We start from the raw sequence: 57671 nt of genomic DNA on the forward strand, positions 1-57671 counted from the left end.
CTAATCCGACTTAGGCTCATCTATTAGCGCAAGGTCATAAAGAGCCCCTGCTTTCTCCCGTAGGACGTATGCGGTATTAGCATCCCTTTCGGAATGTTGTCCCCCACTAATAGGCAGATTCCTAAGCTTTACTCACCCGTCCGCCGCTAGCTCAGTTACCGAAGCAACCTCGCCCGCTCGACTTGCATGTGTTAAGCCTGCCGCCAGCGTTCAATCTGAGCCATGATCAAACTCTTCAGTTAAAATCATTTTGAAGTTTTAATCTAAACTTCCAAATCTGGCTCATCAATTTTCTGACTTAAATTTCGCTCAAATAAACTTCGAGTAATTTAAACCAATCAATCAATGAAATATTTTCGATCAATCAATCAGTAAAAATCCACACAAGTTGTTCTTCATAATCTCTTAATGATTTCCTGTTATTTCGTCAATAACAGCACCAATTCAATCAACACTGCGTTGGTGTGTTGCGTATTCTATACAGTTTTTGAATAGACGCAATATATTTTTTAGTTTTTTTTTCAAAAAAAGCACCATCCGCCCAAATTTTAGACGCATTTCATATTTTTATCACACTTTTCTTATAATTTGTCTTTTTTTCGCACGTTACTGGATTGGTTTTTAAATAAATCCTTTTAAGGCGATAACAAAAAACAACCAGCTCAATGGAGCTGGTTGCAAATCAACATTAATTGGCTTGTTCTGCAAGCCATGACATGAATTTTTGTCGCTCTGCTTTAGTGGCTTGTTGCCACAATTGAATCAATTGTTGCTCTTTGCCCTGTGTTTGTTTTGCTGTAGGCAATGTTACTGAGGTGGTTTTCTCAGATGGCAACACTGCTGCCGCGGTATAAACTGCTGCTGGCTGATTGACCGCAGCACTATTTTGAGTGGTATCTACAGTTTTATTAAGCCAACTACCACCTAACCAACCAGTTGAGTTTACTTTAGCACCTGTTTGTTGTACCAGCAACTGATTCTTTTGATTATATAAACCAACGCTTGGTTGATCTTTGAATTCTTTTGCAGCATCGAAGTCTTTAGGTGGATTTACCAAAGCGAGTCGATAGTTTTCGCCATCTTGAAGAATTGGGGTTTTGAGTGTAATGACGTCTGATTTTAAAATATCGTGCGCACCATTATGATGTTCAAAATATTGTTGATAACGCAAGTTAATGACATTTTCACCCGCATTGACTTTCACTTGCTGTGCAGAACTGAATAAACCTGAACGAATTTGTTGATCATTTACAGCGAGCAACTTAATTTCTTCAGGTACTGCAATAGTTACTGCTGAAAATGCTGAACTACAAGCCATCAATGTAATACTTGCTATGCCTAATTTAAATGCCATATTTCACTCTATATCGTTTATTAAAGTTTGATTGCACTATGCAATGTATAAATGACAGTTTTATGACAATTCATGGGTTTAGGCATTTGCACATGAATAAGTAAGTTGTAAGGCACATCACTACCCCCAGAAACAAAAAAGTAGGATGAATCATCATCCTACTTTTTTGTCTGTGCAGTATGTGTTGCTAGAGCTTAGTTAAAGCTTTTGAAACGTGCTGCATCATCCATAAATGTTTTTTCACCAGCAGGTGCTTCAATTGAACCAAACACTAATTGTGCACGTAGTTTCCAGTTTGCAGGAATGTCATAAGTTTGCGCAACTTCTTCATCTACGATTGGATTGTAGTGCTGTAATGATGCACCCACATTGATTTCAGATAAAGCTGTCCACGCTGCGAATTGTGCAATCCCTGTCGAATGTTCTGACCATACTGGGAAGTTGTCTGCATATAGCGGGAATTGCTCTTGTAGACCTTTTACAACATCTTGATCTTCAAAAAATAAAGCTGTACCAAAACCTGCAATAAAGCTATTAATTTTTGCTTCAGTGTTTGCAAATGCTTCTGCAGGAACCATTTTATGTAAAGTTTCTAAAACGATGTTCCAAAATTGTGTATGCGATGCACCGTATAAAGTCACAACACGTGAAGTTTGCGAGTTAAATGCAGATGGGCTTAAACGAACTGCTTGTTTGATTGTACTTTCAATAGTTGCCTGATCTACAGAAACATTTTTACCAAGTGCATAGATTGAACGGCGTTTTTCTAATTGATTTAAAAATGACATTTTTAATTCCTCTGCAGAATTTTGTATAAATTAATTGATACAGCGATATTAAGCTTTTTATTCAGCATAAACATTACAAAAAATACGACAGTGTGTTTTATGTATAGAACGATTATAGTTATATAAAGTGACAAATGTATGTGACTGCATTTAGGGTCTGTTGACATTTCATAAATGGCTTGCGCTGTAGGCTAAAACTGAGCAGATCAGGCATGAAACGCAGGGAATAGCGAGACTATTGCCAAGTTTCATAACGCAATCTGAGAAAGTTTTAGCCACAGCCTGAGCAAAAACAAGCACTGCTTTGTTTGCAGCGCAAGGCGCAGCGAAGGACGAGCATATTTTTTGCTGCTATTGCGTTATGAGTCAGTCATTTAGAATGACTAAATTTCCTGCCTCATGCCTTATATCAGCTAAAAAACCTTGCGAGATATATCTCTCACGTCGCAAACATAGACGAAGTGTCAACAGACCCTATTACCTTTTATTCTATAGATATAGTCTATTGCAATATAAATATGCTGCGGTTCGCTCTTTGTAGCACATAATAATAAGCTGATTTGACCAATCTTCATCAAATGCTGTTATTTAAGCATAGACTTTAAATTGATTTTGATAGTGTGCATGACTCCGTTCGGTTACTTCTTCTTCAATTGATCCAAAAACGAGTTGTGAACGTAACAACCATGTATCTGGAATATCAAAATGCTCTGCCACAGCACGGTCTATGTTTGGATTATAATGCTGTAAAGATGCACCCACGCCTGAATCTGCCAATGCTGTCCACACTGCAAATTGCGCCATGCCTGAAGTTTGCTCCGACCAAATTGGAAATTCTGCAGCATTAAATGGAATTTTCTTTTGCAATTGACGAATCACTTGTTGATCTTCATAGAACAATACCGTGCCAAAAGCTGCTGCACATTGTTCGATTTTCATTTTAGTACCTGCAAAAACCTGCTCTGGTACAAACTGACGTTGTACTTCCTGTACTAAATTCCAAAATTTTTTATGTGATTCAGAAAATAAAATAACCACGCGCGTACTTTGTGAATGATGTGCCGATGGACAGCTACGCACAGCTTCCTGAATCAGCTCGGTCATATAAGTTTGGCTAAAATGAACGCGTTTTCCTAAAGCATAAATACTACGGCGCTTTTTTAATTGATCGATGAAAGTCAGTTCATTTGCGTCATAGTTCGGCTTTTTCTTAAGCTTAAAGTCTTTCGTGATATCTGCTGTAAGCACATGACCAATTTTATTTAACAGTGTCATTTTGACTTCCCCAAAAAATCAATCAAAATCAATCTAATATTTTTTCTTATTCTATATAGACGAAAGTGCTTTTATTCACATTCGTATTTTTAGCTGCTGCTTTTTACAACACTCAAACCCGCTAAAAACAACAAACTCCGCATTTTGCGAAGTTTGTGTGAAACTTACAGCATTTTACATTTTAGCTTTAAAACTTAATTCAAAACTTATTTTTCAGTTTCAAACAGTGCTGCAACAAATGCTTTGGCTGAGAATGGACGTAAATCATCAATTTTTTCACCCACACCAATAAAGCGAATTGGCACATGGCTACGGCTTGCAATGTTAAATAACACGCCGCCTTTTGCAGTGCCGTCCAGTTTAGTGATGGTGATGCCTGTTAAGCCAACAGCCTCATCAAACATTTCAACTTGGTTAATGGCATTTTGACCCGTGCCTGCATCCACAACCAACATCACTTCATGCGGTGCAGTCGCATCAATTTTTTGCATCACACGCTTAACTTTAGTCAATTCTTGCATCAGGTTGCTTTTGTTATGCAAACGTCCAGCAGTATCTGCAATTAACACATCAATGCCTTTGGCACGCGCACTTTCAAACGCATCGAAAATAACAGAAGCACTGTCTGCACCGTGACCTTGTGCAACAACGGCAACATCGTTACGCTCACCCCAAATCTGCAATTGTTCTGTCGCTGCAGCACGGAAAGTATCCCCTGCGGCCAACATGACTTTTTTACCTTCGCCTTGTAAGCGTTTCGCTAACTTGCCAATGGTTGTGGTTTTACCTACACCATTCACACCCACGACTAAAATCACATAAGGGGTTTTATTGGCATCAATATGTAAAGGTTTTACCCGTGGCGCAAGCAAAGCCACTAATTCTTCTTGCAAAGCCTTATATAAAGAATGTGAATAAATTAAGTCGCCACGCGCAGTACGCTCGGTCAAATTGGCAATAATGGTTTTCGTTGCATCTACACCAATATCTGCAACCAACAGTTGTTCTTCGACTTCTTCTAATAATTCATCATCAATTTCTTTACCGCCAATCAGAATATTCACCATGCCATCGGCAAAGTTTTTACGGGTTTTGGTTAACCCTTCTTTCATGCGACTAAAGAAACCACCTTTCGCAGGCGCATCCGTGTCTGATGATGTTTCTGCAGCATGTTCAGAGGTTTCTGCTTGTTGTAGAGGTGTTGTTTCAACAATCGGAATATTTACCGCTGGTAAATTCGGTAATGTGACATCATCATCTCCGATATCAGCATCAATCAAAAATTTATTTTGCCCATTAGATTGCTGTTGCATGCCGAATCCTTGAAAAGCATTGCGTTAAAAAATCGGATTCTAACATAAACCAATTGCTTTTACCTCGTATTCCAACCACATAGCCGCATACAAAAAATACCTACAGCAATCCTTGCCTTTCCGCTTTAATTTCTGAAAGATAAGCCGATAACGATTGATCTCCACTTGCTTATGTTCCAATTTTCGATGAAGTCTGTTTGTGCGTTGCTTTGGGGTTTAACAGCTTCGATTAGCCATGCTGAAGTTTTAGCTGCGAATAACACTTTTGAAACCACACTCAACAATGGTTTAAAAGTCATTATCCGTGAAGACCATCGTTCTCCCATGGTGATGACTCAAATTTGGTACAAAGTGGGCAGTAGCGATGAGTCCGGAAATACACTTGGGATTTCGCACGTACTTGAACACATGATGTTTAAAGGTACAGCCAAGGTGCCGAATGATGAATTTACCCGTTTAAGTCGTATTTATGGTGGCAGTGTCAATGCAGCAACCTTTACCAATTACACGAATTATTATCAGCTCTATCCCAAAACTTATTTCCCACTGGCTTTAGAGTTGGAAGCCGACAGAATGAGTAATTTGTTACTTCGCCAACAAGACTTTGAGCCTGAAATTAAGGTGGTAATGGAAGAACGGCGGCAACGTACCGATGATAATCCACGGGCTTTGGCTTTTGAACGCTTTAAATGGATTGCCTACCCAACCAGTCATTATCGCCAACCCATTATTGGGCACATGAAAAACTTGCAAAGCATTCAGCTGCAAGATGTACAGGCGTGGTACAAAAAATGGTATCGCCCCAATAATGCTATTCTAGTGATTGTGGGCGATGTAGATCATCAAGCCGCATTGTTGCAAGTCCAAAAGTATTTTGGAGATATTCCGAAAGCACCTACGCCACCGCGCAATGATGTGTTGGAGTTTGAACAATTAGGTTATCGGCACATGGAATTGTCTGCGACTGTGCAAGTTCCTAATTTATATATGGCTTGGAATGTCGGTTCATTGGCAACAGCTAAAAATCCTCAAAATGCCTTCGCGCTCACTATCATCAAACAACTGTTAGACAGTGGAATTACTTCACGTTTAGAACAGCGCTTGGTCAGAAACAATAAGATTCTTAGCTCAGTCAGTGTCAGTTATGACCCGTATCAACGTGGGGATAGTTTGTTTAGTATTTCAGCATTGCCTGCAGCAGGTGTAACGTTAAGCGAAGCACAGGTCGCGATTCAAAACGAAGTGGATACGCTAAAACAGGATTTGGTCAATTCAAGTGAAATTGAGCGCGTGGTGACTCAATTTGTGGCCAATTGGATTTATAGTCAGGATGATTTGGCAGGACAAGCCCGAACCATTGGCAATTTGGAAGTCAATGGATTCAGTCACCGTTTAATCGATGTTTTACCACAACACTTCCAAGCGATTACTGCCCAGGATCTGCAACGTGTTGCGCAAAGTTACTTTAACAAAGACAGACTTAGCACCTTGTATTTATTACCTCAAAGCACAACACCTTAAACTGTGATTTTCATGAAAAAACATCTATTCAGCACGCTTATTTTAAGCACTAGTTTTAGCCTATGTTCTGCTGGCTTTGCGATGGAAACTGCCACCAGAGCAGCGCATGATTTTGCTGAAACAGATGTAAGTACGCCTTTACAATCTTTGAGCTTGCTGCACAGTTTAAATGCCGTAAATGAATTGGTCGATGTTCGCGCTCCACAGGTATATGAATTAAAAAATCATCGACACGTACGCACTTTATTTGTCGAAAATCCTGCTTTGCCAATGGTTGATATCCAACTGACTTTTAATGCAGGTTCTGCCCGCGATGCAGAAATTGAAAAAGGTTTATTTGGCGTTGCCAATATGGCAGCCCAACTGATTGATGAAGGCACCAAGCGTTATAAGGCAGAGGAAATTGCCGCAGCCTTTGAAACCACAGGCGCACGTTTTAGTACCACGGCGTACCGCGATATGTTTGTGGTACGGCTAAGAACACTGTCTGATCCGCAGAAAATGCAAACTGCCGTCAAAATGATGCTGGAAATACTGAAACATGCAACTTTTGAGCGTTCTAATATCCAGCGTGTGCAAAGCAATACACAAATTGGGCAAAAACAACTGCAAGAAAATCCAAGCCGTTTAATGAATATTCGCTTATATCGCGCAATTTACGGACAACATGCCTATTCAGAACCCATTACAGGCACCAATGGCAGCATCAAACGGATTCAACCAAAGCACTTACAACAATTTAGAGATCAGTTTCTGGTCGCGCAAAATATGAACATTGCCATTACAGGCAAATTAACCTTAAAAGAAGCAGAAAAACTTGCCAATACCATCAGCGCACATATTGCCCAAGGTGTTGCAGCAACAGCTTTGCCACAGCCTACACCTGCAACACGTTTCAACATCCAGCATATTCCCTACCGGTCACAACAGGCGCATGTCAGTATTGCACAACTTGCGACTACACGGGATGATCCTGACTATTTGGCTTTAGAAATTGCCAATAAAATGCTGGGCGGCAGCAGTTTCAATTCAATTTTGATGAAAGAATTACGAGTAAAACGTGGCTACACTTACGGTGTTAGCAGTTCGTTTCGTTTTACCCAAGCAGCGGGTTTGTTTAGCTTAGGCTATTCTACGCGCCAAGATCAGTTACTCGATAGTATTCAAGTCGCTCACCAGAGCTTAATTCAGTTTGTACAACAACCTATGAATTTAGAACAATTAAAAGAAACCAAAGCAGGTTTAATTCGTGCATTTCCGAATCAATACAGCAGCAATGCCAGTATTAATGCCCAGCTTGGGCACATCGGTTTTTATCGACTTCCTGCAAATTATTTAAGTGATTATGCAGAACGAGTGGAAAAAGTTACCGCTGAAGATGTGCAACGTGCAATTCGCAAACATTTGCATCCTGATCGTTTAACTTTAGTAATTGTGAGCGAACATTTAGATAAAGCCGCATTGGTAAAAATGCTGCAGGACAATTTACTCGCACCAACATCTTTAACACCGACACCGCACAATATGAATAACATGCCAACAGAAAAAATTACTCTTGCACCAAGGCAGGAAGTTGTTGAGCCCGATCTTGCTCCATTTGATGTGCCTGCATCAACTTTAAATAATGCACATAACGAATCGGACGTTGATTGAGTAAATGAACTGCCATGTCTTGGGTATTGGCATACATAGATTGTTGTGACAAACGCTCAACATTTTGAAATTGTTGCACCCCAACTGGGCGATAAAGCGCAACACTTGCTAAAGTTAAAATAATAAAAATGATACTCAGCACAACAATATTATAAATTTGCTCGAGTTTCAGTTGAGAAATAAATTGAATCGTTTTTTGAATTGCGTTGTGCATGACCTACCTCTAATCGCCTTAGTGTAGGATGCCCTTGTGAGATGTACAAGTTAAACAGCTCAATTTTACTGTATCGTCACAGTAAAAATTGAGCCTTTTTCTACAAATTCTACAAAGGATTTAGCTTTAGCCAATCGTGCCACGAATTACCGCAAAGTATAAAACCAATGCAATGACTGCAAGCACCAAGAAAATAGCAAATACACTGACACCGCCCTCTGCTTCGGCAGGATGCAGTTCATCTTCATCGGCAATACGGAGTAATTCACCATCATAATTACGATAAAACTCTATACGATCGCTTCGCTCTAAAGTTTTAGCAAAGTCAGCCACACGTTTACGTTGCGCCAAGCAGTATTCACCTAAATGAACATCTCGACGGAAAATTACCTCATCTAGTTTTTTACGGTGATGATGTGCCAACTCAATAATTTGAGAAGTCAATGGAGGTACATCAAAAGCACATCCGTCTACGGATCTTGTCATGTTGTTCTCCTTTTTATCATGCTTAGAGCTTTAGTTTAATCAAAATTAAACTTGTTCAATGTTTAATCATGTAAACTTGAAATATGCTCATTAACCCCGATAATTATTTGACAATTCAATCAAATTGTAATATTAGTTTAACAATAAAGCGTTAAATTGATATGAAGCCTAAAAGGTAGGCTTAAATAAGTAATCATAATTACAATAAGGAGTTTAATATGATTCAAACGATCTCTCACCATGACTTAGAGCATGTTTATGCAAATGCAGTAAACACGATTCATTCACAAATGAACTTCCAAGACGCGGTAAAACAACTCGAAGAAGCTGCACGTGCAGGACATGGTAAAGCGGCAATGTTCTTAGCAGAACTGTATTATCAAGGTTTCCGCGTAGAACGTGATTCATTGAAAGCGCAATACTGGCAAAACATGGCCACCATGCAAGCATAATAAAACGTCACTTAGGTGGCGTTTTTTTTGACCCTTTTTTTAGATGCTCCAACCATAAATACATATTTGTTTACGATTTTAAGCAAAGCTTAAACGGTATATTCATCAATTCTTTTTACAATATAGCCAAATTTTACAACCTTGCTTGATTATGAATCAGATTAACCAACTCCACCCTTTACCAAAGGATTTTCTGCTTAAAGTTACACTATTAAAATCAATGATGTACTGCGGTGTACTTTGGGGTTTATTCCATCAAGGTTGGGCAATGAGTTCAGATCACGATGATTATATTTTCCCTTTTTGGTTAAATGCGGTACAAGCGCATAAATATGCTGCTAAACACTGGCCACAATATAGTCCTCGTAAAATTTCCGCGCAGGATTTTGAAACTTTTTTATTACCAACGCTCACCCGTTTAAATGTCACGCCAACCTTGTTTGGTTCGTCAAGTCAAAAAATTAAACTGACCACTTCACAAATGAAGCATTTCTTTTTTAATGAACCTGCGTTAAATATTGCTTAAATAAAAACTGAATAGAATTGACGTAAAAATCAACAATCGTGACTCTAAAGTATTTGCAATTTTTACAATTCACGTTACTTTAAAAGTCAAACAATAAACAACAAATCAGGACACAGAATATGACCAAGGTAACTCACGTTTTACAAGATAAAGCACATCACGAAATTTACACAATTCGCCCAGAAGCAACGGTTTTAGAAGCAATTAGTTTAATGGCTGAAAAAGGCATTGGTGCGTTGGTGGTTACCGATCAAAACAATCATGTGGTTGGTATTCTGTCTGAGCGTGATTACACCCGTAAAGTTATTTTGATGGAACGAACTTCTAAAAGCACAACGGTTAGTGAAATTATGACTGCTAAAGTACTGACCGTGACCAAAAACACCAGTGTGAAAGAATGCTTAAACTTAATTACTGACCATCATTTACGTCACTTACCTGTACTTGAAGGTGAGCAGTTGGTAGGTTTAGTGTCGATTGGTGACTTGGTGAAAGCGACTATGGATGATCAGCGCAAACTGATCGAGCAGTTACAACAATATATTGCAAGCTAAGACACTGTTTTATAAAACCTGCCAAATATAAAGTAAAGATAAAAAAACCGCCTAAACTTACACATTTAGGCGGTTTTTCATATTCAGTAGAATTAATTCAAACCTAATTTTTCTGCTACATAGTCTGAATCTTTATCACCACGACCTGAAAGATTAACCACAATTTTCACGTTTTTTGCCATTTTTGGTGCTTCACGTAATGCCCACGCCACCGCATGTGAGCTTTCCAAAGCAGGTACAATACCCTCTACACGTGACAACGTCATAAAGGCATCTAAACATTCTTGGTCAGTTGCCGTTGAATACTCCACGCGACCAATGTCTTTTAAGAAGCTATGTTGCGGCCCCACACCTGGATAATCCAAACCAGAGGCAATAGAGTGCACTGGCAATGGCTCACCATGTTCATCTTCAAGTACATAACACGCCATACCGTGAAGCTGGCCTGGTTTACCCAAAGTTAGGGTTGCAGAGTGTTGATCTGTATCTAAACCATGCCCTGCAGGCTCAACACCCACAAGTTTCACTTCTGCATCATTTAAGAATGCGGTAAATGCACCCACTGCGTTTGAACCACCGCCCACACATGCCACGATATAATCTGGATTTACTCCAAAGCGTTCTTGGCTTTGCATTTTAATTTCATCACCTATAATAGATTGGAAATCACGCACCATTTTTGGAAATGGGTGTGGCCCAACCACAGAACCAATCGCATAAATAAAGTTTTTTGGGTCTTTTAAATATTCTTCAAAAGCGCTGTCCACTGCATCTTTTAAAGTGGCTGTACCGCGGGTCACTGAAATCAGGTTGGCACCTAGAATTTTCATTTTCACCACATTCGGGTGTTCTTTTTCAATATCCACCTGTCCCATGTGAATTTCACACGGAATTCCCACTAGCGCACATGCCGTCGCCAAGGCTACCCCGTGCTGTCCCGCACCAGTTTCTGCAATGACTTTGGTTTTACCCATATATTTGGCTAGTAATGCCTCGCCTAAACAGTGGTTAATTTTATGTGCACCAGTATGGTTTAAATCTTCACGCTTTAAATAAATTTGCGCACCACCTAACTGTTCAGATAAACGCTTGGCATGGAATAAAGGACTTGGACGGCCAACATAGTGAGCAAACAAATCTTTTAATTCATTCTGAAATTCTGCCGTTTTACGAATTTCCTCATAAGCAACGTTAATTTCATCCATGGCTTCTTTTAAATGTGGTGGAATAAACTGCCCGCCATATTGCCCGAAAAAACCGTCTTCATTCGGTAATGCGATGCCATTGATTTGATGATCCATATCGATCCCCTCAGATTGAAATTCACGTTGCCTATCGTGTCTGCACTTACTTAGTCTTCGCCTAACAATCACTCAAAAGTTGAGTGATATTGACGAAAATGACGATTAACGCGCCAAATATTTAGTCATATCTTCAATGCCTTTTAAAGTCATTGGATACATATGATGTTCAAAAATTTGTTTAATTAAACCAATGGTATGTGTGTAATGCCAATAGCCTTCCTGTTCAGGATTCAGCCATGCGGTTTTTTCAAAATGCTGACGCAGACGTTGTAACCAAACTTGCCCTGCCTCATCATTCATATATTCTACCGAACCACCAATCGAATTCAGCTCATAAGGTGCCATACTCGCATCACCGACCACAATTACCCGATAGTCGCGTCCATAGGTATTCAACAAATCCCACGTATTCATACGGGTACTGCTACGGCGTAAATTGTCTTTCCAAACATAGTCGTATAAACAGTTGTGGAAATAAAAATATTCGAGGGTTTTAAACTCAGTTTTGGCCGCACTAAACAGTTTTTCACATTGGGCGATGTGTGCATCCATCGAGCCACCCACATCAAACAACATCAACACTTTGACGCGATTACGACGTTCTGGCACCAATTGCACATCTAAAATGCCCTGTTTGGCAGTTTCTCGGATAGTGCCATCAATATCCAATTCTTCAGCTGCACCTTGACGGGCAAATTTACGCAAACGACGCAGTGCCAATTGCATTTGTCGTGTACCTAAAATCTGTTCATCGTCTAAATTTCGATACTGACGCTGCTCCCAGACTTTAACAGCTGAACGCTTACGTCCAGGCCCACCAATGCGTACACCTTCAGGATGATCACCAAAAGCACCAAACGGTGATGTACCGCCCGTACCAATCATACGGTTGCCACCCTGATGCTTTTTATGCTGCTCGCGTAAACGCTCTTCCAGCATTTTCATCAATTCTTCTAAAGAACCTGCTTTTTTCAGCTCTTCGCGTTGTTCTGGCGTGAGATGTTTTTCTAATAGTTCTAAGTCGAACCAGTCTTTAGGCAATTGATGAACTTGCTGCAGTAAATCATCTAAATCAAAAGTGGAAATGCCATCAAAATAATCTTTCATGGCACGGTCAAACTTGTCAAAAAAACGCTCATCTTTGACCATGACGGTTTTAACAAGTTGATAGAATTCATCTTGATCTGCAAAAACCAGACCCGATGCCACCGCCTGATTTAAGTCAATCAATTCACGTGTGGTGACAGGTACACCGTAACGTCGCAAGGTATAAAACAAGCGCACGAACATGGCGTTGTCCTCCCTTAACGGCGCGACATAAAGGCTAAACGCTCAAGCAATTGCACATCTTGTTCATTTTTGATTAATGCACCGTATAAAGGCGGAATGGCTTTGCTTTTATCGCTATTACGCAAAATATCTTCCGGCATGTCATCTGCCATCAATAGGCTTAACCAATCAATTAATTCAGACGTAGATGGTGGTTTTTTTAAGCCCGGAACTTGGCGCAATTTAAAGAAAACTTGTAAAGCTTCTGAAACCAATGTGCTTGAAATATTCGGGAAATGCACATCGATAATATCGCGCATGGTCGCTTCATCTGGGAAATCAATATAATGGAAGAAACAACGACGTAAAAAAGCGTCTGGCAGCTCTTTTTCATTATTTGATGTGATGATCACGATTGGACGTTGTGTTGCCGTAATGGTTTCGCCTGTTTCATAAACATAAAACGACATTTTATCGAGTTCATGTAGCAGGTCATTTGGGAATTCAATATCTGCCTTGTCAATTTCATCAATCAACAACACACAGCGTTCTTCGCTGGTAAATGCTTCCCACAATTTCCCGGGTTTAATATAGTTTTTAACGTCATACACACGGTCATCGCCCAGTTGGCTGTCACGCAAACGCGACACTGCATCATATTCATATAAACCTTGCTGCGCTTTGGTGGTCGATTTAATGTGCCATGTAATCAACTTTAAACCCAAACTTTTAGCAACTTGCTCTGCCAATAAGGTTTTACCTGTACCTGGCTCACCTTTCACCAAAAGCGGTTTTTGCAAAGCACGTGCGGCTTTCACCGCAAGTTTTAAACTATCAGTCGCAATGTACTGATCTGTACCCGAAAATTGTTGCGCATCAACAGACATGATTTTACCTTAATTGTTTTAGTTACAGTGGTGAGGTATTTTTCTTGGCTTTATAAGTCGTTTGTTTAAGACAGTATCTTGACCAGAAATAACCGATCAATAAGCCAAGACCGATCACAAATAAAATGGCAGATAAATTAGACCAAACCAATGGGGTTTCTTTGGTTAAAACACCAAAAAGAAGTCCAAAGATGGCTGGGGCAAGTGCTGCATTGCTGCCTTCTGATACTGTTGGGGTAAGTAAAATTGCAAACAGCACAATCCAAGTGATACCACCTAACGGATTGGGCAAGCGTTTGGCAATTTCGTACCAGCACCATAAAATAATGGCACTCCCCAACAAATAAACAGAAACAGCAATTGCAGTTTCAGGAATTGAATCCAATCCAGTCATCACACTATTCATTTCTCAACTCCTGAATAAAGCTTAAGCACCACGTAAACCTTCTGGTTCAACGGCATTTGGGTTAATTAAGCCTTCTGGTGGCACTTGAATAAAGAAGCCACGTGTTTGAATAGAATCCATGACATGCAAAACATTCACACGTGCCAACTTACGGCTTTCAGACAGTTGCAAATCCATTACAAATGTCGCACGACCAAATGCAACTCGCATTGGCTCAGGTAAAACCTCTAGCGGGTTAAACGCTTCTGCTTGATCTTCAGTTTGCTCAGGACGGGCGATGTATAAATACATCTCATCTTTTTTGCTCGATTTATAAATTGAACAGTGCATAAACAACAAAACTCTAAAAACTCAGTCAAAGGATACAACAAAAAAAACCGAGATACATTAACCATTATTAACGCATTGGTCTATGTTTACACTCAAACAAAGAATGGCGTGAAAATTCATCCATTTTCAGGTGAAAAACGGCTTTATTTAAAATGTGGATCGGTTTGATTTATTCAGCAACTTTCATCTGACCAGACAAATAACGCTCGTCGGCATGTAAAACTTCAATTAAAGGCTTGGTGAGTAATTCATAACGCCAACCTAACAAATAGTTAGGCAAATCTTGCTCATCGTTATGAAATACCACATGCTGATAAAGCGCATTGAGCCATTTTTTACGCAGCAAAACTTCTTTTGGAATTTGAGTTTCCTGTACGGCACGTTGAATCACCTGTTCTACATTTTCGCCCACTTCTTTTGAAGAATGACGAATTGGTCGCGCCATACGTAATGGCCATTGTGATTGATCAGGCAAATATTTAATTAAATCTAAAATAGTTTTGCCATGTTCACGCACAATATGCGCACGTAAATCTTTAATAGTACTGAGCTGGAACTGATTTTTAGGATTTTTCTCGACCAAGTCCAGCATAGTAGAATTACGCAAAATAAAACTACGTGGTTGGTTTAAGGCTTTTACCATTTGCTCACGCCAAACGGCCAATTGTTGCAATTGCATGAGTTGACGGCGTGAATGACGATAGTTGCCCACATCCTGATACAACAACTCTAAAGGTGTTTCTTCACCAATTTCCTGAGTTAAATTGCGGCAATCTTCTTGTGCAAAATCCAGTAAATAATTTTGTTTTAAGTCGGTTTGTACCTTATCTGCCAATTGCATTAGATACAGCACATCATTGGCAGCATAATTTAACTGCTCATCGGACAACGGACGTGCAAGCCAGTCTGAGCGAGTTTGCCCTTTATCAATATCGACATTGAGCATGGTTTTTAAAGCGTTTTGATAACTGACTTGTAAACCATGCCCTAAAAATGACATGCCAACTTGGGTATCAAACACGTTATCTAAGTTTTTTTGCTGCGCATAATGATAAATTAAATCAATATCTTCACCGCAGGCATGAAAAATATTTTGCTGCGCTTGAAACAGTTTTTCCCAAAATGCACTTAAATTTAAAGAAGTGCCATCTAACAAATAGACCTGATCATTCACATTAATTTGGAATACACCCAATTTTGGCCATAAAGTATCGACCTTAATAAATTCGGTGTCTAAACCATAAATGCTGTTTTGGCTCATTAATGCCAAGACATTTTCAAAGTCTTTTTGTTGGTGAATAAATTGGAACATAGCGAGCAGGTAAAACAGGATTCTCTAGGGGTTCATTTTAAACATTAAATAGCATTTAGCTATAAAAATATGTCCAGTATTTTCAATTTTTATCTTATTTCTAAGTCGATACAGTGAAAATTTAAATTTTTTATCGTTTTTTTATCTTAATTTGATTTTTTATTGGCTTTAAAGGCAAGTAATCATTTTTGTGGATGATTTATCAAATGACTATTCACATGAAATAAGCACCTAAATGCTTATTTCATTCGCATCCGATTATGCACCGCCTGACTTAAAGTATGACTATCGACATATTCAAGTTCACCACCTTGCGGCACACCTTGCGCAATACGGGTCATCTGCACAGGCAAATGTTTGGTTGCTTCTACCAAATAGTGTGCTGTCGCTTGACCTTCTACGGTTGCATTGGTCGCCAAAATGACTTCAGTAATGTTGCCATCACTTAAACGCTGAACCAAATACGGAATACCAATTTCGTCAGGCCCAATGCCATCTAATGGCGATAAGTGCCCACCTAAAACATGGTATTTACCACGGAAGCTGCCACTTTGCTCAATCGCCATGACATCGGCTGGAGATTCCACCACGCAAAGTAAGTGTGCATCACGGTCATGCGAAGCACAAATATTGCAGACTTCATCTTCCGTTAATGAGTGACAAATCGAACATTCATGAATATAGCTAGTGGCTTCGTTCAAAGCATGAGCCAAACCGACTGCACCTTCTCTATTTTTCATAATCAGGTGCAATGCCATGCGTTGAGCCGATTTTGGCCCAACACTTGGCAAAATGCGTAGCGCTTGTACCAGTTGATCAAAACGATCACTAAACATACGCCGTTCCTTAGAATAAACCTGCCAAGCCCGGTGGCAAGCCCATGCCTGAGTTTGCAGACTTCATTTTTTCTTCAGAAATTGCTTCGGCTTGACGGGCAGCATCATTCATTGCAGCGGCAATCAAATCTTCAATCATGTCTGCATCGTCTTGCAATAATTCAGGGTTGATTTCAATGCGTTTGACCACATTACGGCAAGTCATCGTCACTTTCACTAAACCACCGCCCGCTTCTGCATGCACTTCAGTTTGCGCAAGTTCTTCTTTGGCTTTTTTAATGTTGTTTTCCACTTCTTTTTGCATGCGCTGTGCTTGCTGCATCAACATATTAATGTTCATAAAAATCTCCGAACAAATGATCTATTGAGGGTCTGTTGACAATTCGTCTATGTTTGCGACAACGCATATTTTTTAGCTGATATAAGGCATGAGGCAGGAAGTTTAGTCATTCTAAATGACTGACTCATAACGCAATAGCAGCAAAAAATATGCTTGTCCCCTTGCGCAGCAAACAAAGCAATGCTTTGTTCTCGCTAATGTGGCTAAAACTTTCTCAGATTGCGTTATGAAACTTGGCAATAGACCCACTATTCCCTGCGTTTCATGCCTGATCTGCTCAGTTTTAGTCTACAGCGCAAGCCATTTATGAAATGTCAACAGACCCTAGTTTTAAATGAGGTCTAAACCGCGCTCGATGTCGCGAATAATATCATCAATATCTTCCAAGCCAACAGAAACACGAATTAAACCTTCGCCGATACCTGCTGCTTGTTTGGCTTCTGGGGTCATTCTACCATGCGATGTTGTTGCAGGATGAGTAATGGTTGATTTTACATCCCCTAAGTTACTGGTGATAGATAGGAAGCGTGTGTTGTCAATCACAGTCCACGCGCCTTCACGCTCGCCTTTTACCACAAAAGATACAACACCACCAAAGCCAGACTGTTGCTTTTTCGCCAACTCATGCCCCGCGTGATGCGGCAAGCCTGCATAATACACTTTTTCAACTTTTGGATGTGCATCTAGCCACTCGGCAAGTTTTTGTGCGCTGGCACAATGTGCTTTCATCCGCAGGCTTAAAGTTTCTAAACCTTTTAAGAAGATCCATGCATTAAACGGACTTAATGAATTGCCCAAGGTACGAATAACGCTGTTGATTTCTTCGACCAACTTGTCTTTACCAACAACCGCACCACCCAAAGCACGCCCCTGACCATCAATATATTTGGTTGATGAATAAATAATAAGGTCTGCACCAAATTTTAGTGGTTGTTGCAAAACGGGCGTACAGAAAGTGTTATCTACCGCAAATAACGCACCATGTGCATGTGCAATATCGGCAATCGCTTGCAAGTCACCCACCTGAGCCAATGGATTTGATGGTGTTTCAATAAATAACAAACGCGTATTTGGACGAATCGCTTGCTTCCAACTGTCTAAATCTTCTAAATCAACAAAAGTGACATCGACACCAAACTTCATCACGTATTTTTCAAATAGTGAAATGATCGAGCCAAATACAGCACGTGAACAGACTACATGATCACCCGCTTTAAGATAAGCCAAAGTGATCGCATGAACGGCCGCCATACCCGAACTTGTCGCAACCGCACGTTCTGCACCATCTAATACTGCCAAGCGTTTTTCAAAAGCCTGTACAGTTGGGTTGGTATAACGTGAATAGGTATTGCCTTCAATTTCACCTGAGAATTTTGCAGCTGCATCGGCAGCATTTTCACAAACAAATGATGAAGTCAGGAAAATTGGCTCACTGTGTTCGCCTTCAATTGTACGGTTGTGTCCGGTACGAATTGCCAAAGTATCTAATTGATATTCAATGTCGTCGTGTTGACTCATCTTTACTGCTCAGCCCTAAACTTAGTCCTAAGACCTGTTTGTTAAATAATTGCCAACATTTTGAGCGCCAAGCGCATTTAAGGTCAAGGTAAAATGTATAAATATCACTTAGACTTCATTCAAATCGGCGCCACGTGTGATGGAACACCTCATGAATCAGCTACAAAGAAAATTTAATCCGCACCGAAAAAAGCTTAAAAACCTCAGCACTCGCTTATTTAAAAGCCGTGATTTGATCTTATCTCAGACCACGCCATACGACATCGTGGCACGTTATAAGTATGCGCAGATTCGCTATTACGCTTCGCCAGATAAGCAATATAAAGAGCCGCTGGTTTTTGTTGCGCCTTTAGCAATTACCATGTCGATTTATGACTTATATCCTTATCGCTCTTTAGTGAAACATTTTCAGCATAGCGGTTTTGATGTGTATTTGGTTGATTGGGGACAATTGACCTATCAACATTGTCATTTAAATTTTATGGCTTTTATTCAGGATGCAATCCCTAATTGTATTCAACTCATTTTACAACACGCCAAAGTCGAACAAATTTCACTACATGGTTGGAGTATGGCGGGTATTTTTGCCATGCTTTATACCGCCGACCAACAAACAACTCATATTAAAAACTTGATGGTTTTGGGTAGCCCTGTAGATAGCTATGCTTCGGGGCGGGTTGGTAAACTCTTTCAACTGACCAATCAACTGATTTCTAAATATCCCAAATTGCAACATGCCTTTTATTCAGGAAAAATTCCAAAGCATTTAATTCATACACCGGGTTTAATCAATGCGATTGGTTTTAAGATTTTAGACCCTAGAGCATGGCTGGAAAGCAATAAACAGATGCTGTCGAATCTGCACGACTTACAAACCTTGCATGAAAACGCAACTTTAGCCAATTTTTTAAATAATATGATTGATTATCCGGGTGGGATTAATCAGGACATGGTATTGAATGTATGGCTGCAAAACCCACTCAAACAAGGTCATATTCAACTCAAACAACATCAGATAGACCTTAAAAATATTCATTGTTCACTTTTGGTCGGTGCGGGTGATAGCGATCAAATTGTCACTGCTGAAGCTGCTCAACCTTTATGTGAATTGACAAGTAGTACCGATGTCACGTTTACTCTTATTCCAGGTGGACATTTGGGTTTAATGTCCAGTCAAAAAAGTGCCAATGAATTCTGGCCTAAACTGACCACTTGGTTAGAACAACGATCTAGCAAAATTGCATAAAGAGAGCAAAAACATGATTCAATCTGTTGCATTTATTGGCTTAGGCGCAATGGGCTACCGCATGGCAGCCCATTTACCTAAACATTTTGATACGGTCTATGTCTGGAATCGTAACTTTGCCAAAGCCGAGCAACATGCTGCTGAATATGGCACACAAGCGGTTGAATTGGCTCAAGCGGTGCAAGCAGATATTATTTTTTCTTGCTTGCCCACCAGTACCGAAGTTGAAAACCTGATTGCACAAGTTCAACTTAAAGCAGGTTCAGTCTGGGTCGATTGCACCAGTGGCGTACCCGAAAGTGCTAAAAAATTGGTACAACAACTTGAAGCACAACAGATCGACTTTTTAGATGCACCTGTAAGCGGACAAACCATTGGTGCAGAAAATGCCACATTAACAGTCATGATTGGCGGTAAAGCTGCTGCTTTTGAAAAAGCCCTACCTGCAATTCAGGCTTTTGGTAAAGTGATTCAGCATGTGGGTGAACCTGGTGCTGGCTTTGCCGTAAAAGCGGTGAATAATATGTTAATGGCAGTGAGTTTGTGTGCTGCAGCTGAAGGTTTTACCACCTTAAAAGCACATGGCGTAAACTTAAATCAGGCCTTGCAATGCATAAATGCTTCAAGTGGTAAAAGCGCAGTAACGGAAATGATTTTGCCGCAGCGAGTACTGAATCGCGCTTTTCCAAATACTTTTGCACTCCCTTTACTGGCTAAAGACACAGGTATCGCATTAGATTTAGTCCATGAAGCAGCTTTGCCTGCACCTGTATTGGCTTTAACCCAAAGCCTGATTCAAGCAGCGAATTTAACCGCAGAAAAAGACAGTGATTTTTCCACTGCTGTGAAAATGTATGAATTATGGAGTAATATTACCCTAGAGTAAGAACTCGCCATTGAATATACAGCCATAAACCCAATAATGTGTATTAAGTGGCTAGTCACACCATCATTAAATAGAGGAAACTCTTATGAACAAGTTTAGCATTGCCGTATTTGCAAGCCTTGCAACTTTAATTGGGGCAAGTTCAACTACTTTTGCATCTGAACAAGAATGTCAGAAACTGAAAAATGACCACGATGTTATTTATGCATCTAAAGGGTTCTGCTTCAAAGACCCAGAAGCTAAAGCACGTTTTGGTAATGACAACTGCTATACAACCAAACCTAAGTTTTCTGAAAAAGAACAACAACGTCTTGACGCAATCAAAGAACGTCAAAAAGAACTGAACTGTAAATAACCGTTCTGAAATATCAAAGCTGAATTTAAGGAATCATAATGGCTTACGATGATCAAAATATTTTTGCAAGAATTCTACGTGGCGAACTTCCTGCAATTAAAGTGTATGAAGATGACCAAGTGCTTGCGTTTATGGACATCATGCCGCAAGCCGATGGTCACACTCTTGTGATTCCTAAAACGCCTGCGGTGACTTTACTGGACTTACCTGCAGATGCAGCAGCATATACCATTCAAATTGTGCAAAAAATTGCAAAAGCAATGCAGCAAGCTTTGGGTGTAGATGGTATCGTGTTAATGCAATTGTCAGGTACAAGCGCAGGTCAAACTGTCCCCCACGTGCATTTTCACTTAATTCCGACGTCGGTACATCAGCTTGGGAAACATGCTGCACAAATGGGCGACCAAGAAAAAATTAAAGCTCAAGCGGAAAAAATTAAAGCAGCGCTTTAAATATTTCAAAAATGTCATACAAAAAAAATGGAGCAGCTGCTCCATTTTTTTGCATTCAGCTTTCTTCATTCATTTATATCACCATTTATGACACTAAGATGTCGTTCCCTTTGCAATTAAGTTATTTATTTCACATATTTTTCTATAAATAAAAATGTAATCATTAAAAAAATGCGAATAAAAGTAAGTTTTTGATCTAATTTGTTCTTTTTAATAATTTTGAAATATCTCCTTAATATTACTGTCGCATTTGTAAGGAATACTTAGCACCAATAGAGAACAGCGGTAGATCAACCCTACTTCTGAACAATGTTTAGGACTAAAAACAATAGTCTGTATTGGAGCTACACATGAAAAAAACGCTTTGCGCATTAGCAGTTGGGGCAACCTTTTTAACACCAGCATTAGCGATGGCTGCTGATGTTAAAGTTTATGGTCGTGCACACGTATCTTTAGACTATCTTGATGATGGTAAAGACTATAACGAAGTTGGTCTTTCTTCTAACTCATCACGTTTAGGCTTCAAAGCTGAACAAAAATTAGAAAACGGCATGACTGTTTTTGGTCAAGTTGAACAAGAAGTTAACTTTGCTAGCGGTAGCCAAGATGGTAAAAGCGTAGACTTTGCTACTCGTGATACTTTCGTAGGTTTAAAAGGTGACTTTGGTCAAGTACGTGCAGGTCGTTTTGACAGCCCATTTAAAGTTGCTCGTGGTCCAGTGAACTTCTTTGGTGATATGGTTGGTGACATTCGTAACGTAACACGTGTTAGTGATAATAAGTTTGATGAACGAAATGAAAATACCGTTGAATATAAATCTCCTAAATTCGGTGGTGGTTTTAACGTACTTGCAGCTTTATCATTACATCCAAGCACTTCAATTCCCAAAGATGCAACGACCGGAGAAGGTCAGGACGACAATAAAGCTTACGATCTGGCTTTAACTTATAAAGAAGGTCCTGTTGACTTTGCAGCTGCTTATGAACGCTATGAAGAAAACTCTGCAATTGGCTCGGGTGAGCGTGATGGATTCCGTATCGCAGCAGCATACAAAATCACACCAGAACTAAACTTAGGTGGTTTATACCAATATCTTACACATGACTTGGAAGGTACTGCAACCAAATATGCTGATGCACAAGTATTTGGTGTAGCGGCAGACTATAAAGTAGCACCAAAGACTTATGTACGTGGTCAGGTATTCCACCGTGACGTTGACACCGAAGATGCAAACTCTACACTTTTAGCAGTTGGCGTGGAACATCGTTTAGACAAGGCTGTACGTGTATACGCAAACCTTGCAACCATGTTAAATGATAAAAATGCTGATCTTACTCCTTGGAAAGAAGGTCGTAGCTTTGGTAACTCCGTAAAAGGTGCTAAAGACGAAAACTCAACAGCTCTTTCTTTAGGTTTCCGTTACGACTTCTAAGTCTGAACCAAACTTAAAACATAAAAACACGCTTCGGCGTGTTTTTTGCATACTTAAAAAACCAAATAAAAACTAAGCCAACAAACTTGCTGGCTTAGTTTATTCAAGTCAGTTTTGCAAAGCTGAATTTTTCAATATTAACGCTTTAAAAATCCAGACACTAAATTCATCACTTGTTGAATATCATCATTCGCTTCTTGTTTGCTAGTTTGCTCACCTTGTGGTGTCAATGAATCAATAATTTGCGGCAATACTGCAGAAATCGCATTATAAATATCTTGCTTTGGCGCCTGAGTTTGCTGTGCGACCTGCTCTACATCGACATCATCAAATAAACTTTGTACTTGTTCAGCACCTACATGCGCATTTTCACCTGGGCCTGTAGACACCCAATCATCCACCTGACTGGTTAAGCCTTGTCCTTTGAGTTTATCCAAAGCACCTTGCAAGCCACCCTGTTTTTGAATCCATGCCAACACCAAAGGCAAAACTGCAATCAATAAACTTTGTGTACCTGAAGCACCTGTAGCAGAACGCTGTTGTTGCCCACCTAACTGACCTAGTACCGAACCAAGAATGCCACCCAAGCCGCCTTGCGCAGATTGTTGGTTATTACCACCAAGTTGCCCCAAAACCGAACCTAAAATACCACCCAATCCGCCTTGAGATTGATTAGATTGCTGATTCGCGCCCAATGCCTGCTTTGCTAAAATTTCAACAATATTGCTTAAATTGGTCATTTTATTTTCCTCATAATGCCCTTATGACAGCATACGAAGTTTTGACTGAATTGCGCGCTTGAAATTGTTAAATTTTGCAATATCCTAAATTTATGTGAATTAATTATCATTATTAGAATTTTGTGATCGTAATTCAGCACTTACCAGCGGAATTTATCCCAATTTTCAGGGTTTGCCCAAAACTTAGAATTAAACCAATCAGGCACGTGCTTATAAGTCAAAATATTAAATTGCCATAAGCACAAATGATGCTGCTCAAAGCGATGTTCAATCAATTGCGTAAAACCAAGTGCTCTAAGCAATTGCTCATCTTCACGTGCAGCAATTACCACAATACGCTTTGCCAATAAATCACGTAGCTTTACCAAAATTTGCGAGGTATGTTGTGGTGTCTGCGCAGCAAAATCGGCAGCATCTAAAAATACAACTGCCAAATCAAAACGTTGGGTAAAAGGCAGATTTAAAAATGCCAATGCGCTAAAATACTGCCATTGGATAGTTGGCTGCTCATCAGCCGCTTGATTGTTATACTTCGGGCTTGCTTCAATATTTTGCCCTATACACAATGCAGTAGAAATTGGCTGTTGTTGAGATAAATCATCAATTAATGCTTGAATTAAACGCATTTCAGCCATCACTGCATTCCTTCATTTTCGAGAGAGTATTCTTATGGAACTACAAGGCATTTGCCATAAAATGCACGCAGGTCTTAAGGACCATAGTGTAACTGATGAACAGGTACACAAGGCAAATGTTGAATATAAATTTATTCTAGACCGTGCAGAAATTGACCTGCCTTTTCAGCTTGGGCAAGAACTTGAACTGGAATGGACGGGCAATATTTATTGTGTTTCTTGTGGTGTGAAAACACCAAAATCCTATTCGCAAGGACATTGTTTCAAGTGTTTTAAAACCAAAGCATCTTGCGATATGTGCATCATGAAGCCTGAGACCTGTCACTATCATTTAGGTACCTGTCGTGAAGATAGTTTTGCTCAAGAAGTCTGCTTTCAACCGCACATCGTATATTTAGCCAACTCAAGTGCTTTAAAAGTGGGAATCACCCGTTTAGGTCAAATGCCAACACGTTGGTTAGATCAGGGCGCAACCCAAGCCTTACCAATTATGAAAGTCGGCTCACGTCGTTTATCTGGGCATTTAGAAGTTATGTTTGGTACACAAGTCGCAGATAAAACCGACTGGCGCAAACTACTCAAAGGCGAAGCAGAGCCTCTAAACCTGATTGAAGTGCGGGAACAACTAATTGAAGAATTTGCACCTAAAATTCAGACCATTCGTGATGAGTTTAGTCAAAACCTTGAATTCAACGAAACGGTAGAGCTTTTAGATCAGGAACTTCCGCGTGAATTTGTGTACCCTGTAGAACAGTATCCTGAGAAAATTAAATCACATAACTTAGATAAAACCCCAATCATTCGCGGCAAACTGCAAGGAATTAAAGGGCAATACTTAATCTTGGATACAGGTGTCATCAACATTCGTAAATACACAGGTTATGAGCTAAAAATTCGCGCTGAATAAATCTTGAAACTGCTTGTCTAATCATTTTAAATGCACAAAAAAACCAGCAAATTTGCTGGTTTTTTTGTAGATGTTCATCACTTATTTGATTTTCGCTTTCGATTTCAAATATTGCGTATAGTCATCTAGCTCTTGTTGAGCACGTAATTGTTGATACAACTGCGCTAACTCTTTCAGTTGCTCAGGCGTTAAAGCATTCGATGTAGTATCGTTTACATTTGATACAGCTACCACCACCAATTCATTTGGTATAGATGCGGTTGTTACTGACCACATACCATCTTTAGGCGCAAGCACACTAAATGCAGCACGTTCAATTTCACGCTTTAACAAACCATCTGCACGGGTGAATGTGCCTGCATTTTCAAAACGGATTTGGTTTTTCGCCAAAACGGTCGCTGCAGGTTGAGTTTTAAAGGCATCCAACGCAGCTTGAATATCTTTTTTCGCTGCATCAAAGGCTTTTTTCTCAATCAGTTTAGCTTTTACGCGGGGTGTTGCTTCTTCTAAAGTTTGCACACCTGCGGCATGGTAATTACGCACTTTAACCCATACCACATCGCCATTGGCTAAAGTAATGTTACTCGATGCGTTGCGATCGCCATTTTTCACATCATCATTAAACAATTTAACTTTGACAGGTGGCTGGCTTAAAACAGGATGCTGCGCCGCCAAAGTTAAACCATTAACAGATTCGACTTTGGCCGTTTTCACTTCTTCTGCCACAACATCTAAAGCATCACTACTCACCACCAATTCATTTAAGCTGTTGATGGTATCGGTATACGCATTTTCAGTTTTGGCTTTTTGCAACTCAGCCGTTAAACGTGCTTTTTGAGTTTCAAATGCAGGGACTTGAACTGTAGCACCTTCTGTTTGTATCACATGATAGCCATATTGAGTTTTAATCGGCTGTGATACTTCACCAGATTTCAAGCTACCCACGGCTTTGTCAAAGGCATCGCCAAATACGCCTGCTTCATAACCTGCAACCTCACCACCTTTGGCTTTAGACTCAGGATCATCCGAATACTTTTGTGCAGCTGCAGTAAAGCTTGTACCTTGCTTAATTTCAGCTGCGGCTTGCTCTGCAAGTTTTTTAGCTGCGGCATCATCACGCGCATCGGTGGTGATTAAAATATGCTTCACTGTCGGTACAGCAGCACCTTTTTGAGTTTCGACAAACTTTTGATAAGCCTGTTGTAACTCTGCGTCAGTGACAGCCGTATTTGCAGGTGCAATATTGGCTGGAGTCACCACAATGTAATCGACATCAACGCTAGCAACCTGTTTAAAGGCATTGGCGTGCTGTTCATAATACGCAGCAATCTCTTGTGCATTTGTGGTGATGTTTTTCTTGTAGTCATCTAACTTAATGCTAGATAAATGCAAAGTACGTTCCTGGGTTTGTAAATTGGCAATTTGCTGAATATCAGCCGGGCTAACTAAAGCATAATCGGTAAAGCTAGCACTCAGCATTTTTAACGCATGGTCTTGGCGTAAATTTGCCACAAGCGCCTGATTGGTCATGCCTACAGATTGCAGATAGTTCGCATACAAGCTTTCAGAAAACTTGCCATCTTGTTGGAAATTCGGTTGCTGTGCAATCATTTGTTCAATTTGTGCATCGCTCAAAGAAATCCCTAATTTCTCAGCTTGTTGTAATAACAAGGTACGTGCAACCAACGTATCTTTGGCTTTGTTTTGAATATAATTTTGATTCAATAGTGTTTCATCACCATTGGTATAGGCCAAGTATTGTTCTTTCAAGGAATTGGTCAGATTATCTAATTCTCGTTTTGAAATTTGCTGACCATTGACTGTTTGTGCAGTGTCTTCAGACTGACCTCCACTAAAATATCCTTCAATACCTACAAGTGCTAAAGGGGTCAAGAACAAGACGAGCAAAACTTTGCCCAACCAACCCTTAATAACTTTACGAAAAGATTCCATAAGTATTCCAATATTTTATTTGTGCGAGATTTTAACTGAAAACCCTCAACGAATGAATGCGTTGAAGCCGTTTATTGACATTATTAATAAAAAACGCGCCAATTGGCGCGCTTTCTTGGCATTTTAAAAGATTATGCTACTGAATCTTTTAAACCTTTACCCGCTTTAAAGCTTGGTACTTTGCTTGCTTTAATTTCAAGTGTAGCACCTGTTTGTGGGTTACGACCTGTGCGAGCAGCACGCTCTTTCACATTAAATGTACCAAAACCAACGAGGGTTACAGTATCACCCGCTTTAAGCGCTTCAGTAATAGAAGCAATTGTTGCGTCTAAGGCCTTACCTGCATCAGTCTTAGACAATCCCCCTTTCTCTGCAATTGCATCGATTAATTCTGATTTATTCATGAAAATTACGTCCTCTTAATATCGTTTATTTAAGGTCCAGAGATTTAATTTAAATTACCGTAACGCCTTTATAGCAATGCTTTGAGGGTAAAAGCAATACTCCCTGCACGCTTTTATGCAAAATAAATGGTAAAAACGATGGAACTGTTAGCCTCTATTCAGTTTTGCCCTAAAATACCCGATGTATAATAAAGCAACATCCTTTAAGCCCCCCTTTCCACAGAATTACTTTTTCGCAACATCTTCTTTTAATTGTTTATTTTCTTCAATCAACGCATCGACTTTGGCATGTAATTGCAGTACCAATTGCTCCAAATGTTGTAGGTCTTTTGCTGTCACCAAGCCAATTCTATTTAAAGAATGATTGACGCTATGGTCAATTAAACGCTCAACTTTATCTTTAGTATCAATGACCGACTCTTTGGCTTTTTCAGACACTTTTTCAACTGTTTGATCGGCAATTTCTGTAGTTTTAGATTCTAATTCCTCACCCACCTTGACCAGAGAGTCAAACAATTTATTGCCTTCTTCTTCTGCGCGTGAAAATGCACCTAAACCTGCTAGCCAAATTTGCTTGGTATATTTACGAAAATCGAGTGATGATTTACGTCCTGAGCGTAATTTATCTTTATTTTTCAATGTGGTTTCTGATTCAAGCAAATGCTCTTCTACGCTATCCGTCGTTTTTTCCATGAACCTCTCTCCTGCTTATTTTATGCGCACATAAATGTAATAAACCTACAAAATGCTTTCATAATAGCAAATTAAATACTTGATCGTTTTGCTAAACTGTTCTACAAAGCAAGATTATTCGCTGCGCTTCTTAGAATGTATTCTCAACGAAGCGCAAAACAAGGAATTCAACTTTAGATTTAGGGACTTGATTTTATGAGTGATTCGCAACAAAGACAAAGTAATCCACATTTGTTGCTGACCATGCTCATGATTGTGCTGGAAACAATTTTTAGCTTTATTCTAAAACATGATCGTGTGGTCGCTTTGCAGGCTAAAAAGTTTGTCGACCAGAAAATCACCATTAAAATTAATAGCTATATTCCTTATTTCGACATTTACGTGGAATTCAATCCAAACGGCATCTTATTTGACAGCAAAGCACCTGAACAAGCTGTCGATTTAGATGTGCGCACCACCCTCATAGATTTATTTAAAATCTTTATTTTAGGTAATCGTCGCAGTATTAAACACATGCGTATAGATGGTGACATTACCCTTAAAGATGAGTTTCGTGATCTAATTTTGCATTTTAGTGCACCCAAAGTTTTAGCTGACTGGAAACAATGGCTGAAAGAAGCACCGCAAGAACAAGAAGTGATTGGTTCTAAAAAGCGCATTGCCCCACTTTTAGACAAAATTGATGAACAACGCTCTAAGATCAACACCCTACAAGTTGAGCTTAAACAGCATAAAAACCGTATTCGTCGGATTGAACGTCGTCAAAAGCGCATTAACATCGTCTTTGGTGTAATAACAGTACTATTAATTACGTTATTAGTGTATAATTTATGGATCGTTTAAACGCATTAAAATATCAAGAAAAACAGCGTAAATCCTCGCGCACAATATCACAATAAAATACTTGACTAATTTAGTCGGGATTCATAGAATACCCATATCTAGTCTAATCATGTGTATCGAATCATGCGCTTAACAACTCGCGGTCGCTACGCAGTGACTGCTCTACTTGATTTAGCTTTGCAGCCAACTGAACAAACGATCACGCTTGCTGAAATTGCAGCCCGTCAAACTATTTCTGTTGCTTATCTTGAGCAGTTATTCGCAAAACTTAAGCGCCACGGCTTAGTGTCTAGTGTTCGCGGTGCTAACGGTGGTTACCATTTAGCACGTAGTGCAAATGAAATCACTGTGCTAGAAATCATTGAAGCCGTAAACGAAACTGTTGATGCAACGCGTTGCGACCATAAAGGCAACTGTCAAAATGGTGCAATGTGCTTGACTCACGACTTATGGCAGGAACTCTCCCATCATATTGCCGACTATCTCGCTAAAATCTCACTTGCTGATTTAGTTGCGCGTGACAACGTACAAACTGTTGCCATTCGCCAGAACACAGCACCGTTTGATTCAGCTCTGTTATCGGTTACAGGTATTTGACATGAAACGTCCAATTTATCTTGACTACGCAGCAACCACTCCTGTAGATCCTCAAGTTGCAGAACGCATGATGGAGTGCCTGACTTTTGATGGGACTTTCGGTAATGCCGCTTCTCGTTCGCACGCTTATGGCTGGCAAGCAGAAGAAAAAGTTGAATATGCACGTGAACAAGTTGCGAACTTGATCAAAGCAGACCCACGTGAAATCGTGTGGACTTCTGGTGCAACAGAATCAGATAACCTTGCACTAAAAGGCGTAGCACAATTCTATTCGTCTAAAGGCAAACACATTATTACCTCTAAAATTGAACACAAAGCCATTTTAGATACCTGCCGTGAGCTTGAATCTGAAGGTTTTGAAATCACGTACTTAGAGCCACAACCACAAACAGGTTTAATTACACCTGAAATGGTTGAAGCGGCAATTCGTCCAGACACAATTTTAGTGTCGTTGATGATGGTCAATAACGAAATTGGTACGATTACCGATGTCGCTGCAATTGGCGAAATCACCCGTGCCAAAAAAATCTTCTTCCACGTTGATGCTGCGCAAGCTGCAGGTAAGGTAGAAATTGATTTATCTACCTTAAAAGTAGACTTAATGAGCTTCTCTGCACACAAAATCTATGGCCCTAAAGGTATTGGTGCGCTATTTGTACGCCGCAGTCCACGCGTACGCTTAAAAGCACAAATGCATGGTGGCGGTCATGAGCGTGGCATGCGTTCAGGCACACTTGCAACCCACCAAATTGTAGGTATGGGCGAAGCATTTGAACTTGCAGGCAAAAACTTGGCTTCTGAACAAGCCCGTTTACGTGTATTGCGCGACAAACTTTGGAATGGCTTGAACACCATGGAACAAGTTTTCCTGAATGGTCACCCAACACTAAACGTAGCCAACTATTTAAACGTCAGCTTCAACTTTGTTGAAGGTGAATCTTTAATGATGTCTCTTAAAGATGCTGCGGTATCTTCAGGTTCTGCGTGTACTTCAGCGACTTTAGAGCCATCTTATGTATTACGTGCACTAGGTCTTTCAGACGAACTTGCACACAGCTCAATTCGTTTCAGTTTTGGTAAATACACTACTGAAGAAGATATTGATCATGTCCTAACTGTGACTAAAGCTGCTGTTGAAAAGTTACGTGAACTTTCACCGCTTTGGGATATGTATAAAGAAGGGATTGACCTTTCTAAAGTAGAATGGACTGAACACTAATTCATCCCAAATCTAATGGCTTTGACAGGAAGCCATTAGATTGATAAAGGTAATTTCACCCCCATATTTATATTAAGGCTGACCCCGAGGTTTGGAGAAGCGACATGGCTTATAGCGATAAAGTAATTGATCATTACGAAAACCCTCGTAATGTTGGCGTTTTAGACAAAAATGCTGAAAACGTTGGTACAGGTATGGTGGGCGCACCTGCATGTGGCGATGTAATGCGTCTGCAAATTCAAGTGAATGACGAAGGCGTGATTGAAGAAGCACGTTTCAAAACTTATGGTTGTGGTTCTGCCATTGCTTCAAGTTCTTTGGTTACTGAGTGGCTTAAAGGTAAAACTTTAGATGAAGCACAAGCGATCAAGAACATTGATATTGCTACCGAACTTGCCCTTCCACCAGTGAAAGTACACTGCTCTGTATTGGCAGAAGATGCAATTAAAGCTGCTGTAGAAGACTATCGCAGCAAAAAGACCAAAGCTTAATTTGCTAAGTTTTGTGGAAAAACAAACGGAGTTTTCATGATCAATTTAACTGAAAATGCTGCAACTCATATCAGCAATTACTTAAAGAATCGCGGTAAGGGTCAAGGTATTCGCGTTGGTGTGAAAACTTCAGGCTGTTCTGGTTTGGCTTATGTACTCGAATTTGTAGATGAAGTCGATACGCACGACCAAATGTTTGAACAGTTTGGTGTTAAAGTTTTCGTTGATCCGAAAAGCCTAGTTTACCTAGATGGCATGGAAATGGACTATGTCAAAAATGGTTTAAACGAAGGTTTCGAGTTTAACAACCCCAATAAAAAAGGTGAATGTGGCTGCGGTGAATCGTTCACGGTATAACGCCACCTCCCTCTTTTTAGCTTAAAACAGTGTACAATACACTGTTTTAATTGCATTTATGCAGCCAATTTTGCACACTAATTGCGGATTCCATCTCCCATGAATCATTTTGAGTTGTTTAATCTTCCTGTTGCACTCGATATTGATTTCGCTACTTTAAAAGCTGAATTTTTAAAGCTACAGCAGCAATATCACCCCGACAAAGCCGAAGACAAAGATCAAGCCTTGATTAAATCTAGTAAAATTAATCAGGCGTTTAAACAACTCTCTGCGGTAGACAGTCGTGCTGCATATTTACTCTCATTGAAAAAGCAAGATTATCATCTCGATCAATCCATCCATGACTTTGAATTTTTACAAGATGCCTTGGAAATTCGTGAGCAATTGGATGATGCCAACTGTGCCGATGACTTACAGTCATTAAAGTTTGAAGTACAACAGTGGGTTGATGGCTTAGTCCGTGAATTTAAAATTGACTATGCCGAAGAAGATTGGGCAGAAGCGCGTGACACTGTGCGTAAATTACGCTTTTTTATGAAAGTTATGGCTGACCTAGACAAAGCTGAAGATCGTTTCCTTGATGATGACAGTTTTGATTTAGACGATGATTTTTAATTTTAGTTTGTATTTTAATATTTAACGGGCAAAGGATTTTACATAATGGCGCTCTTGCAAATTGCAGAACCAGGTCAATCAAGTGCACCGCATGAACATCGCATTGCGATTGGCATTGACTTAGGCACCACTCATTCATTGGTTGCCACAGTTCTTTCTGGTAAAGCTAAAGTCTTGCATGATGAGCAAGGTCGCGTGCTACTGCCTTCTATCGTCCATTATGCAGCGCAAAATACACATTATGGCAATGCTGCTGTGCCATTTATCACTACAGATCCTAAAAACACCATTGTTTCAGTCAAGCGTTTTATGGGTCGTTCTAAAGCTGACATCAAATTTCAACATCCATATACGTTAGTGGGTGAAAACAATCAAATGCCTGCGTTTGAAACAGCTCAAGGACGTAAAACGCCTGTTGAAATTTCTGCAGAATTGCTTAAACAACTCAAAGACCGTGCAGAAGCCAGCTTACAAAACCCTGTAAATGGTGCAGTGATTACTGTTCCTGCTTATTTTGATGAAGCTCAACGCCAAGCCACACGTGATGCTGCCGAGCTTGCAGGTTTAAAAGTATTGCGTTTATTGAATGAACCGACTGCAGCAGCGGTTGCCTACGGTTTAGATCAAGACACCAACTTGGCTCAAGACCGTAACTATGTGATTTACGACTTGGGCGGTGGTACGTTTGACGTTTCTATTTTACGTTTCTCTCAAGGTGTTTTTGAAGTTTTAGCCACAGGCGGCCACACTGCTTTAGGTGGTGATGACTTAGATCGTCTGATTGTAAAATGGGCAAAAAAACAGCTGAATATTGAAAGTTTAGATGATGCAGAATATGCACACTTTATTGTGTCTGCACGTAAAGCCAAAGAAGCGCTCAGCAATGCAGAAAGTGTTGAATTAAAACTGTTAGAGCACACGCTGCAATTAGACCGCGCAAACTTTGAAAGTATTATTCAGGTTGCTTTAGATAAAACCATTAGTGTATGCAAACGTGTATTACGCGATGCCAAACTTGACCTAGATGACATTCAAAATGTAGTTTTAGTTGGTGGTTCAACACGTTCTTATGCCGTGCAAAAAGCTGTTCGTGAAGTATTTAATCAAGAACCATTATGCACAATTAACCCAGATGAAGTGGTTGCAATTGGTGCATCAATTACCGCCAATCAACTAATTGGTAACAGCAAAGATGGTTCGTTGCTATTAGACGTTACCCCACTGTCTTTGGGTTTAGAAACCATGGGCGGTTTGGTGGAACGCTTAATTTCACGCAATACTGCAATTCCTGTAGCACGTCGCCAAGAATTTACCACTTATCAAGATGGCCAAACTGCCATGTTGATTCATGTGGTACAAGGTGAGCGTGATTTGGTAGAACATTGTCGTAGCTTAGGTCGTTTTGTGCTACACGGTATTCCACCAATGACTGCGGGTCAGGCACGCATTGAAGTTACGTTCCAAGTCGATGCTGATGGCCTGCTCAGTGTTTCTGCTAAAGAAACCACTTCTGGTGTGACTGCAAATATCGACATCAAGCCATCTTATGGTTTATCTGAAGCAGATACCGAGCGTTTGCTGCTAGATGGTTTCAAATATGCAGAAAAAGACAAGCAATTGCGTCATTTGCATGAAACCAAAGTTGAAGCACAACGTGAACTTGAAGCTTTACAACAAGCCTTAAAAGTAGATGCACAACTATTAAGCCCAGAACAATTAGAAGCTTTAAATACTGCCAAAGCGCAGTTGGAAGCCGAATTGACTGGACAAGACATTAAAGCCATTGAACATGCTGTTGAACAGCTTAAAATACACAGTGATGCTTTTGCTGCAATTCGTATGAATCAACATATTGATGCAGCACTTAAAGGCACTAAACTCGACGACTGGTCAAACTCAAACTAATTTAAGGTAAAGATTATGCCACGTATTAAAGTACTTCCACATGCGCAATTCTGCCCAGAAGGTGCTGAGTTTGAAGTCGAACAAAATGCCAACTTATGCGAAAGCTTACTTGAAAATGGCATTAAAATTGAACATGCTTGCGATATGTCTTGTGCATGTACCACTTGCCACGTTGTTGTTCGTAAAGGCTTTGACAGCCTAGAAGAAATGGATGATGTTGAAGCTGACTTATTAGACCGTGCTTGGGGTTTAGAGCCTGATTCACGCTTATCTTGTCAGGTTAAAGTGGTCAATGAAGACTTGGAAGTCGAAATTCCAAAATACACCATTAACCATGCTTCAGAAAATCATTAATCATAAAATGATGCTAATTCTAAAAAACTGCGCTACGGCGCAGTTTTTTTTATTGCACAACTTTAGATTTAAAATTTTTGAGGATTTAAAAGTTAAACGAGATCTACATTATAAGAAAAATTTTAGTGTTTTTCAGGAATATGAGTTTTGGCAATTTCTTCAACAGGTGGATGTTCAATCACTTCATCTTCAAGATTAAGTTTTACAATGCCCTGTGAGTTGGTCAGCTTTTGCTGCGTTTGAATTCTTTTAATCATTTTTTCTAATACGGTAATTAGCTCAGGATATTCAAAATTCTGCACTTCATCCAAATTAAGCAACAAATGAAAACCTTTATATTCGTAGTCAAACCAACGCTGATAATCCGACTTGCTGGCCGCATATTTTTCCATCACTTGCCAAGTTTTTACAGGACCTTGAATCCCCTTTAAAAAGATCGGTGCTTTCGGAGCACACAAATAATCATTTTTAATCAGTTTATAAGTGTCATCTGAAAGTAAAATTTCATCAACTTCGGCCGCACTTTGCAAACGCGCAGCTAAGTTAGCATCACGCCCAACAATGGTATATGCCATCCGATGTGCTGCACCGTAGTTCCCAACGTGGCAATATCCAGTACTGATACCCATACGAATATGTAAAGGCGGATAGCCCATTTTGACCCAACGTTCGCGTAACAATTTCATTTGCTGACGCATCGCAATAGCCATCTCTACACAAGTTTTAGCATCTTGTTCAACACCTTGCGTATTTGGATCACCAAAGAAAATTAAAATCGCATCACCCATAAACTTATCCACCGTCGCTTCATATTGCTTGGCAATTTCGGTCATGTGGCTTAAATAATCATTGAGCAGGAATGCTAAATCATCTGGAATTAGTGTTTCAGAAAGTTCAGTAAAGCCTTGAATATCAGAAAAGAAAATCGTCATTTTTTTACGTTTATATTCAATTTTCGCTTCCGACTCACCTTTCATAATCGATTGCCACAACTGCAAAGGTGCATAGCGACTAAGCTGATTCGCAAATTCCATATAGCGGTTCATTTGTGTGTAGTAATGGTCTTTCTTTGCCGTGGTATAGCGGATACGACGTGCCTGATAGGCACTGCCCATGCCAAAGTAAAAGATCATACATAAAAAGGCTAAAATCGTAAGTTCGGTACTGCTTTGTTCAAAATATTCGTTAAAACCAAAAATAAAAATATTACAAAAATAAAAAACTGTGACCGCCAATAAGGATGCCAATGCCACCAAAAAGAAAGAAACTTTAATATAAATGGCGGTATATAGCAGCGCAAATAAAGCGGCAAAAGTAAGTACCAAATTCAGATGTACCGCAGACAAACATACTGCGACTACCACAATATCAATAATAAACAGGATATTACGCTTGGCTTGATGACTATATTTATATTGCAGCCAACGCGAAAATTTAGGAATTATCAGTAATAAAAAAGTAAGAAAAAACGGAAGGTAAATTTGATAATTGGTATCGGCGTAGGTGTAGTGATAGACCACCATAATCAGGGATAAACTTGCATACCCGACTAAACGATGCAGAAATTCGAATTGTTTGGGATCTCTTTCCATCCAATTGTACATGAACACCGCGGCCTACTCCAATCTAGGATTAAAAAGCCACGCATCCTGCGTGGCAATTCATTTCAATTAATCCATTCGCCAGTCAAATGGCATATCGCCTTGACCACGCAGAGCAAGCATCAAGGTTTGACGCATGTGAGCCAAAACTTCATTGCTGTATGGTACAGCTGGCGTACCCCAAACTGGTTTAGGCCAAGCCACATCATTTTGATAACGCACGACGTGATGAAAATGCAATTGTGGAACCATATTACCTAAAGCCGCCACATTCATTTTATCGGCACGGAATACACGTGATAATTGGCTAGATAACCAGCTAGATTCACGTAAAAATTGTTCTTGGTCTGCCTGGCTTAATTCGTATAGTTCTGTAACCCCTGGCACACGTGGAATTAGAATTAACCAAGGGAATTGCATATCATTCATTAAACGACATGTTGACAGAGGAAAGTCGCCTACAAAAAAAGTATCTTGAGCAAGTTGTGGATGCAAACTAAACATATCTTTATAAATGACGCAAATTGTAATGATGGGTAATACTATCACATCCCTAGTGAACTGAGTATGATTCCCATCATGTTTCGATGTAAATAAAGTGCAATTTTAACCAAATTCATCATGAATAATATTCATTATAGAATCAGAGGTTTCTTAGCAAATATTCATAAATTTACCGATATGATATTTGGATCAATTTGCATTTTTAAACTCAGCTGTGCAAAGTTTTTAGCAGGCTGTTTAATAGATCGGCAATAAATTGAATCCGCTTTTCAGCTTCCTCCAACATCACCATCACTTTTAAACGCTGTCCACCATCCATACGGAAATAGGTCGGATGTTTTTGCATCATTTGGATGATACTCATGGCTTGCACAGGTGTATCTGGTGAAAATTCAATATGACCGCTATTTGTACCAATATCAATTTTAGTGATGCCCAACTGCTCTGCTTTTAAACGCAGTTGGTGCACAGCAAACAATTGTTTCACTGCTTGTGGCGGAATACCAAAACGGTCAATCAATTCCATACGAATATGATCAAGCTTTTCTTGAGTATCGGTATTACTAATGCGTTTGTAGAACAATAAGCGCTGATGCACATCGCCCAAATAATCATCTGGAATTAAAGCAGGCATGTGCAGGTTGATTTCCGCAGTTAAAGACAATGGCGCATCGAAGTTAGGAGTTTTACCCTTTTGAATGGCTTTGGTGGCTTTTTCCAGCATTTCCATATACAGGCTATAACCAATAGCTTGCATTGAACCGCTTTGTTGCTCACCCAGTAATTCGCCCGCACCACGAATTTCCAAGTCTTCGGTTGCCAGCATAAAACCTGCACCCAAAGTTGAGGCACGCTGAATCGCATCCAAGCGTTTTTCAGCATCGCCTTTTAAGCCCTTAATGGAAGGTACCAGCAAATACGCATAAGCTTGGTGATGCGAACGTCCGACACGACCACGTAGTTGGTGCAACTGCGCCAATCCGAGTTTATCTGCACGTTCAATTAAAATGGTATTGGCATTTGGAACATCAATCCCTGTTTCAATAATGGTTGAGCAAACCAACACGTTATATTCTTTATGATAAAACTGCTGCATGACTTGCTCTAATTCACGCTCGCGCATTTGCCCATGCGCAACTGCAACCCGCGCTTCTGGTACCAATTCACGAATGGTTTCAGCACTACGCTCAATGGTTTCCACTTCATTATGCAGGAAATACACCTGACCACCACGTAACAATTCACGTAAAATGGCTTCTTTCACCGTATCGCCTGTATGCTCTTGCACAAAGGTTTTGACCGCTAAACGGCGTGCAGGTGGTGTGGCAATAATGGATAAATCGCGCATACCGCTAAATGCCATATTTAAGGTACGTGGAATTGGCGTTGCGGTTAAAGTCAGCATATCCACATCGGCGCGCAGCGCTTTAATACGTTCTTTGTCACGCACCCCAAAACGATGTTCTTCATCGACAATCATTAAACCCAACTGCTTGAACTGAATATTTTCTTGCAGAATTTTGTGCGTCCCAATCACAATATCGACTTTGCCTTCAGCTAAATCTTCAATGGTTTTTTGATGAGATTTGCTTGAACCAAAACGCGATAAGACTTCAATACGCACAGGCCAGTCGGCAAAACGGTCTTTAAAAGATTCATAATGCTGTTGTGCCAACAATGTGGTCGGAACCAATACCGCGACTTGTTTATTATTCTGTACCGCGACAAATGCAGCCCGCATGGCGACTTCGGTTTTACCAAAACCAACATCACCACAGACCAAACGATCCATTGGTTTTGCCAGTTGCATGTCATGTAAAGTCGCTTCAATTGCATTGGCTTGGTCTAGGGTTTCTTCATAAGCAAAGCCACTGGCAAATTGCATATAAAGACTATGATCCAACTCAAAAGCAAAACCTGGTTTAGATTGACGACGTGCCTGAATATGCAGTAATTCTGCTGCCACATCGTGAATTTGTTCCAACGCTTTGCGTTTGGCTTTATTCCATGCATCTGTGCCTAATTTATGCAAAGGCGCAAGGTCTGGGTCACCACCGCTATAACGGCTGATTAAATGCAAATTGGTAACAGGTACATACACTTTTGCAGCATCGGCATAATCAAGTTGTAAAAACTCATGCTCTTGCTCATCAATATTTAAAGTAATTAAACCTGCATAACGCCCTACGCCATAATCAATATGTACCACAGGTGCACCAATCCTTAACTCGGTCAAACTGCGAATTAAAAACTCTTCAGAAACTTCCTGCTGACGTTTACGACGGCGCTGCACCACACGATGTTCATACAACTGATTTTCTGAGATTACACTCAATTGATCTTGAATGACCAAGCCGCGATCTAAAGGTGCATTGGTAATCGCAATGGCTTGTAAAGACTGCTGAAATGCCTCAAAACTCTCCACTTGTGGAATTTCACCCAAAGCGGCACGCAACGCATCTTTTAAGGTTTCACGACGACCTGCACTTTCTGCCACCAATAAAACAGGATGATTGGCCGCATCAATATATTGCTTAACGGCATGAAAGGGTTGTTCTTGTTTAGGATCAACCGCCAAACGTGGTGGTACAAGTGTGCTTAAGTTCACTACACCTGCTTTTTGCTCAAAAGCTTCGGGCGATGCAATCACACGTCCAAATTGATTCAGTTGTTCTAATAATTGATTTGGTTGTAGGAATAATTGCTCAGGCGGCAAAATCGGCTGGTCGATGTTATGACGTCTGTCCTCATAACGATACAGCACATCTTTCCAAAATTGAGTTAAACAGTCATCCACCGCCTTATCTGTAATGACAATGCAATGCTTTGGTAAGTATGAAAGTAATGTATTTTGACCTTCAAGCTGTGCTTGAGTGAAGAATAACGGAAAATAAAACTCTAAACCAGGCGATGCAATGCCTTCTAACACATCCTGATACACAGGGTTCTTTTTCGGGTTTGCCGTTGGGAAACTTTCTGCATAGCGGTCACGGAAAATCGCACGACCTTCTTTTAATGGAAATTCTTTGGCGGGTAAAACCGTAAAATTCTGCAAACTTTGGGTGGTACGCTGCGTTTCTGGATCAAAAAACTTTAAGGTTTCAACTTCATCATCAAATAAATCAATACGGATGGGTGCTTCCTGTCCCGAAGCATAAATATCCATAATACTGCCACGCACAGCGAATTCACCATGATCATAGACTGTATCGACCAGATGATAGCCTGCTTGTACCAAACGCTGTTTTTGTTGTTCCAAAGCAAACTTTTGCCCAACACGAATATCGAAATGCTCGCCTAACACCCATGAGGTTGGTGCAACACGTTGTGCCAAAGTGGTTGCCGAAACCAACAATACACCTTGCTGCGGCATATTGGATAAAATCGCCAAACGCTCCGACACAATATCTTGATGCGGTGACAAGCGGTCATAAGGCAAAATTTCCCAATCGGGGAAAATAGTCGGTTTTACCCCGTAAAATTCTAATTCGCTTTCTAACTGCGCCAAATGTTGTTGATTGCGCGCGACAATCACAAATAAATGCTGATTCTGCTGACCAATTTCTTTAAATAATAATGCTGCGGCAGAACCTTGTAGATTACCAATCCAGCGTTTTTCGCCAGCTTTCAGTTGTGCTAAATTGAGTTGGGAAATTTCGTGTTGGAACATGTATATAGCTTTAGGGTCTAAACAACATGGGGCTTATACTAGCACGATGAATTGACGGTTTTACGTAATTTTTTTCATCCACCATTACAGCGTATTTAATTGCAAAATTTTATAAAACAGCGAGCTTTAAAGTTTGATACACACGCCTCTTTACTTTTGATCACGTAAAAACTGTCGATAATAATCATTCAATTTTTTAACAATCGCTTTAAATTCCAGTAAGTTTTCTTCGGTATTACCAAGCATTGTGTTAAAACGCTGTTGCGCAATTTCCAGATCAATTTTTTCATTGATAATCATAGCTGTAGAATACAGCTGTGCCAAATCATCAAACTGCTGCATACGGCGGTTGGATAAATAATTTAAACGCTCTGCCAAAACATCGTTAAGCAAAATACCATCGACAATATAGCCTTGTTCCGCATCCCATTGAATATTCTGTGCTTCTAAATAGGCAATTTCTTCGAGATTGGCTTTATTTTTAAACAACCCTGTAAGTTTGCTGAACATTTTGAACCTATAAATTGGCGAAATCAAAGTGAATGCTGCAGAGTTTAAATGCTTCACTAAAATAGATGCAACTGATCAGGGTGATTTATGCTCCCCTGATGTTATAAGTCAGTGTTTCAACCCCACTTTGCTTAGGCTATTTATAATGATGCATATTTTGCATCCTGCCAAATGCAAAAAAGCATCTTGAAGATGCTTTTATAACAATCAAAAAATGACTTAAAGCTTATTTGCCATAAGTTTGCTGTAAATACTTCACAATCTTGGCCGATTCAAAAAGCTGAGTCTGGGTATTTGGATCGATTAAAAATGGGACTTGAATATTATCACCCATAACTTTTAATACCTGCTCACGCTTACCACCTGCCAGTGGCACATATTTACCCAGTTTTAAACGTAATTTTGCCAAGCCTTGATCTTGCCAACGCTCTTTGGCTACATTATGAAATTTGAATGGCAACTCCAGTTCAGTCAATACACCACGTACTACACGTGTATAAGGACTTCCCTCAAAACCCCACAGTTCAATCAGTTGTTCAGGTGCAGCGCGCTCTACAATTTTCTGGTTAATCCACACACCACGTGCACCATTCAATAACGTGCCTGCAAGTGCAACATAAGGAATTTTAGGAAAATGCGCGTATTTTTTTGGCGTTTTTCCACTTTTGCCATAATGTTTGAATAAATGATGAATGATCTGCTGTGATTCATAGAGCTGATCACCTGTATTTTCATCAATTAAAAATGGAAACTGAGTTTTACCACCCAGTTGTTTCACCAAAGGTCGATATTTTGTGCCGCCTTTGGGGCATGGATAAACCTCATAATCCAAATTTAACAAGGTCATGACTTCGCGTACACGACGGCAAAATGGTGAACCTTCAAACTCATATAACTTTAAGGCTTTTTCGGGTTGCTTGGGAAATGCTGTCCCATTCACACCGCGCCCACCTTCGGTAAGCATAGATGCCATTGCCTGAATGACTTTAATTTGATGATGCACCATTTTGTTTTCCTTGTGATGTGCTCAGCAATTTGATGGCTGTGCCATCAAACCGCTTATAAATCGACCAATTTTCCCTTTGCCACAATAATACCGTTGTTATCGGCATAGACATAATCGCCCGAATTAAAAGTGACTTGTCCAAAATGCAAACTCACATCTACTTCACCCACGCCTTTGCGGTTACTTTTTTGTGGAATTGAAGCCAAAGCATGTACGCCTAAATCAAGTGCTGCAATTGCATCGACATCACGTACACAGCCGTAAATAATCACGCCATTCCAGTGATTTTTCACTGCGGATTCAGCAATCAAGTCACCCATTAAGGCACAGCGCATAGATGCCCCACCATCTACCACCAAAACTTTGCCTGTGCCATCGGTTGCCAATAACTCTTTTACACGTGAGTTATCTTCAAAGCATTTTACAGTCACAATTTGACCACCAAAAGTTTTACGTGCACCGTAACTTTTGAAAAATTTACCATCCAAAGATGGAGTCACCACTTGAAGGTCATGTTCTGGATGGTCATCTAATAAGTCACAAGTTACGAATGGTACTGTAGACACGTTGTTCCCCTTTTACTTGGTTTTTTGTATTTGTAAATTATCATAAATTTGAAATTTATGAATTTGCGATTGCGCTGCCTCGACCATAGTATGAGCCACTTGCGTAGCACTTACTGGCTTATATGTAAAATGATCGGGAATAAATCGTGATATTTTAAGATACAGCTTTTGTCCTAAATCTTCTAAACGCCGTTGTTCGTTGCGCTCACCCAATAATAAAGATGGACGCAAAATTGATACTTTGTCTAAATCCAAACTTTCAATATATTGTTCTAGCTCACCTTTGACACGATTATAAAATACGGCTGATTTGGCTTCTGCTCCCAAAGCACTGACCAATATGTAATGCGTACCCTTCGCCTGCAATAATTCGGCAAAATGTGCATTGATGGTATAGTCCACAGCATAAAATCCCTGCTTTGAGCCTGCCTTTTTTAAGGTTGTGCCTAAACAACTGAATGCATGACTATAACCGCTCACATCTTCATCATTGAGCAATAAAAAGTCTTCGAGGAGTAACGTCTGGACTTTTTCTAAGCGATTTAATTCCGAGCAAGGTCTACGCAAAACAACGGTGATATTTTTACATTCAGGCAGCTGATTAAGCTGTTTGACCAATTGCTGCCCAACTAAACCATTCCCACCAATTACAATTGCATTTTGAATAGAATTTGTCATTTTTTAAACAATCTCTGAGGCTTAAAGCTAATCTACCTGTTTCTTTCTGATTTTTCTGCAGCTAAAATGTTGTCAAAGCATGTCAAGACTTGACTTAACTGTCTAGTTTCATCAAAATATGGCACTTGTTTACGGGCTGGTGATAATTCTTCTGATGTTGGTTTTCGGAAGTAATTGCAGCCCGCCCAGACCAATCTATTTCAAGGAGTGCACGAGTGGCAAACTCTGCTCAAGCTAGAAAACGTGCTCGTCAAAACGTTAAAGCACGTAAACACAACGCAAGCTTACGTTCTATGGTTCGTACTTATTTAAAACGCACAATCGCTGCTATTGCTGCAGGTGATTATGCGGTTGCTACTGAAGCTTACAAAAAAGCTGTTCCAGTAATTGACCGTATGGCTGATAAAGGCATCATCCATAAGAACAAAGCAGCTCGTCATAAGAGCCGTTTAAACGCTCAAGTTAAAGCTTTAGCTTCTAACTAAGTGTTAAACAAAAGAAGCCCTTTAAGGGCTTTTTTTGTGCCTGCTGTTTCGATAATTTATCAAATTAAGCAATCTTTAGTTTCTGCACGCCAATTACATCACTTCAAATACACCTGCCACCATAAAATAAAAAACACCTCCTGAACTGGTCAAAAGGTGTTTTAAATTAATGAAGATGAATAATTCAGACGAAGAATTATTTCAGCATCAGTCGTAAATTTTGTGGACTTAAATAAGCCAGTTGCAAACTGTTATTAGCCTTTAATTGCGTCCATTGCTGATTCGCACCACCTGTGCAACCATAACGAATTAAACGCGCGCGGTTTTCTTTTAGGTAGCCATGCTCTAAATCAAAGCACTGATTCCCCTGACGAATCGTTCCCGAAGCTGTGTGCATTTCCCAGACCTGACTGTCTTTAGATGTACTGCAGCTTGCAAGTGAGACCACATTGCCGTTGTTGGTTAAGCACTGATCCATTTCTGCTTTGCTGTGAATACGCCCCAAACCATCATAAATCCACTGCTCAGTTGCATCGCCTGTACAGCCACTTGCTCCACTAATGTAAGCATTTTTCTGACCACTCGCCAAAGTTTCAACTTTCAAACAGTTATTTCTGTTTTTCATTAGTGTTGCTTCAGCCACAATATTTTCATTGCCTAAACCCAATCGCTCCACAAAATTGTGCAATGCTGTTTCCGCTTCAGGCTTAGTCTTTTCTAAATCGGCACGATAAACATTCATCCAGCGGTTTAAACGATAAATCGTATTTTGCTGTTGTTCATAACGCTGTAATTGTTGCTGTGCAGTTGCTCTTAGCTCTTGACGATAATCTGCATAAGAATCATACAATAGTTGTGCAGCAGGTTTTAAAGCCACCACAGCTTGACTGGCTTGCGCTTCCAACTGCTTCTGAAAATCAGGCATTTCAACTTTTCTTAAAGCTTCATAGCCATGTGTACGACCAATTTTTACCGCAGGTTGAATACTATCGCTATATTGCGGAATATTCAGTGTCGATAATAACTTCTCGGCATGATTGGCTTTTTTACAGTATAAATTCACCTGTTTTGGCTGCTCAGCAAGTGCTAAATTGACATGCAGTTTATTGGCATTGCTGGTCATACGGTTAGGTGCCAATGCCACGTTCTGATTACGATTGGCATATTGAAGATCTAACCAACATGCGGCATTTTCAGCAGCACGATTTGCCCCAGGTAAATTATAAACATTACCCCAGTTACTGCGTGCAGCAGGATACAACACACCTTGCTGAGTTTCAGGATCATATCCGCCAATAATAGTAATTACAGGCACACCAAATAAGCGCGGTTTTAAATAGTAACCATCGGCACTGTTGTACCAAACCTGATTGGAGCTTGGTACTTTTGGATAAACCACTTCCATTTGGCGTGTGTCTTTATTCCAAATTTTATAACCACTTGGTGAGCTTTCATCCCAAACATGTCGCGCCCCAAAGTGGGGTTGAATCCGAATATGGGTACTGTAACCCGTGTAATGGGTATAACGCGAAATGCTACTGTTGGTTGCACCACCTGACATCGCATCCCAACTATAAGCATATTGTTTCAGGAAGTTAGGCACACCATTTTTGCCATCACCCAAGTTTCGAGTATGCCACGCTAAGTTACCGCGCATTTTATTACGATACGCAATATAGCTCCAACCGCTGTCTGCATGGTGTGTAGCCCAGAACATATTTTCACCTTGTGAACCCGGATAATGCCCTAGACCATAATGATGTCCAATTTCATGGCTGAACTCGTTGCCCACAGAATCATACAGGGTCAACATACCATTACCGCCACTTAAACCATGCGTTTGATCACCATTTGTATATTTACCTCGTGCATGATGGGCAATTACAGTTTGTGTAAGTTGTGGCTGTTGCTGACTTTGCATAGAGGCACTGGTCACACCCCAGTTGGCTAAGTTAATTCCCACACTAAAGGTCGATTTTGCAGTATTTTCCCGCATGTCCCCCGAATAGACACCACCTTCACCCGCACTTTGGGTATCGTAAATCGTGCCGTTGGCGACCATCACTCGATCTAGCTGAATGTCATCATATTTTGCCACGGTCATTTGTGCCGCAGGAATGGTTTGGAAATAATCGGTACCCGCTTTTTCAGGCTCTAATAACATATAATGCCCGCCCGATTTCGGTGGTGCAGTTAGTAGACCGATACGAATATTATTGAGTACCAATTCACCCGGTGCGGCAAAATCAATTTTTTCTGCTTCGAGTGCACCAGTACGGTTTTTAGAATCGACCAAACGCAGCTTTAAACCGGGACGTACTTCATCCCAATTTAATTTAGCCGACCACGCACGCTTACTATACAGTACCTCGGCACGACCATCTTGATTGCTCTGGTCTGAAGCAGGAATCTGGGTTGGATCAAGTAAAGCAACACGACGTAACAAGCGCTCATTTTGATACACTTCAAGCTGTAAAGTGTCGATATTGTCCATGCCCTGATTTGGTGTAACCAATAATAATGCTTCTTTTTCTGCGGTCAAACGTGGCATTTTTTTCGCCTCGTTACCATTCGGATCAACCACATGCCCTTGAGCAAATTGAATCATTGCCTGAAAATCACCTTCTAAATCATTACGCACTTCACGTGATTCAGAATTAGCGTTGTAATCATAAAACCCAAGTGCCGATTGATTGATGACATCTTGTGTAGGTTCAGGGTAAGGATTAGCCACATTGCCCACAGGTGGTTGCTGAGGAATTTCCAATGGTGTTGGATTTTCTTGATTTGAATTCCCAGCGGCATCCCCATCGCCACCACCACCACATGCAGCAAGCATGGATGATAATATACATACGCTTAATAGACTAAGCGAAAACCGAGTCACACTTTTCATTATTTATTCCACCCCAATGTCAATTTATGACAAAAAATATAAAAATAAACACATATTTTTCAATGGCTTGTATTTTTATATTAAATAGATGTATAAAATTATGCAATTCTCAAGTTTCATATCGCTTTATATTTTCAACACAATTTTATTAATTTTTCTTTATAAAAATCAGCGAATTTTTAAAGCAGCACACAGATTGATAGACAATATTTGATCGAGTTTGCGCTCACAACTGCATAAAATGAAGGAAAAAAAGAGAATAAAATTTGAATTATTTTTTTTAATTTCTGACAGACGGTATTCTATCGTACTGAATGGATAGCACTAGAATATGCGTTCAATTTTCTGCTTAAACTTTCTGACGAAATTGCGAGATATCTAAAGTGTGAATCTGACCGCGCCAAATCCATTTTAGCTTGGATTCTAAAAACTCATCACCTTCAAACCAAACGAATAAACCTTCCATCATGTCTGGCCAATCGGCTTGCGTGACTTCATTACGTCCAGAAATCACCGCGATAATTGCAGCTAAAATCGTATCATGACTCACAGCTAAACTCAGTCCGTATTGGTTGGTTGGATGGGTGTTATAAATCAGCTCAAGGACATCCACGACACCATGAATCGGATGTTTCATGCCGGGCAAGGCATTATTCACAAAACTATTAATAAAGCCTAAAGCACCCTGTTTCTGAAAATATGGGCCTGCCTGTTTGATATCAAGTACAAAGCTTCCTGGTTCCACCAATAAACCTTGTTCTATAATTTCAATGTGATGGGTATTGGGTTCGAGGGTAATGCCATCTGCCCCACGAATCATTAAAGCAGCCGTATCGACACAACGCTGAATAGGACTTGAAATACAGTGTTGAATCACCCGATCTGTATTTCCAACCAAGTAGCCTCCCCATGCTTCGGCTAAATCGCGACCTTGTTCGGTCAATTGTAAATTATAGCCAGCCAAACCCTGACCAACGACAATTTCACGAATAGAATGACGGGTAAACAAAGTCACAGGCGTCTGAGCATCAGGCAATAAATCAATTGCTTTAAGCATACTTGCAGGGAGTAGTTCTAATGCCATGATCTAGCCAAAATTTTAACTTGGTTGCTTGACACTATACCATGTTCAGCACTTTGCTCAATCTGACTTCGCCATAAGTCCAAGTGCTTGTAAGGCAATCTGTTTCATCTGCGTATTTTTATAGGCGATAAAACCACCATTTAACAATGTATCGCGCTGATTATATAAAAATGCCCGCCCCTGAAAATCGACCAATCCACCACCTATTCGTTCCAATAAACATTGTCCTGCACTGGTGTCCCACTCAGAAGTCGGATGAAAACGTGGGTAAATATCGACACGATCTTCCAAAATCATGCAGAATTTATAAGCACTACCTGCTTTTAGTTCTTCAAAATTGGTCAACTGCGCCAAGCTTTTTAAATAGTCTGCATAGTGTGATTTTTTTTGACTACTGTGGCTTAATCCAATTTTTAGAACTGAAGATGTTACCGTGGGTTCAGACTGATAGAGATACCATTGCTGAGTTAAAATATGATATTTCAATGGCATACCCTGTTCAGGACAAAAATAAATAGTTTGCTCGCCTGGTACTGCAAGTACTGCAAAAGTTGTTTGCACACCACAAATTAAACTTAAATTAATGGTAAATTCAGGACGTTGATGTAAAAACTCTTTCGTGCCATCTAAAGGATCAAGCAACCAAAATTGCTGCCATTGCTGACGTTGGTCTTGCTCACCTTCTTCGGACAACACAGGTAAATTGGAGATTTTTGCCAAAGCCTGCATTAAATAATAATTGACTCGATAATCGGCTTGCGTAACAGGAGAATCATCGGTTTTCTTTTCTACATCAAAAGCAGCACCTGAACAATAATCTTGAAATTCCTGATTTAAAATTTCACACGCCTGCTGCACGATTGGCAATAACTGTAAAATTAAAGTATGCGTTGGCGCCTTTGTTTTTATAAACATAACTATCCTTTTTAGACTGTATCTAAAGGTCTAATTTTTCATTACTTTCATAAAAACATTGTAATAAAATTTACGGCTGATGCGTAGATAAAATTTAGTGGCTAGATATGCTAAATCAAGACTTTATGTGTCAAAGCAATTCATTTTTACTTGAGTTTTTTATTTATTGAGTGCTTAGTTAATTAATCTTTAAATGGATTGGATAATCTTTTTTTAAACATCGATAAAGTGAGTGCACCACTAACCAATAATAAAATACCCACAATCACCAAATAAGTTTCACCACCAAAAAAACCAATAATAATTGCAGCAATACCCAATAAACCCAAAATAGTGGTAATAGCAATTCCTAAAATAGACATCACAATTCCTTTTAAATTTATTTAATCATGAAAAATTGTCAATATTCTCAGGTATCGTTCTGTCATATTCATGCCTCTTTTGATAGTTAAAGCGTAACATTTGAGCGCACCTTGCCACATTTATACACAGAACTTATACTGAAATAGACTAAACACGACCTATTACATTTCACTGAGTTTGCTGAATAGCTTAAGTGCAGATTATGACAACTTGATGCATTTTATTTAAAAAGATTCTTTCTTAAATCATTTTTGAATCACTGCAAAGGAAATTCCCTTTCCTTTTAGGAGACTTGCGGAGCATGCTCCTCAGGGAGAGGTTTTTTATAAGAATCCCCTCATCCACTTGCGGAATATTCCTCATCCTGAGCAATACATGGCGTAAAAGAAGGGACTTTCAATACTAATTTTACTGATCATTTATGATCAAATTTCGACTTATAAAAGGATTCTAATTCAGGTTGAACCATTCATAGAATTAAGGTATAAAAAAGCCCGATCTGCATCAATCGGGCCAGATTTAAAGGTACACAAATTTGTATACATAATCAAAATCACTAGAATTTTAAATCAAAAAATTAATCAATCCTTTTCTAGAAAAGTTAACTCTCCCTCATCTGAGGTGATTTTAATTTTGACTTTACGATAACTACGTTTATCTGGGTTTAATGCCGACTCTGAAACATGATGGGCGAATTTTTCATCGCCCATTAAATGCGCAAATAATTTATAGCCGATACGCATTTTCTTAATTTTTTTCTTCTTTTTCTCAAACTCATCGAGTTGTTTATCTAAGTGTTTTAAATCTAAATACTGTTGTTCAGCCATTACTAGCTCCCTAATTTAAAAAATTTACCATTCAATTTCTATGCTTGTACAGACAAACAAATACAGAAATATGTCAAAAAAATTGTTTTTGTGAACGCTACAGTTACTTTTTACAACTGCCCCATCTCACCTAATTTATATGCAACGCATGTACAGTGCTTATTTATTTAGCCTAGCACAATTTGGCGAATAATCAGACAGCATTTTGAGTTATGCCTCAAGCATGTTTAAATGAGCCAGTTTTATTTGCCTTTTGGCAATTGCTTTATGGTTTAGGATGTCTAAATGCACAAAAATATCATCATGTTTGACATGGACGGAACGCTGTTAGATCTCGCTTATGATGATTTTATTTGGAATGAACAACTGCCTATTCGCTATGCAGAATTACACGCCTGTTCTTTAGAGCGCAGCAAAGAAATTTTATACGATTTTTATCAAGCGCATAGCCACACCTTAGAGTGGTATTCCTCACGTTTTTGGACGGCTAAAGTGGGTGTAGATATGCTTGCGATGCAACTTGAATATAAAGATCAAGTCACGTTGCGTCCACAAGCTATCGAGTTACTGGAATATTTAAAAAATAATGGCTATCACATTTGGCTCACCACCAATGCCGATTGTGCAGGTTTAGACTTTAAATTAGCACATACAGGTTTAGCAAAGTATTTTGAAGTGATTGTTAGTTCTGAAAGTATTGGTTATGCCAAAGAGCGCGTTGAATTTTGGCAAACATTGCAACAACAACATGCATTTAATCCTGAAGATTGCTATTTTATAGATGACACCGAAAAGGTGCTTAATGGTGCTAAAGCCTTTGGGATTGGACACTTATATAGTATTGCCCAGCCATCCTCAGCAAAACCTACGCGTCAGACTTGTAATTACCCTATGTTGCACCAATTAACAGATTTAATTCCTGTCTTAGAACAATTTGAGGACACTCAAAAATATGCCTAAAACTTCGTCCCACGAAGCCATTGAAACGATCCGAATTGATAAATGGCTATGGGCTGCACGTTTTTTCAAGACCCGCTCTATTGCAAAAGCTTCCATTGAAGGCGGCAAAGTACATCACAATGGCGAGCGTGTTAAAGTTTCCAAAGAAATTCGTGTAGGAACTGAGCTGACCATTCAACAAGGTTTTGATAAGAAAACCGTATTGGTCAAGGCATTATCTGGCGTGCGTGGCCCTGCGCCCATCGCTCAGCAACTTTATGAAGAAACTGAAGTGAGTATTGCACGCAGGGAATTGATTGCGACCCAAAGAAAGTTGCATAATCTAGCACGACCTGATCATCGACCAAGTAAAAAAGACCGTCGTGACATCAGCAAATTTAAACAAGAGAATGATCAGCAATTTGACCAATTTTGGTCATATAATGATGATTAAATAGAGCGTCACAGGCTGTCGTACAGCCCGTGATATAAATAGAACTACAGGACAAATTCTGTCACTATATTGCATGTGGAAAAGATTTAAGTAAATGCATCCACTTGAGTATATTGTTTCGTGACATCGTATTGAGGTTGTAAGATGGATGAGAATAAAAGCAAGGCGTTAAACGCTGCGTTAAGCCAGATTGAAAAGCAATTTGGTAAGAACACAGTCATGCGTCTTGGTGACAACACTGTGCAAGCGGTAGAAGCCGTATCTACAGGCTCATTGACCCTAGATATTGCATTGGGTATTGGTGGCTTACCTAAAGGTCGTATCATTGAAATTTACGGCCCTGAATCATCAGGTAAAACGACTATGACCTTGCAAGCCATTGCAGAATGTCAAAAAGCTGGTGGAACTTGTGCCTTTATTGATGCCGAACACGCGCTTGATCCTCAATATGCACGTAAACTTGGTGTAGATATTGACAATCTTTTAGTATCGCAACCAGACAACGGTGAACAAGCCCTTGAAATTGCCGATATGTTGGTACGTTCTGGTGCAATTGACATGATTGTAGTCGACTCCGTGGCTGCCTTAACCCCTCGCGCCGAGATTGAGGGTGAAATGGGTGATTCACACATGGGCTTACAAGCGCGCTTAATGAGCCAAGCCTTGCGTAAAATCACAGGTAATGCCAAACGTTCGAACTGTATGGTGATCTTCATTAACCAAATTCGTATGAAAATTGGTGTAATGTTTGGTAGCCCAGAAACCACAACTGGCGGTAACGCATTGAAGTTCTATGCTTCTGTTCGTTTAGATATTCGCCGTGTAGGTCAGGTGAAAGAAGGCGACGAGATTATTGGTTCTGAAACCAAAGTCAAAGTTGTGAAAAACAAAATGGCGCCTCCATTTAAAGAAGCATTGTTCCAGATTCTTTACGGTAAAGGCGTTAACCATTTGGGCGAGCTGGTCGATTTGGCTGTTCAACAAAATATCGTGCAAAAAGCAGGTGCTTGGTATTCTTATCAAGGCGATAAAATTGGTCAAGGTAAAAACAACACCATTCGCCACCTTGAAGAACATCCAGAGCTTGCTAAAGGCATCGAAGCGATTATTCGTGAACAACTGCTCACGACAGGTCAAGCAGCACCTGTAGAAGATAAAGACGAAGAAGAATTCGACTTACTTGATGTTTAAGCATACGCTAATATGAACACAACAAACTGAATTAAATAGAACGCTCTACGGAGCGTTTTATTGTATATGGAAGCATTACCATGCCTGAAGACAAATTCCCCAAACTGATTGATTACGCTGCGCTAAAACAACAATTTGGCGAAGATAAGCAATCATGTAGCCGAACTGAGCAGATATATTCCGAAACAACGTCTGCCCTGCATTTTGCCTCAAATTCTGCGCCTAACATTAATAAACAATACCTTGCTCATACGGAAGCCATTGATGATCAAGAACACAATCACAATGAAGACCAAGACGAACAGCAAAACAAACGCCCAGGACTAACAGGTTCTCGTCTACGCAGCTACGCCTTTGCTGTCTTAACGCGTAAAGAATATTCTAAAAATGACTTAATTGAAAAACTGGCTTTATATGCAGAAAACCGTGATGAAGTGATTGAGTTAGTCAATGAATTGGCACGTGAAAATTATCAGAGTGATCAACGCCTAGCAGAAATGTTACTGGCTAGCCAAAAGCGGCAAGGTAAAGGGCCAAATCGTATTAAAATGGCTCTTAAAAACAAAAAAGTGGATAGCAGTTTAATTTCAGAAGAACTTAAAGAAACTGATTGGGCAGAACAAGCCTATCAACTGAAAGTGAAAAAATTCGGCACAGAAGTCGCAAACGAGCCAAAACTTAAAGCCAAACAAATTCGTTTTTTACAGTATCGGGGCTTTGATATGGATGCGATTATGAAAGCAATTCGTAGGAAAGAGCAGGATTTTTAAAATAGTGGATATAAGATCAAAATAAGTAGAAGATAAATAGAATTATTATTTCAAAACTGGTGGCAACCCTACCAGCAAGCCTTCGGCACATCATAGTTCCACTACCGCTGCTACCTTCCGGTCCTGACGGGGTTCGTAGAGTACAATTGCGAAGTAACCAGCAGGGCTACCATTGCAAAAACAGAGTATAGAGATTTTTAACAAACTTGCAAGCGTTGTTCTGTATTTCCTTTTATAATGCTATCCAATTGATTATTTTAAAAACAATTGAAGACATTTATAGAATAACGTCATTTAAAATTTAGTCTAACTAACCCATCATAAAATTATTTCGAGATTTAAATCCTAGATTTACCCATATTGCGCTGAGATTGATGATAAGTTTGTAAAAGCTTATTGCAATTCCACGCGTGGACGTTTTAAATGTGGAAAATGACCAAATCAACAGGTTGAGTCCAATACGCTTACAAGGACTCACTTATACAAGATTAAGATGGATATTCAATTATGCTAAAAAAGCATGCACTTTGTGCTCTTGCCCTACTGTGCTCAACGCCTATATTTGCCAATATTCCAATTGAAAGCCACAATCTCAGCCAAAGCAGTGCTAGGTATGCCAATAGCCCTGCGATTGCAACGAGTAATATGGCAACTGCTAATGTACCCACCAGTATCAATTGGCAGTTGATGCAAAAAAATCAGCAACTTGAAAATGACATCCGCCAGTTACGTGGCAAAATTGAAGAACAAGACAATGAAATTGCGCAGCTCAAACATGAATTGCAAAATCGCTATACCGATTTAGATCAACGTCTAGAACTGCTCCAACAAAAAATAGACCCTGAATCTGCTCCTGCCGCTGAGGAGGATAACCAAAAAGATACTGCACCCAGCGCCAGCAACAACCAGTTAAACAACAATGCCACGCAATCTGTGCAAAATACAACGCATGTGAGTCCAACAGCTCAAGGTTTAAATACCAATATTGAGCTGGAAAAAGCAGCCTATACTGTTGCATTGGATGCCTATAAACAAGGTGGCGCCAAAAAAGCGATTGCACCTATGCAAAACTTTATTAAAAACCACCCAAACAGTGTGTATATCAGCAATGCGTATTTTTGGTTAGCTGAATTTAATTTAGCAATTGAGCCAACCAATTACACCGAAGCCAAAAAGAATTTTGAAATTGTAGCAACAAAGTATCCCCAATCTGCAAAAGCATCAAGTGCCTTATATCGCTTATATAGCATAGCGCAAGATGTAGATCACAAACCTACTTTAGCAGCGCAATACAAAAGTAAAATTCTGAGCCAATATCCAAAGTCTGAAGAAGCAAGATTTTTAAAATAAGCCAATAAAAAAAGACATCCGAGGATGTCTTTTAATATTCTGAAGCTTGCCGTATTCGGTAAACTCAAACCTTAACGCACAATACCACGTTCAGATTGTTCTAAAGAATCAATTAAACGCTGCGCTTCTGCCACATTTGGCAAAATATCACTGCGAATTTGCTGAATGGCTTGCTCAGTGGTTAATCCAGATTTGTAAATGAGTTTAAAGGCTTCACGAAGACCTTGAATCACATCCTTCGACCAGCCTTTACGACGCATTCCTTCCACATTCATTGCAAATGCATGTGCAGGATTACCAGAAACCATGACATACGCAGGCACATCTTTAAGAATAAGCGATGCACCACCAATCATGCTATAAGAGTCAATTTTACAGAATTGGTGAATACCAGAGTTTCCACCGACAACCACATAATCCCCAACATGCACATGACCTGCCACACCCACGTTATTGGCAAAAATATTGTGATCACCCACCATACAGTCATGTGCGATATGCGTATTGACCATAAGTAAGTTGTGACTACCAATTTTGGTCAGGCTATTGTCTTGCACCGTACCACGATGCAAACTGCAGTGTTCACGAATTTTGTTGTGATCACCAATTTCTAGCCAAGTTTCCTCACCTGCATATTTTAAGTCCTGACAGACCTCACCTACGCTGGCGAACTGGAAAATTTCATTGTGCTGACCAATACGGGTGTAACCACCAATCACCACATGCGAATGAAGTTTTGTACCCTCACCAATCGTTACATTTGGGCCAATAATACAGTATGGACCAATCGTGACATCTGAAGCGATTACTGCAGATGAGTCAATAATAGCGGTTGGGTGAATGAGTGGGTTATTGCTCATGCTTGCTCTGTTTTCTGATGCGAAACCATAATTTCCGCGGTTGCTGCGACGACGCCATCAACGGTGGCGATACAATTATATTTGTAAATGCCTCGTTTTTGCATAACTAATTCAGATTTTAATACAAGTTGATCGCCTGCAACGACTTGTTTTTTAAATCGAACTTTTTCTGCGCCTGCAAAAAGGAACAAAGAACCTGCGCTCGGTTTCTCATTATTCATGATAAAACCTAAAATACCCGACACTTGTGCCATCGCTTCAACGATTAAAACACCCGGCATGATCGGATAATTCGGGAAGTGTCCTTGCAAGAATTCTTCATTGATAGATACGTTTTTATAACCCACGATACCGTTATCAGTGACTTCTACAATGCGGTCTACCAATAAAAACGGATAGCGATGGGGTAAATATTCACGAATGGTTTGAATGTGCATTGGCAATTCAGGTTTAGTGAAGGTGCTAGAATTCGACTCAGTCATCATAATTATTTACGCAATTTAAAAGTTGATTCAAGGGACTCAATTTGAGATTGCATATCATCAAGTCTTTTCACCAATTGGGTCAATGGCACATCTGCTAATTGTCTGAGGCGCACAACAGTACGTTTCCACTTTTGATTTTCAAACAAGCCTATACCTGACGAATATTTTCCTGATTCAGAAATATTATTTGTGACCATTGACATTCCTGTCAAAGTCACATTATCAGCAATATTTAAGTGCCCTGAAATTGCACTTCCACCACCAATGATACAGTTTTTGCCAATTGTCACACTTCCAGCCACGGCAGTTTTTGCTGCAATGGCCGTATGAGCACCTAATTTGACGTTATGTGCGATTTGCACAAGGTTATCAATAATGACACCATCTTCCAAAATTGTATCATTTAGTGCACCGCGATCTACGCTGCAATTCGAGCCAATACGAACGTCATTGCCAATAATCACCGAACCCAACTGTGCAATACGATGCCATTTGCCTTGATAAGGTGCAAAGCCAAAGCCTTCACTGCCAATTACAGTATTGGCGTGTATGCGCACACGATGTCCAAGCTTGGCTGCGCCTGTCAAAGTCACGTGTGAATCAATAAAACACTGTTGACCAATTTCGACAAAGTCATCAATTTTACAGTGCGATTGCACAATCGTATTGTCACCCACCACACAATTTTCACCAATTACGACGTAATGACCAATATAGGCACTATCGGCGATGATGGCTGATGGATGGATTTGGGCTGTGCTTTCTATACCACGTTGCGTATGCTTGCGCTCAAATACATGAGTCAAAATTGCAAAAGCCAGATATGGATTATCGACCACAATAAAGTTGTGATGATTGTCTAACTCGGCTTGTAGTGAAGCGGTCACAATTAAAGCTCCCGCTTGGGAGCTACGTGCTTGCGCTAAATATTTATCGCCATTCACGAATGCAAGTTGATGCGCCTGAGCAGACTCAAGGCTTGCCAAACCTTGCAAACGTAAATCGGCTTGTCCAATGTATTGACCTTGAACTAAACCAGCAATTTCTTCTAAGCGATAATGTTGGGAACTCATTGATTATTTAAGTGCGTTGACCTTTTGGATCATTTTATCAGTTAAATCATACTTCGGGTCATAGGCAAGTGCCGAGTTTTTATTCAAAACTACATCTAAACCATTTTCTTTACGCAATTGTTCAGCAACTTGCTTTAAACGAGTTTCAAAACTATCGTTAATTTTGTGCAATTCTGACTGAACACGGGTTTGTACCACTTGTTGCAAACCATTAAATTCTTTCAATTTCGCTTGAAACTGTGTATTCATTTTTTGCTTTTCAGTATCTGACAAATTCGTAGCCTGCTGCGCTCGCTGCTGCATGGCTTCCAACTCTTTTGTCAGCTGTTCAAGCTTAGTGGTTTGTGGTTTGACCGACTGCTGCAAAGCTAAATTTTGCTGTTTGAGATAACTGCTATTTTCTACAACACGCTCTAAACTTACTACACCATAGCCTGCAGCATGTGCTACTGCTGCCATTGTAGATAAACCCAACAATGCCAAACTCAATATTGTTTTTTTCATATGCTACATCCTGTGTTTAAACAATCCAACACGAGTCGTACTTAGAAAGTACGACCAATTTCGAATTGAATATTTTTAGTATCATCGCCTTGTTTTTCATTCAACGGATACGCATAGCTAAGTGACAATGGACCAATCATGGTAATCCAAGTAAAGCCTACACCTACGCTATAACGCATCTCGCCGAAGTCAAAGCCGTAGTTATCTTTACAATATTGGCGCCCATCTGCTGTTGCTTGAACATCGCACTGGGTATCAAACACTTGCGCACCTTCGGCAAAAATCACAGGGCGTACCTGACGTGTCCAATCGCCTTTAAATGGTACAGGTAAAGCCAATTCGGTACCAAATTGTACTAAAGCATTACCACCTACTTCTTCTGGAGATGGGTCTGTTTGTCCGCGATCGCTAAAATAAACGCCATCGTATTTTGGACCTAAGGTACTGTTGTCATAACCACGCACCGAACCATAACCACCCGCATAGAAGTTTTTATAGAACGGTAAATCATTACCAA

Annotated in this window: 62 protein-coding genes, 1 rRNA gene and 1 other RNA gene (1 of these 64 running past the window's edge); 25 read left to right on the plus strand and 39 right to left on the minus strand. The window is 39.9% G+C overall.

Features of this window, described 5'->3' with window-relative positions; genetic code table 11:
• The 5 genes from FTU92_RS10230 to ftsY all read right to left on the minus strand — a co-directional run.
• Positions 1-242, minus strand: a 16S ribosomal RNA gene (locus FTU92_RS10230); the annotation flags it as partial.
• A gap of 446 nt (positions 243-688) precedes the next feature.
• Positions 689-1354, minus strand: a complete 666-nt coding sequence (locus tag FTU92_RS10235) for a DUF2057 domain-containing protein (protein ID WP_131261450.1) — start codon at positions 1352-1354, stop codon at positions 689-691.
• A 194-nt stretch (positions 1355-1548) separates the two neighbouring features.
• Complete coding sequence (locus tag FTU92_RS10240) at positions 1549-2142, minus strand: nitroreductase family protein (RefSeq protein WP_004976581.1); 594 nt, start codon at positions 2140-2142, stop codon at positions 1549-1551.
• A 588-nt stretch (positions 2143-2730) separates the two neighbouring features.
• Entirely contained in the window at positions 2731-3417 is a 687-nt protein-coding gene (locus tag FTU92_RS10245) for a nitroreductase family protein (protein ID WP_096901452.1), read from the minus strand.
• Between the two features lie 206 nt (positions 3418-3623).
• On the minus strand, positions 3624-4730 hold the full coding sequence (gene ftsY / locus FTU92_RS10250; protein ID WP_004976589.1) for a signal recognition particle-docking protein FtsY: 1107 nt from the start codon (positions 4728-4730) through the stop codon (positions 3624-3626).
• 171 nt (positions 4731-4901) lie between these two features.
• On the opposite strand from ftsY, the gene FTU92_RS10255 reads away from it, so the two are divergent.
• Entirely contained in the window at positions 4902-6251 is a 1350-nt protein-coding gene (locus tag FTU92_RS10255; RefSeq protein ID WP_104851937.1) for a pitrilysin family protein, read from the plus strand.
• A 12-nt stretch (positions 6252-6263) separates the two neighbouring features.
• Positions 6264-7904 carry a pitrilysin family protein gene (locus tag FTU92_RS10260; RefSeq protein ID WP_131261451.1) on the plus strand — a complete coding sequence of 547 codons (1641 nt, stop codon included), beginning with the start codon at positions 6264-6266 and terminating at the stop codon, positions 7902-7904.
• On the opposite strand, the gene FTU92_RS10265 is transcribed toward FTU92_RS10260, so the two are convergent.
• Together FTU92_RS10265 and FTU92_RS10270 are read right to left on the minus strand one after the other, a co-directional pair.
• Positions 7801-8118, minus strand: a complete 318-nt coding sequence (locus FTU92_RS10265) for a hypothetical protein (RefSeq protein ID WP_004976594.1) — start codon at positions 8116-8118, stop codon at positions 7801-7803. The genes FTU92_RS10260 and FTU92_RS10265 overlap by 104 nt on opposite strands.
• Before the next feature lie 126 nt (positions 8119-8244).
• On the minus strand, positions 8245-8604 hold the full coding sequence (locus tag FTU92_RS10270) for a hypothetical protein (RefSeq protein WP_004976597.1): 360 nt from the start codon (positions 8602-8604) through the stop codon (positions 8245-8247).
• A gap of 218 nt (positions 8605-8822) precedes the next feature.
• Here FTU92_RS10270 and FTU92_RS10275 point away from each other — a divergent pair, with 218 nt between their 5' ends.
• The 3 genes from FTU92_RS10275 (at position 8823) to FTU92_RS10285 (ending at position 10136) form a co-directional block, all read left to right on the plus strand.
• Positions 8823-9056 carry a hypothetical protein gene (locus FTU92_RS10275; protein ID WP_004976599.1) on the plus strand — a complete coding sequence of 78 codons (234 nt, stop codon included), beginning with the start codon at positions 8823-8825 and terminating at the stop codon, positions 9054-9056.
• A 151-nt stretch (positions 9057-9207) separates the two neighbouring features.
• The gene (locus FTU92_RS10280; protein ID WP_004976601.1) at positions 9208-9582 is read left to right on the plus strand and encodes a DUF2750 domain-containing protein; all 375 of its coding nucleotides are present in this window, start codon (positions 9208-9210) and stop codon (positions 9580-9582) included.
• A 119-nt stretch (positions 9583-9701) separates the two neighbouring features.
• Positions 9702-10136, plus strand: coding sequence for a CBS domain-containing protein (locus FTU92_RS10285; RefSeq protein WP_004976604.1), 435 nt, complete (start codon positions 9702-9704; stop codon positions 10134-10136).
• Positions 10137-10228: 92 nt separating this feature from the next.
• Here the strand turns inward: FTU92_RS10285 and trpB are convergent, their stop codons facing one another.
• The 9 genes from trpB to FTU92_RS10330 all read right to left on the minus strand — a co-directional run bounded on the left by trpB (position 10229) and on the right by FTU92_RS10330 (position 18338).
• A complete protein-coding gene (trpB, locus tag FTU92_RS10290) occupies positions 10229-11437 on the minus strand; it encodes a tryptophan synthase subunit beta (protein WP_131261452.1) in 1209 nt (402 codons plus the stop codon).
• Positions 11438-11542: 105 nt separating this feature from the next.
• Positions 11543-12730: a VWA domain-containing protein gene (locus tag FTU92_RS10295; RefSeq protein ID WP_004976609.1), complete on the minus strand. Its 1188-nt coding sequence runs from the start codon at positions 12728-12730 to the stop codon at positions 11543-11545.
• Positions 12731-12744: 14 nt separating this feature from the next.
• On the minus strand, positions 12745-13596 hold the full coding sequence (locus FTU92_RS10300; protein ID WP_004976610.1) for a MoxR family ATPase: 852 nt from the start codon (positions 13594-13596) through the stop codon (positions 12745-12747).
• A 22-nt stretch (positions 13597-13618) separates the two neighbouring features.
• Positions 13619-14002: a hypothetical protein gene (locus FTU92_RS10305; protein ID WP_096901448.1), complete on the minus strand. Its 384-nt coding sequence runs from the start codon at positions 14000-14002 to the stop codon at positions 13619-13621.
• A 21-nt stretch (positions 14003-14023) separates the two neighbouring features.
• Positions 14024-14332 carry a YcgL domain-containing protein gene (locus tag FTU92_RS10310; protein ID WP_004976615.1) on the minus strand — a complete coding sequence of 103 codons (309 nt, stop codon included), beginning with the start codon at positions 14330-14332 and terminating at the stop codon, positions 14024-14026.
• Between the two features lie 169 nt (positions 14333-14501).
• Complete coding sequence (locus FTU92_RS10315; RefSeq protein ID WP_096901447.1) at positions 14502-15644, minus strand: HRDC domain-containing protein; 1143 nt, start codon at positions 15642-15644, stop codon at positions 14502-14504.
• 239 nt (positions 15645-15883) lie between these two features.
• Positions 15884-16480 (minus strand): recombination mediator RecR, encoded by a 597-nt coding sequence (recR, locus tag FTU92_RS10320; RefSeq protein ID WP_019837914.1) that lies wholly within the window; start codon positions 16478-16480, stop codon positions 15884-15886.
• 10 nt (positions 16481-16490) lie between these two features.
• Positions 16491-16820 (minus strand): YbaB/EbfC family nucleoid-associated protein, encoded by a 330-nt coding sequence (locus FTU92_RS10325; RefSeq protein WP_004976621.1) that lies wholly within the window; start codon positions 16818-16820, stop codon positions 16491-16493.
• 330 nt (positions 16821-17150) lie between these two features.
• Positions 17151-18338, minus strand: a complete 1188-nt coding sequence (locus FTU92_RS10330; protein WP_180096196.1) for an O-succinylhomoserine sulfhydrylase — start codon at positions 18336-18338, stop codon at positions 17151-17153.
• Between the two features lie 151 nt (positions 18339-18489).
• On the opposite strand from FTU92_RS10330, the gene FTU92_RS10335 reads away from it, so the two are divergent.
• The 5 genes from FTU92_RS10335 to FTU92_RS10355 all read left to right on the plus strand — a co-directional run bounded on the left by FTU92_RS10335 (position 18490) and on the right by FTU92_RS10355 (position 22710).
• Entirely contained in the window at positions 18490-19584 is a 1095-nt protein-coding gene (locus FTU92_RS10335; protein ID WP_131261453.1) for an alpha/beta fold hydrolase, read from the plus strand.
• A 13-nt stretch (positions 19585-19597) separates the two neighbouring features.
• Positions 19598-20470 (plus strand): NAD(P)-dependent oxidoreductase, encoded by an 873-nt coding sequence (locus FTU92_RS10340; protein WP_096901444.1) that lies wholly within the window; start codon positions 19598-19600, stop codon positions 20468-20470.
• Positions 20471-20555: 85 nt separating this feature from the next.
• Positions 20556-20825, plus strand: coding sequence for a YARHG domain-containing protein (locus FTU92_RS10345; RefSeq protein ID WP_004976631.1), 270 nt, complete (start codon positions 20556-20558; stop codon positions 20823-20825).
• 38 nt (positions 20826-20863) lie between these two features.
• Positions 20864-21277, plus strand: coding sequence for an HIT family protein (locus FTU92_RS10350; protein ID WP_178867793.1), 414 nt, complete (start codon positions 20864-20866; stop codon positions 21275-21277).
• Positions 21278-21627: 350 nt separating this feature from the next.
• On the plus strand, positions 21628-22710 hold the full coding sequence (locus tag FTU92_RS10355) for a porin (protein ID WP_004976633.1): 1083 nt from the start codon (positions 21628-21630) through the stop codon (positions 22708-22710).
• Between the two features lie 137 nt (positions 22711-22847).
• Here the strand turns inward: FTU92_RS10355 and FTU92_RS10360 are convergent, their stop codons facing one another.
• Positions 22848-23450, minus strand: a complete 603-nt coding sequence (locus FTU92_RS10360) for a YidB family protein (protein WP_180096198.1) — start codon at positions 23448-23450, stop codon at positions 22848-22850.
• 140 nt (positions 23451-23590) lie between these two features.
• Positions 23591-24085, minus strand: a complete 495-nt coding sequence (locus FTU92_RS10365) for a DUF6231 family protein (protein WP_004976635.1) — start codon at positions 24083-24085, stop codon at positions 23591-23593.
• A gap of 34 nt (positions 24086-24119) precedes the next feature.
• Between FTU92_RS10365 and FTU92_RS10370 the strand changes: the two genes are divergently transcribed.
• Positions 24120-24992: a DUF2797 domain-containing protein gene (locus FTU92_RS10370; RefSeq protein WP_180062423.1), complete on the plus strand. Its 873-nt coding sequence runs from the start codon at positions 24120-24122 to the stop codon at positions 24990-24992.
• 81 nt (positions 24993-25073) lie between these two features.
• Here FTU92_RS10370 and FTU92_RS10375 read toward each other — a convergent pair whose 3' ends face one another.
• From FTU92_RS10375 to FTU92_RS10385, 3 genes are all read right to left on the minus strand, one after another.
• On the minus strand, positions 25074-26945 hold the full coding sequence (locus FTU92_RS10375; RefSeq protein WP_180096200.1) for a SurA N-terminal domain-containing protein: 1872 nt from the start codon (positions 26943-26945) through the stop codon (positions 25074-25076).
• 131 nt (positions 26946-27076) lie between these two features.
• A complete protein-coding gene (locus tag FTU92_RS10380) occupies positions 27077-27349 on the minus strand; it encodes an HU family DNA-binding protein (RefSeq protein WP_004976639.1) in 273 nt (90 codons plus the stop codon).
• A gap of 225 nt (positions 27350-27574) precedes the next feature.
• Complete coding sequence (locus tag FTU92_RS10385) at positions 27575-28042, minus strand: phasin family protein (protein WP_004976642.1); 468 nt, start codon at positions 28040-28042, stop codon at positions 27575-27577.
• A 195-nt stretch (positions 28043-28237) separates the two neighbouring features.
• Between FTU92_RS10385 and FTU92_RS10390 the strand changes: the two genes are divergently transcribed.
• The 8 genes from FTU92_RS10390 (at position 28238) to fdx (ending at position 34423) form a co-directional block, all read left to right on the plus strand.
• Complete coding sequence (locus FTU92_RS10390) at positions 28238-28885, plus strand: hypothetical protein (protein ID WP_004976643.1); 648 nt, start codon at positions 28238-28240, stop codon at positions 28883-28885.
• Between the two features lie 123 nt (positions 28886-29008).
• On the plus strand, positions 29009-29482 hold the full coding sequence (locus tag FTU92_RS10395) for an Rrf2 family transcriptional regulator (protein ID WP_004976645.1): 474 nt from the start codon (positions 29009-29011) through the stop codon (positions 29480-29482).
• A gap of 1 nt (position 29483) precedes the next feature.
• Positions 29484-30701 (plus strand): IscS subfamily cysteine desulfurase, encoded by a 1218-nt coding sequence (locus tag FTU92_RS10400; RefSeq protein ID WP_004976647.1) that lies wholly within the window; start codon positions 29484-29486, stop codon positions 30699-30701.
• Between the two features lie 104 nt (positions 30702-30805).
• Entirely contained in the window at positions 30806-31192 is a 387-nt protein-coding gene (gene iscU / locus FTU92_RS10405; RefSeq protein ID WP_004976649.1) for a Fe-S cluster assembly scaffold IscU, read from the plus strand.
• A 36-nt stretch (positions 31193-31228) separates the two neighbouring features.
• Positions 31229-31549: an iron-sulfur cluster assembly protein IscA gene (gene iscA, locus FTU92_RS10410; protein ID WP_004976650.1), complete on the plus strand. Its 321-nt coding sequence runs from the start codon at positions 31229-31231 to the stop codon at positions 31547-31549.
• 99 nt (positions 31550-31648) lie between these two features.
• A complete protein-coding gene (gene hscB / locus FTU92_RS10415; RefSeq protein WP_180096202.1) occupies positions 31649-32164 on the plus strand; it encodes a Fe-S protein assembly co-chaperone HscB in 516 nt (171 codons plus the stop codon).
• 45 nt (positions 32165-32209) lie between these two features.
• Positions 32210-34069 (plus strand): Fe-S protein assembly chaperone HscA, encoded by a 1860-nt coding sequence (gene hscA, locus FTU92_RS10420; RefSeq protein WP_180096204.1) that lies wholly within the window; start codon positions 32210-32212, stop codon positions 34067-34069.
• A gap of 15 nt (positions 34070-34084) precedes the next feature.
• Positions 34085-34423, plus strand: a complete 339-nt coding sequence (gene fdx / locus FTU92_RS10425; RefSeq protein ID WP_004976656.1) for an ISC system 2Fe-2S type ferredoxin — start codon at positions 34085-34087, stop codon at positions 34421-34423.
• Positions 34424-34545: 122 nt separating this feature from the next.
• Here the strand turns inward: fdx and FTU92_RS10430 are convergent, their stop codons facing one another.
• The 7 genes from FTU92_RS10430 to FTU92_RS10460 all read right to left on the minus strand — a co-directional run bounded on the left by FTU92_RS10430 (position 34546) and on the right by FTU92_RS10460 (position 42958).
• Positions 34546-36027 carry an adenylate/guanylate cyclase domain-containing protein gene (locus FTU92_RS10430; protein WP_004976658.1) on the minus strand — a complete coding sequence of 494 codons (1482 nt, stop codon included), beginning with the start codon at positions 36025-36027 and terminating at the stop codon, positions 34546-34548.
• Positions 36028-36093: 66 nt separating this feature from the next.
• A complete protein-coding gene (locus FTU92_RS10435) occupies positions 36094-36528 on the minus strand; it encodes an HIT domain-containing protein (protein WP_004976660.1) in 435 nt (144 codons plus the stop codon).
• Between the two features lie 208 nt (positions 36529-36736).
• Positions 36737-40198, minus strand: coding sequence for a transcription-repair coupling factor (gene mfd, locus FTU92_RS10440; RefSeq protein ID WP_180096206.1), 3462 nt, complete (start codon positions 40196-40198; stop codon positions 36737-36739).
• Positions 40199-40348: 150 nt separating this feature from the next.
• Complete coding sequence (locus FTU92_RS10445; RefSeq protein WP_004976663.1) at positions 40349-40708, minus strand: hypothetical protein; 360 nt, start codon at positions 40706-40708, stop codon at positions 40349-40351.
• Between the two features lie 226 nt (positions 40709-40934).
• On the minus strand, positions 40935-41714 hold the full coding sequence (locus FTU92_RS10450) for a glutathione S-transferase N-terminal domain-containing protein (RefSeq protein WP_179997451.1): 780 nt from the start codon (positions 41712-41714) through the stop codon (positions 40935-40937).
• A 53-nt stretch (positions 41715-41767) separates the two neighbouring features.
• Positions 41768-42280, minus strand: coding sequence for a ribonuclease E activity regulator RraA (rraA, locus tag FTU92_RS10455; protein ID WP_180096208.1), 513 nt, complete (start codon positions 42278-42280; stop codon positions 41768-41770).
• Positions 42281-42292: 12 nt separating this feature from the next.
• On the minus strand, positions 42293-42958 hold the full coding sequence (locus tag FTU92_RS10460) for an NAD(P)H-binding protein (RefSeq protein ID WP_004976668.1): 666 nt from the start codon (positions 42956-42958) through the stop codon (positions 42293-42295).
• A gap of 215 nt (positions 42959-43173) precedes the next feature.
• On the opposite strand from FTU92_RS10460, the gene rpsT reads away from it, so the two are divergent.
• On the plus strand, positions 43174-43443 hold the full coding sequence (rpsT, locus tag FTU92_RS10465) for a 30S ribosomal protein S20 (RefSeq protein ID WP_004976669.1): 270 nt from the start codon (positions 43174-43176) through the stop codon (positions 43441-43443).
• A gap of 196 nt (positions 43444-43639) precedes the next feature.
• Here the strand turns inward: rpsT and FTU92_RS10470 are convergent, their stop codons facing one another.
• The 5 genes from FTU92_RS10470 to FTU92_RS10490 form a co-directional block, all read right to left on the minus strand.
• Positions 43640-46339, minus strand: coding sequence for a M66 family metalloprotease (locus FTU92_RS10470; RefSeq protein WP_180096210.1), 2700 nt, complete (start codon positions 46337-46339; stop codon positions 43640-43642).
• Positions 46340-46688: 349 nt separating this feature from the next.
• The gene (locus FTU92_RS10475; RefSeq protein WP_004976677.1) at positions 46689-47423 is read right to left on the minus strand and encodes a histidine phosphatase family protein; all 735 of its coding nucleotides are present in this window, start codon (positions 47421-47423) and stop codon (positions 46689-46691) included.
• A gap of 57 nt (positions 47424-47480) precedes the next feature.
• Positions 47481-48338 carry a 3'(2'),5'-bisphosphate nucleotidase CysQ gene (locus FTU92_RS10480; protein WP_131261461.1) on the minus strand — a complete coding sequence of 286 codons (858 nt, stop codon included), beginning with the start codon at positions 48336-48338 and terminating at the stop codon, positions 47481-47483.
• A gap of 182 nt (positions 48339-48520) precedes the next feature.
• The gene (locus FTU92_RS10485) at positions 48521-48700 is read right to left on the minus strand and encodes a hypothetical protein (protein ID WP_004976682.1); all 180 of its coding nucleotides are present in this window, start codon (positions 48698-48700) and stop codon (positions 48521-48523) included.
• Between the two features lie 582 nt (positions 48701-49282).
• The gene (locus FTU92_RS10490) at positions 49283-49528 is read right to left on the minus strand and encodes a hypothetical protein (RefSeq protein ID WP_004976684.1); all 246 of its coding nucleotides are present in this window, start codon (positions 49526-49528) and stop codon (positions 49283-49285) included.
• Positions 49529-49813: 285 nt separating this feature from the next.
• Between FTU92_RS10490 and FTU92_RS10495 the strand changes: the two genes are divergently transcribed.
• The 4 genes from FTU92_RS10495 to FTU92_RS10510 all read left to right on the plus strand — a co-directional run bounded on the left by FTU92_RS10495 (position 49814) and on the right by FTU92_RS10510 (position 52882).
• Complete coding sequence (locus FTU92_RS10495) at positions 49814-50488, plus strand: HAD-IA family hydrolase (protein WP_096901429.1); 675 nt, start codon at positions 49814-49816, stop codon at positions 50486-50488.
• Positions 50481-50921 (plus strand): RNA-binding S4 domain-containing protein, encoded by a 441-nt coding sequence (locus tag FTU92_RS10500; RefSeq protein ID WP_131261462.1) that lies wholly within the window; start codon positions 50481-50483, stop codon positions 50919-50921. The genes FTU92_RS10495 and FTU92_RS10500 overlap by 8 nt, the downstream gene beginning before the upstream one ends.
• A gap of 144 nt (positions 50922-51065) precedes the next feature.
• Positions 51066-52112, plus strand: a complete 1047-nt coding sequence (recA, locus tag FTU92_RS10505; protein WP_004976691.1) for a recombinase RecA — start codon at positions 51066-51068, stop codon at positions 52110-52112.
• 80 nt (positions 52113-52192) lie between these two features.
• Complete coding sequence (locus FTU92_RS10510) at positions 52193-52882, plus strand: regulatory protein RecX (protein WP_180096212.1); 690 nt, start codon at positions 52193-52195, stop codon at positions 52880-52882.
• Positions 52883-52948: 66 nt separating this feature from the next.
• Here the strand turns inward: FTU92_RS10510 and ffs are convergent.
• An RNA gene (gene ffs, locus FTU92_RS10515) (signal recognition particle sRNA small type) lies at positions 52949-53045 on the minus strand.
• A gap of 341 nt (positions 53046-53386) precedes the next feature.
• On the opposite strand from ffs, the gene FTU92_RS10520 reads away from it, so the two are divergent.
• Positions 53387-54232, plus strand: coding sequence for a YbgF trimerization domain-containing protein (locus FTU92_RS10520; RefSeq protein WP_180096254.1), 846 nt, complete (start codon positions 53387-53389; stop codon positions 54230-54232).
• Between the two features lie 71 nt (positions 54233-54303).
• On the opposite strand, the gene lpxA is transcribed toward FTU92_RS10520, so the two are convergent.
• The 5 genes in view from lpxA to bamA are tightly spaced (at most 41 nt apart) and all read right to left on the minus strand, a layout consistent with a single transcriptional unit that may run on beyond the window.
• Positions 54304-55092: an acyl-ACP--UDP-N-acetylglucosamine O-acyltransferase gene (gene lpxA / locus FTU92_RS10525; RefSeq protein WP_019836491.1), complete on the minus strand. Its 789-nt coding sequence runs from the start codon at positions 55090-55092 to the stop codon at positions 54304-54306.
• On the minus strand, positions 55089-55577 hold the full coding sequence (gene fabZ / locus FTU92_RS10530) for a 3-hydroxyacyl-ACP dehydratase FabZ (protein ID WP_004976697.1): 489 nt from the start codon (positions 55575-55577) through the stop codon (positions 55089-55091). The genes lpxA and fabZ overlap by 4 nt, the downstream gene beginning before the upstream one ends.
• 2 nt (positions 55578-55579) lie before the next feature.
• Positions 55580-56650 carry a UDP-3-O-(3-hydroxymyristoyl)glucosamine N-acyltransferase gene (lpxD, locus tag FTU92_RS10535; RefSeq protein ID WP_004976698.1) on the minus strand — a complete coding sequence of 357 codons (1071 nt, stop codon included), beginning with the start codon at positions 56648-56650 and terminating at the stop codon, positions 55580-55582.
• Positions 56651-56653: 3 nt separating this feature from the next.
• Complete coding sequence (locus FTU92_RS10540) at positions 56654-57154, minus strand: OmpH family outer membrane protein (protein WP_180096214.1); 501 nt, start codon at positions 57152-57154, stop codon at positions 56654-56656.
• Between the two features lie 41 nt (positions 57155-57195).
• Positions 57196-57671, minus strand: partial view of an outer membrane protein assembly factor BamA gene (bamA, locus tag FTU92_RS10545; protein ID WP_180096216.1) — the 3' portion only. Its footprint extends 1987 nt past the window's final position; only the last 476 of its 2463 coding nucleotides appear in the window; its start codon lies beyond the right edge, outside the window; the stop codon is at positions 57196-57198.

Origin of the sequence: Acinetobacter sp. YH12205 (genome assembly GCF_013418125.1) — a bacterium.
Taxonomy (GTDB): Bacteria; Pseudomonadota; Gammaproteobacteria; order Pseudomonadales; family Moraxellaceae; genus Acinetobacter; species Acinetobacter towneri.

Coding starts and splice junctions, on each gene's coding strand:
- FTU92_RS10235 (WP_131261450.1), bottom strand. CDS start 1,354: ATGGCATTTAAATTAGGCATAGCAAGTATTACATTGATGGCTTGTAGT.
- FTU92_RS10240 (WP_004976581.1), bottom strand. CDS start 2,142: ATGTCATTTTTAAATCAATTAGAAAAACGCCGTTCAATCTATGCACTT.
- FTU92_RS10245 (WP_096901452.1), bottom strand. CDS start 3,417: ATGACACTGTTAAATAAAATTGGTCATGTGCTTACAGCAGATATCACG.
- ftsY (WP_004976589.1), bottom strand. CDS start 4,730: ATGCAACAGCAATCTAATGGGCAAAATAAATTTTTGATTGATGCTGAT.
- FTU92_RS10255 (WP_104851937.1), top strand. CDS start 4,902: ATGTTCCAATTTTCGATGAAGTCTGTTTGTGCGTTGCTTTGGGGTTTA.
- FTU92_RS10260 (WP_131261451.1), top strand. CDS start 6,264: ATGAAAAAACATCTATTCAGCACGCTTATTTTAAGCACTAGTTTTAGC.
- FTU92_RS10265 (WP_004976594.1), bottom strand. CDS start 8,118: ATGCACAACGCAATTCAAAAAACGATTCAATTTATTTCTCAACTGAAA.
- FTU92_RS10270 (WP_004976597.1), bottom strand. CDS start 8,604: ATGACAAGATCCGTAGACGGATGTGCTTTTGATGTACCTCCATTGACT.
- FTU92_RS10275 (WP_004976599.1), top strand. CDS start 8,823: ATGATTCAAACGATCTCTCACCATGACTTAGAGCATGTTTATGCAAAT.
- FTU92_RS10280 (WP_004976601.1), top strand. CDS start 9,208: ATGAATCAGATTAACCAACTCCACCCTTTACCAAAGGATTTTCTGCTT.
- FTU92_RS10285 (WP_004976604.1), top strand. CDS start 9,702: ATGACCAAGGTAACTCACGTTTTACAAGATAAAGCACATCACGAAATT.
- trpB (WP_131261452.1), bottom strand. CDS start 11,437: ATGGATCATCAAATCAATGGCATCGCATTACCGAATGAAGACGGTTTT.
- FTU92_RS10295 (WP_004976609.1), bottom strand. CDS start 12,730: ATGTTCGTGCGCTTGTTTTATACCTTGCGACGTTACGGTGTACCTGTC.
- FTU92_RS10300 (WP_004976610.1), bottom strand. CDS start 13,596: ATGTCTGTTGATGCGCAACAATTTTCGGGTACAGATCAGTACATTGCG.
- FTU92_RS10305 (WP_096901448.1), bottom strand. CDS start 14,002: ATGAATAGTGTGATGACTGGATTGGATTCAATTCCTGAAACTGCAATT.
- FTU92_RS10310 (WP_004976615.1), bottom strand. CDS start 14,332: ATGCACTGTTCAATTTATAAATCGAGCAAAAAAGATGAGATGTATTTA.
- FTU92_RS10315 (WP_096901447.1), bottom strand. CDS start 15,644: ATGTTCCAATTTATTCACCAACAAAAAGACTTTGAAAATGTCTTGGCA.
- recR (WP_019837914.1), bottom strand. CDS start 16,480: ATGTTTAGTGATCGTTTTGATCAACTGGTACAAGCGCTACGCATTTTG.
- FTU92_RS10325 (WP_004976621.1), bottom strand. CDS start 16,820: ATGAACATTAATATGTTGATGCAGCAAGCACAGCGCATGCAAAAAGAA.
- FTU92_RS10330 (WP_180096196.1), bottom strand. CDS start 18,338: ATGAGTCAACACGACGACATTGAATATCAATTAGATACTTTGGCAATT.
- FTU92_RS10335 (WP_131261453.1), top strand. CDS start 18,490: ATGAATCAGCTACAAAGAAAATTTAATCCGCACCGAAAAAAGCTTAAA.
- FTU92_RS10340 (WP_096901444.1), top strand. CDS start 19,598: ATGATTCAATCTGTTGCATTTATTGGCTTAGGCGCAATGGGCTACCGC.
- FTU92_RS10345 (WP_004976631.1), top strand. CDS start 20,556: ATGAACAAGTTTAGCATTGCCGTATTTGCAAGCCTTGCAACTTTAATT.
- FTU92_RS10350 (WP_178867793.1), top strand. CDS start 20,864: ATGGCTTACGATGATCAAAATATTTTTGCAAGAATTCTACGTGGCGAA.
- FTU92_RS10355 (WP_004976633.1), top strand. CDS start 21,628: ATGAAAAAAACGCTTTGCGCATTAGCAGTTGGGGCAACCTTTTTAACA.
- FTU92_RS10360 (WP_180096198.1), bottom strand. CDS start 23,450: ATGACCAATTTAAGCAATATTGTTGAAATTTTAGCAAAGCAGGCATTG.
- FTU92_RS10365 (WP_004976635.1), bottom strand. CDS start 24,085: ATGGCTGAAATGCGTTTAATTCAAGCATTAATTGATGATTTATCTCAA.
- FTU92_RS10370 (WP_180062423.1), top strand. CDS start 24,120: ATGGAACTACAAGGCATTTGCCATAAAATGCACGCAGGTCTTAAGGAC.
- FTU92_RS10375 (WP_180096200.1), bottom strand. CDS start 26,945: ATGGAATCTTTTCGTAAAGTTATTAAGGGTTGGTTGGGCAAAGTTTTG.
- FTU92_RS10380 (WP_004976639.1), bottom strand. CDS start 27,349: ATGAATAAATCAGAATTAATCGATGCAATTGCAGAGAAAGGGGGATTG.
- FTU92_RS10385 (WP_004976642.1), bottom strand. CDS start 28,042: ATGGAAAAAACGACGGATAGCGTAGAAGAGCATTTGCTTGAATCAGAA.
- FTU92_RS10390 (WP_004976643.1), top strand. CDS start 28,238: ATGAGTGATTCGCAACAAAGACAAAGTAATCCACATTTGTTGCTGACC.
- FTU92_RS10395 (WP_004976645.1), top strand. CDS start 29,009: ATGCGCTTAACAACTCGCGGTCGCTACGCAGTGACTGCTCTACTTGAT.
- FTU92_RS10400 (WP_004976647.1), top strand. CDS start 29,484: ATGAAACGTCCAATTTATCTTGACTACGCAGCAACCACTCCTGTAGAT.
- iscU (WP_004976649.1), top strand. CDS start 30,806: ATGGCTTATAGCGATAAAGTAATTGATCATTACGAAAACCCTCGTAAT.
- iscA (WP_004976650.1), top strand. CDS start 31,229: ATGATCAATTTAACTGAAAATGCTGCAACTCATATCAGCAATTACTTA.
- hscB (WP_180096202.1), top strand. CDS start 31,649: ATGAATCATTTTGAGTTGTTTAATCTTCCTGTTGCACTCGATATTGAT.
- hscA (WP_180096204.1), top strand. CDS start 32,210: ATGGCGCTCTTGCAAATTGCAGAACCAGGTCAATCAAGTGCACCGCAT.
- fdx (WP_004976656.1), top strand. CDS start 34,085: ATGCCACGTATTAAAGTACTTCCACATGCGCAATTCTGCCCAGAAGGT.
- FTU92_RS10430 (WP_004976658.1), bottom strand. CDS start 36,027: ATGTACAATTGGATGGAAAGAGATCCCAAACAATTCGAATTTCTGCAT.
- FTU92_RS10435 (WP_004976660.1), bottom strand. CDS start 36,528: ATGTTTAGTTTGCATCCACAACTTGCTCAAGATACTTTTTTTGTAGGC.
- mfd (WP_180096206.1), bottom strand. CDS start 40,198: ATGTTCCAACACGAAATTTCCCAACTCAATTTAGCACAACTGAAAGCT.
- FTU92_RS10445 (WP_004976663.1), bottom strand. CDS start 40,708: ATGTTCAGCAAACTTACAGGGTTGTTTAAAAATAAAGCCAATCTCGAA.
- FTU92_RS10450 (WP_179997451.1), bottom strand. CDS start 41,714: ATGGTGCATCATCAAATTAAAGTCATTCAGGCAATGGCATCTATGCTT.
- FTU92_RS10460 (WP_004976668.1), bottom strand. CDS start 42,958: ATGACAAATTCTATTCAAAATGCAATTGTAATTGGTGGGAATGGTTTA.
- FTU92_RS10470 (WP_180096210.1), bottom strand. CDS start 46,339: ATGAAAAGTGTGACTCGGTTTTCGCTTAGTCTATTAAGCGTATGTATA.
- FTU92_RS10475 (WP_004976677.1), bottom strand. CDS start 47,423: ATGGCATTAGAACTACTCCCTGCAAGTATGCTTAAAGCAATTGATTTA.
- FTU92_RS10480 (WP_131261461.1), bottom strand. CDS start 48,338: ATGTTTATAAAAACAAAGGCGCCAACGCATACTTTAATTTTACAGTTA.
- FTU92_RS10485 (WP_004976682.1), bottom strand. CDS start 48,700: ATGTCTATTTTAGGAATTGCTATTACCACTATTTTGGGTTTATTGGGT.
- FTU92_RS10490 (WP_004976684.1), bottom strand. CDS start 49,528: ATGGCTGAACAACAGTATTTAGATTTAAAACACTTAGATAAACAACTC.
- FTU92_RS10495 (WP_096901429.1), top strand. CDS start 49,814: ATGCACAAAAATATCATCATGTTTGACATGGACGGAACGCTGTTAGAT.
- FTU92_RS10500 (WP_131261462.1), top strand. CDS start 50,481: ATGCCTAAAACTTCGTCCCACGAAGCCATTGAAACGATCCGAATTGAT.
- recA (WP_004976691.1), top strand. CDS start 51,066: ATGGATGAGAATAAAAGCAAGGCGTTAAACGCTGCGTTAAGCCAGATT.
- FTU92_RS10510 (WP_180096212.1), top strand. CDS start 52,193: ATGCCTGAAGACAAATTCCCCAAACTGATTGATTACGCTGCGCTAAAA.
- lpxA (WP_019836491.1), bottom strand. CDS start 55,092: ATGAGCAATAACCCACTCATTCACCCAACCGCTATTATTGACTCATCT.
- fabZ (WP_004976697.1), bottom strand. CDS start 55,577: ATGATGACTGAGTCGAATTCTAGCACCTTCACTAAACCTGAATTGCCA.
- lpxD (WP_004976698.1), bottom strand. CDS start 56,650: ATGAGTTCCCAACATTATCGCTTAGAAGAAATTGCTGGTTTAGTTCAA.
- FTU92_RS10540 (WP_180096214.1), bottom strand. CDS start 57,154: ATGAAAAAAACAATATTGAGTTTGGCATTGTTGGGTTTATCTACAATG.